Annotated in this window: 51 protein-coding genes, 1 other RNA gene and 1 pseudogene (1 of these 53 only partly in view); 27 read left to right on the plus strand and 26 right to left on the minus strand. The window is 71.1% G+C overall.

The genetic code is table 11. The features are described from left to right. From GPA10_RS04430 to GPA10_RS04440, 3 genes are all read left to right on the plus strand, one after another. Positions 1–78, plus strand: partial view of a LysR family transcriptional regulator gene (locus tag GPA10_RS04430; RefSeq protein WP_058845781.1) — the end only. The gene continues 897 nt to the left of window position 1, outside the view; the window shows 78 of its 975 coding nt (coding positions 898–975); its start codon lies beyond the left edge, outside the window; its stop codon occupies positions 76–78. 248 nt (positions 79–326) lie between these two features. After that, the gene (locus GPA10_RS04435) at positions 327–1,016 is read left to right on the plus strand and encodes a hypothetical protein (protein ID WP_157164327.1); all 690 of its coding nucleotides are present in this window, start codon (positions 327–329) and stop codon (positions 1,014–1,016) included. 54 nt (positions 1,017–1,070) lie between these two features. Beyond that, entirely contained in the window at positions 1,071–1,541 is a 471-nt protein-coding gene (locus GPA10_RS04440; RefSeq protein WP_157164328.1) for a hypothetical protein, read from the plus strand. A 258-nt stretch (positions 1,542–1,799) separates the two neighbouring features. Here GPA10_RS04440 and GPA10_RS04445 read toward each other — a convergent pair whose 3' ends face one another. Then, positions 1,800–2,489 carry a GAF and ANTAR domain-containing protein gene (locus GPA10_RS04445; protein ID WP_343040317.1) on the minus strand — a complete coding sequence of 230 codons (690 nt, stop codon included), beginning with the start codon at positions 2,487–2,489 and terminating at the stop codon, positions 1,800–1,802. 396 nt (positions 2,490–2,885) lie between these two features. Between GPA10_RS04445 and GPA10_RS04450 the strand changes: the two genes are divergently transcribed. Continuing rightward, positions 2,886–3,056, plus strand: coding sequence for a hypothetical protein (locus GPA10_RS04450; protein WP_157164329.1), 171 nt, complete (start codon positions 2,886–2,888; stop codon positions 3,054–3,056). A 299-nt stretch (positions 3,057–3,355) separates the two neighbouring features. Here the strand turns inward: GPA10_RS04450 and GPA10_RS04455 are convergent, their stop codons facing one another. Beyond that, the gene (locus tag GPA10_RS04455) at positions 3,356–3,724 is read right to left on the minus strand and encodes a hypothetical protein (protein ID WP_157164330.1); all 369 of its coding nucleotides are present in this window, start codon (positions 3,722–3,724) and stop codon (positions 3,356–3,358) included. A 1,228-nt stretch (positions 3,725–4,952) separates the two neighbouring features. Between GPA10_RS04455 and GPA10_RS04460 the strand changes: the two genes are divergently transcribed. Together GPA10_RS04460 and GPA10_RS04465 are read left to right on the plus strand one after the other, a co-directional pair. Further along, the gene (locus GPA10_RS04460; protein WP_157164331.1) at positions 4,953–5,585 is read left to right on the plus strand and encodes a DUF6082 family protein; all 633 of its coding nucleotides are present in this window, start codon (positions 4,953–4,955) and stop codon (positions 5,583–5,585) included. A gap of 276 nt (positions 5,586–5,861) precedes the next feature. Then, positions 5,862–6,035, plus strand: a complete 174-nt coding sequence (locus GPA10_RS04465; RefSeq protein WP_157164332.1) for an antitoxin — start codon at positions 5,862–5,864, stop codon at positions 6,033–6,035. A gap of 27 nt (positions 6,036–6,062) precedes the next feature. Here the strand turns inward: GPA10_RS04465 and GPA10_RS04470 are convergent, their stop codons facing one another. From GPA10_RS04470 to GPA10_RS04485, 4 genes are all read right to left on the minus strand, one after another. Beyond that, on the minus strand, positions 6,063–6,911 hold the full coding sequence (locus GPA10_RS04470; protein WP_198351503.1) for a protein kinase: 849 nt from the start codon (positions 6,909–6,911) through the stop codon (positions 6,063–6,065). A gap of 21 nt (positions 6,912–6,932) precedes the next feature. Beyond that, positions 6,933–7,847, minus strand: coding sequence for a radical SAM/SPASM domain-containing protein (locus tag GPA10_RS04475; RefSeq protein ID WP_157164333.1), 915 nt, complete (start codon positions 7,845–7,847; stop codon positions 6,933–6,935). A 627-nt stretch (positions 7,848–8,474) separates the two neighbouring features. Next, positions 8,475–8,975, minus strand: coding sequence for an NUDIX hydrolase (locus tag GPA10_RS04480; RefSeq protein ID WP_157164334.1), 501 nt, complete (start codon positions 8,973–8,975; stop codon positions 8,475–8,477). Positions 8,976–9,721: 746 nt separating this feature from the next. After that, the gene (locus GPA10_RS04485) at positions 9,722–9,916 is read right to left on the minus strand and encodes a hypothetical protein (protein WP_157164335.1); all 195 of its coding nucleotides are present in this window, start codon (positions 9,914–9,916) and stop codon (positions 9,722–9,724) included. A 388-nt stretch (positions 9,917–10,304) separates the two neighbouring features. Between GPA10_RS04485 and GPA10_RS44270 the strand changes: the two genes are divergently transcribed. Next, complete coding sequence (locus tag GPA10_RS44270) at positions 10,305–11,519, plus strand: NsdA family TPR-like regulatory protein (RefSeq protein ID WP_484600342.1); 1,215 nt, start codon at positions 10,305–10,307, stop codon at positions 11,517–11,519. Next, a complete protein-coding gene (locus GPA10_RS04495) occupies positions 11,510–12,031 on the plus strand; it encodes a GNAT family N-acetyltransferase (protein WP_157164336.1) in 522 nt (173 codons plus the stop codon). Before GPA10_RS44270 ends, GPA10_RS04495 begins: the two co-directional genes overlap by 10 nt. Before the next feature lie 1,078 nt (positions 12,032–13,109). Here the strand turns inward: GPA10_RS04495 and rnpB are convergent. Continuing rightward, positions 13,110–13,513, minus strand: an RNA gene (rnpB, locus tag GPA10_RS04500) — RNase P RNA component class A. A gap of 133 nt (positions 13,514–13,646) precedes the next feature. Continuing rightward, positions 13,647–14,666, minus strand: a pseudogene (locus GPA10_RS43945) (DMT family transporter); the annotation flags it as partial. A 75-nt stretch (positions 14,667–14,741) separates the two neighbouring features. Here GPA10_RS43945 and GPA10_RS04510 point away from each other — a divergent pair. The 4 genes from GPA10_RS04510 (at position 14,742) to GPA10_RS04525 (ending at position 17,752) form a co-directional block, all read left to right on the plus strand. Beyond that, positions 14,742–15,029, plus strand: coding sequence for a MerR family transcriptional regulator (locus GPA10_RS04510; protein WP_246258810.1), 288 nt, complete (start codon positions 14,742–14,744; stop codon positions 15,027–15,029). 277 nt (positions 15,030–15,306) lie between these two features. After that, on the plus strand, positions 15,307–15,510 hold the full coding sequence (locus GPA10_RS04515; protein WP_157164338.1) for a cold-shock protein: 204 nt from the start codon (positions 15,307–15,309) through the stop codon (positions 15,508–15,510). A gap of 372 nt (positions 15,511–15,882) precedes the next feature. Continuing rightward, on the plus strand, positions 15,883–17,331 hold the full coding sequence (locus tag GPA10_RS04520) for a DEAD/DEAH box helicase (protein ID WP_157164339.1): 1,449 nt from the start codon (positions 15,883–15,885) through the stop codon (positions 17,329–17,331). Positions 17,332–17,437: 106 nt separating this feature from the next. Then, positions 17,438–17,752, plus strand: a complete 315-nt coding sequence (locus GPA10_RS04525; protein ID WP_058845793.1) for an SCO5918 family protein — start codon at positions 17,438–17,440, stop codon at positions 17,750–17,752. Here GPA10_RS04525 and GPA10_RS04530 read toward each other — a convergent pair. Further along, the gene (locus GPA10_RS04530; protein WP_157164340.1) at positions 17,743–18,786 is read right to left on the minus strand and encodes an AraC family transcriptional regulator; all 1,044 of its coding nucleotides are present in this window, start codon (positions 18,784–18,786) and stop codon (positions 17,743–17,745) included. The two genes, GPA10_RS04525 and GPA10_RS04530, sit on opposite strands and share 10 nt — an antisense overlap. 234 nt (positions 18,787–19,020) lie before the next feature. Here GPA10_RS04530 and GPA10_RS04535 point away from each other — a divergent pair, with 234 nt between their 5' ends. Beyond that, positions 19,021–19,857, plus strand: a complete 837-nt coding sequence (locus tag GPA10_RS04535) for a MerR family transcriptional regulator (RefSeq protein ID WP_157164341.1) — start codon at positions 19,021–19,023, stop codon at positions 19,855–19,857. Positions 19,858–19,910: 53 nt separating this feature from the next. Next, positions 19,911–20,579, plus strand: coding sequence for a hypothetical protein (locus tag GPA10_RS04540; RefSeq protein ID WP_157164342.1), 669 nt, complete (start codon positions 19,911–19,913; stop codon positions 20,577–20,579). On the opposite strand, the gene GPA10_RS04545 is transcribed toward GPA10_RS04540, so the two are convergent. After that, positions 20,530–22,128, minus strand: coding sequence for an RNB domain-containing ribonuclease (locus GPA10_RS04545; RefSeq protein ID WP_157164343.1), 1,599 nt, complete (start codon positions 22,126–22,128; stop codon positions 20,530–20,532). The two genes, GPA10_RS04540 and GPA10_RS04545, sit on opposite strands and share 50 nt — an antisense overlap. A gap of 421 nt (positions 22,129–22,549) precedes the next feature. Between GPA10_RS04545 and yaaA the strand changes: the two genes are divergently transcribed. Then, entirely contained in the window at positions 22,550–23,350 is an 801-nt protein-coding gene (yaaA, locus tag GPA10_RS04550) for a peroxide stress protein YaaA (protein ID WP_343040319.1), read from the plus strand. A 505-nt stretch (positions 23,351–23,855) separates the two neighbouring features. Then, positions 23,856–24,491 carry a bifunctional 4-hydroxy-2-oxoglutarate aldolase/2-dehydro-3-deoxy-phosphogluconate aldolase gene (gene eda / locus GPA10_RS04555; protein WP_157164345.1) on the plus strand — a complete coding sequence of 212 codons (636 nt, stop codon included), beginning with the start codon at positions 23,856–23,858 and terminating at the stop codon, positions 24,489–24,491. A 46-nt stretch (positions 24,492–24,537) separates the two neighbouring features. On the opposite strand, the gene GPA10_RS04560 is transcribed toward eda, so the two are convergent. Genes GPA10_RS04560 through GPA10_RS04570 form a run of 3 tightly spaced genes read right to left on the minus strand, consistent with a single transcriptional unit; the run spans position 24,538 to position 27,725 of the window. After that, positions 24,538–26,067 carry a bifunctional RNase H/acid phosphatase gene (locus GPA10_RS04560; RefSeq protein WP_343040320.1) on the minus strand — a complete coding sequence of 510 codons (1,530 nt, stop codon included), beginning with the start codon at positions 26,065–26,067 and terminating at the stop codon, positions 24,538–24,540. A gap of 12 nt (positions 26,068–26,079) precedes the next feature. Continuing rightward, on the minus strand, positions 26,080–26,823 hold the full coding sequence (locus GPA10_RS43590; RefSeq protein ID WP_157164605.1) for a CT398-like coiled coil hairpin domain-containing protein: 744 nt from the start codon (positions 26,821–26,823) through the stop codon (positions 26,080–26,082). Next, positions 26,820–27,725 (minus strand): Nif3-like dinuclear metal center hexameric protein, encoded by a 906-nt coding sequence (locus GPA10_RS04570; RefSeq protein WP_343040322.1) that lies wholly within the window; start codon positions 27,723–27,725, stop codon positions 26,820–26,822. The genes GPA10_RS43590 and GPA10_RS04570 overlap by 4 nt, the downstream gene beginning before the upstream one ends. 386 nt (positions 27,726–28,111) lie before the next feature. On the opposite strand from GPA10_RS04570, the gene GPA10_RS04575 reads away from it, so the two are divergent. Beyond that, positions 28,112–29,314: a hypothetical protein gene (locus GPA10_RS04575; RefSeq protein WP_157164346.1), complete on the plus strand. Its 1,203-nt coding sequence runs from the start codon at positions 28,112–28,114 to the stop codon at positions 29,312–29,314. 298 nt (positions 29,315–29,612) lie between these two features. Here GPA10_RS04575 and GPA10_RS04580 read toward each other — a convergent pair whose 3' ends face one another. The 3 genes from GPA10_RS04580 to GPA10_RS04590 all read right to left on the minus strand — a co-directional run bounded on the left by GPA10_RS04580 (position 29,613) and on the right by GPA10_RS04590 (position 32,691). Further along, on the minus strand, positions 29,613–30,566 hold the full coding sequence (locus GPA10_RS04580) for a 3-oxoacyl-ACP reductase (protein ID WP_157164606.1): 954 nt from the start codon (positions 30,564–30,566) through the stop codon (positions 29,613–29,615). Positions 30,567–30,671: 105 nt separating this feature from the next. Next, positions 30,672–31,754: a Zn-dependent alcohol dehydrogenase gene (locus GPA10_RS04585; RefSeq protein WP_157164347.1), complete on the minus strand. Its 1,083-nt coding sequence runs from the start codon at positions 31,752–31,754 to the stop codon at positions 30,672–30,674. A 64-nt stretch (positions 31,755–31,818) separates the two neighbouring features. Then, positions 31,819–32,691 carry a MaoC/PaaZ C-terminal domain-containing protein gene (locus tag GPA10_RS04590; protein WP_157164348.1) on the minus strand — a complete coding sequence of 291 codons (873 nt, stop codon included), beginning with the start codon at positions 32,689–32,691 and terminating at the stop codon, positions 31,819–31,821. A gap of 505 nt (positions 32,692–33,196) precedes the next feature. Between GPA10_RS04590 and GPA10_RS04595 the strand changes: the two genes are divergently transcribed. Further along, positions 33,197–34,483 carry a sensor histidine kinase gene (locus tag GPA10_RS04595; protein ID WP_157164349.1) on the plus strand — a complete coding sequence of 429 codons (1,287 nt, stop codon included), beginning with the start codon at positions 33,197–33,199 and terminating at the stop codon, positions 34,481–34,483. Further along, complete coding sequence (locus GPA10_RS04600) at positions 34,480–35,085, plus strand: response regulator transcription factor (protein WP_058845805.1); 606 nt, start codon at positions 34,480–34,482, stop codon at positions 35,083–35,085. The genes GPA10_RS04595 and GPA10_RS04600 overlap by 4 nt, the downstream gene beginning before the upstream one ends. 292 nt (positions 35,086–35,377) lie before the next feature. On the opposite strand, the gene GPA10_RS04605 is transcribed toward GPA10_RS04600, so the two are convergent. Then, positions 35,378–36,823: an MFS transporter gene (locus GPA10_RS04605; protein WP_157164350.1), complete on the minus strand. Its 1,446-nt coding sequence runs from the start codon at positions 36,821–36,823 to the stop codon at positions 35,378–35,380. 245 nt (positions 36,824–37,068) lie between these two features. On the opposite strand from GPA10_RS04605, the gene GPA10_RS04610 reads away from it, so the two are divergent. From GPA10_RS04610 to GPA10_RS04630, 5 genes are all read left to right on the plus strand, one after another. Next, positions 37,069–38,865, plus strand: coding sequence for an MFS transporter (locus tag GPA10_RS04610; RefSeq protein ID WP_157164351.1), 1,797 nt, complete (start codon positions 37,069–37,071; stop codon positions 38,863–38,865). A gap of 245 nt (positions 38,866–39,110) precedes the next feature. After that, entirely contained in the window at positions 39,111–39,776 is a 666-nt protein-coding gene (locus GPA10_RS04615) for a class I SAM-dependent methyltransferase (RefSeq protein ID WP_157164352.1), read from the plus strand. A 10-nt stretch (positions 39,777–39,786) separates the two neighbouring features. Further along, a complete protein-coding gene (locus GPA10_RS04620) occupies positions 39,787–40,833 on the plus strand; it encodes an N-acetylmuramoyl-L-alanine amidase (protein WP_343040324.1) in 1,047 nt (348 codons plus the stop codon). Positions 40,834–41,077: 244 nt separating this feature from the next. Next, positions 41,078–41,956, plus strand: coding sequence for a hypothetical protein (locus tag GPA10_RS04625; protein ID WP_343040326.1), 879 nt, complete (start codon positions 41,078–41,080; stop codon positions 41,954–41,956). Between the two features lie 130 nt (positions 41,957–42,086). Beyond that, the gene (locus tag GPA10_RS04630; RefSeq protein ID WP_058845810.1) at positions 42,087–43,106 is read left to right on the plus strand and encodes an LLM class F420-dependent oxidoreductase; all 1,020 of its coding nucleotides are present in this window, start codon (positions 42,087–42,089) and stop codon (positions 43,104–43,106) included. A gap of 22 nt (positions 43,107–43,128) precedes the next feature. Here GPA10_RS04630 and GPA10_RS04635 read toward each other — a convergent pair whose 3' ends face one another. The 4 genes from GPA10_RS04635 to GPA10_RS04650 form a co-directional block, all read right to left on the minus strand. Then, entirely contained in the window at positions 43,129–43,917 is a 789-nt protein-coding gene (locus GPA10_RS04635; protein ID WP_157164353.1) for a hypothetical protein, read from the minus strand. Further along, positions 43,904–45,472 carry a vWA domain-containing protein gene (locus GPA10_RS04640; protein ID WP_343040327.1) on the minus strand — a complete coding sequence of 523 codons (1,569 nt, stop codon included), beginning with the start codon at positions 45,470–45,472 and terminating at the stop codon, positions 43,904–43,906. The genes GPA10_RS04635 and GPA10_RS04640 overlap by 14 nt, the downstream gene beginning before the upstream one ends. Next, positions 45,469–46,725, minus strand: a complete 1,257-nt coding sequence (locus tag GPA10_RS04645; RefSeq protein ID WP_157164354.1) for a hypothetical protein — start codon at positions 46,723–46,725, stop codon at positions 45,469–45,471. The genes GPA10_RS04640 and GPA10_RS04645 overlap by 4 nt, the downstream gene beginning before the upstream one ends. A 130-nt stretch (positions 46,726–46,855) precedes the next feature. Next, a complete protein-coding gene (locus GPA10_RS04650) occupies positions 46,856–47,416 on the minus strand; it encodes a hypothetical protein (RefSeq protein ID WP_157164355.1) in 561 nt (186 codons plus the stop codon). A 146-nt stretch (positions 47,417–47,562) separates the two neighbouring features. On the opposite strand from GPA10_RS04650, the gene GPA10_RS04655 reads away from it, so the two are divergent. Beyond that, positions 47,563–47,856 carry a hypothetical protein gene (locus GPA10_RS04655; protein ID WP_058845814.1) on the plus strand — a complete coding sequence of 98 codons (294 nt, stop codon included), beginning with the start codon at positions 47,563–47,565 and terminating at the stop codon, positions 47,854–47,856. Between the two features lie 73 nt (positions 47,857–47,929). Here the strand turns inward: GPA10_RS04655 and GPA10_RS04660 are convergent, their stop codons facing one another. From GPA10_RS04660 to GPA10_RS04670, 3 genes are read right to left on the minus strand one after another with little or no spacing between them, the layout of a single operon-like run. Continuing rightward, positions 47,930–49,003, minus strand: a complete 1,074-nt coding sequence (locus GPA10_RS04660) for a prenyltransferase/squalene oxidase repeat-containing protein (RefSeq protein ID WP_343040328.1) — start codon at positions 49,001–49,003, stop codon at positions 47,930–47,932. Beyond that, entirely contained in the window at positions 49,000–49,791 is a 792-nt protein-coding gene (locus GPA10_RS04665) for a class I SAM-dependent methyltransferase (RefSeq protein ID WP_343040329.1), read from the minus strand. The genes GPA10_RS04660 and GPA10_RS04665 overlap by 4 nt, the downstream gene beginning before the upstream one ends. Continuing rightward, the gene (locus GPA10_RS04670; protein WP_425505664.1) at positions 49,785–51,353 is read right to left on the minus strand and encodes a glycosyltransferase family 4 protein; all 1,569 of its coding nucleotides are present in this window, start codon (positions 51,351–51,353) and stop codon (positions 49,785–49,787) included. Before GPA10_RS04670 ends, GPA10_RS04665 begins: the two co-directional genes overlap by 7 nt. 279 nt (positions 51,354–51,632) lie before the next feature. On the opposite strand from GPA10_RS04670, the gene GPA10_RS04675 reads away from it, so the two are divergent. Beyond that, positions 51,633–52,277 carry a TetR family transcriptional regulator gene (locus GPA10_RS04675; protein WP_157164356.1) on the plus strand — a complete coding sequence of 215 codons (645 nt, stop codon included), beginning with the start codon at positions 51,633–51,635 and terminating at the stop codon, positions 52,275–52,277. 112 nt (positions 52,278–52,389) lie between these two features. Here GPA10_RS04675 and GPA10_RS04680 read toward each other — a convergent pair whose 3' ends face one another. Continuing rightward, positions 52,390–52,623: a ferredoxin gene (locus GPA10_RS04680; protein ID WP_157164357.1), complete on the minus strand. Its 234-nt coding sequence runs from the start codon at positions 52,621–52,623 to the stop codon at positions 52,390–52,392. Continuing rightward, the gene (locus GPA10_RS04685; RefSeq protein WP_157164358.1) at positions 52,623–54,089 is read right to left on the minus strand and encodes an aldehyde dehydrogenase; all 1,467 of its coding nucleotides are present in this window, start codon (positions 54,087–54,089) and stop codon (positions 52,623–52,625) included. Before GPA10_RS04685 ends, GPA10_RS04680 begins: the two co-directional genes overlap by 1 nt. Before the next feature lie 148 nt (positions 54,090–54,237). Between GPA10_RS04685 and GPA10_RS04690 the strand changes: the two genes are divergently transcribed. Then, complete coding sequence (locus GPA10_RS04690; RefSeq protein ID WP_198351504.1) at positions 54,238–55,284, plus strand: protein NO VEIN domain-containing protein; 1,047 nt, start codon at positions 54,238–54,240, stop codon at positions 55,282–55,284. The last annotated feature ends 623 nt before the right edge of the window (positions 55,285–55,907 follow it).

Genomic DNA, 55,907 nt, shown 5'->3' on the forward strand with positions numbered 1-55,907 from the left:
CCGCGGTGCTCCTACCTGCCTGCGCGCCTGAAGGGGGCAGCCGCGCCCGCCCTCCACCGCCCGCGGACGAGCCCGTGACCGGGGGCACCGGCCCCTGCCCTGGCAGTTGACGAGCACGGACAGCGGCCCTTCGGCGGTGCGGCCGAGGGGAACGCTCCGGTTGCCCTCGGCCACTGCGACCTCGGCCGGCGCCTTGCCTTTGGGCAGTTCGGGCGCCTTCACCGCGCCCGGGGTCCTTTACACCGGCCAAGTGGTCCACCGCCGGGTTCCGGACTGGCGACGGGAGCTCTTCACCGTCGGTCCGGATGCGGCGCATACTGCATGACGTGAGCACTGACGCATCGGACCGCCGTTCCGCGTCGAACACACCCGGGCGCTTCGACGGGCCATCCGAGCACTTGGAGCTCGCTGAGAAACGCGAGTGCCTGGCAGACGAGCGCGAGCGTGCCGCTGACGCACGCGAGGATGCCGCCGATGAACGTGAACGCTGCGCAGACGCCCGGGAAGCCGCCGCCGATGAGCGCGAACGCGCCCTGGACGAACGTGAGATCCGCTCGGACCAGCAAGCGCGGCAGGCAGGCGAGATGGTCGCCGGCCGCCGACAGCGGTCGTACGAGGCGATCGGCCGGGCACGGGCGCTGCTCGCCGCCAGTCAGGACCGCCTGAATCGCACCGAAGAGGCCCTCGCCCGCGTGAAAGCTCGCGAGGTGAGAGAACAGCACCTCGTCAAACAGTCGATTGCAGCCACATCACCACAGGACTTCAGCGATACTCCCTCCGGACAGGTGACCGCAGCCCTCACCAGGTGCGAGTCCCTGGAAGTCCTGGTGGACCGTCTGCACGCCCGCTTCCTCGCGGCCGCGGCGGCGCTGGCCGACGCCCACGAGCTGCTCGCAGACCACTATGAACGCCTCAGCAGCGACGAGACCCCGGAGGCCGAAGACCAACGCGATCTCGCCGCGTGCGCACGCCGACAGGCCGGGCGTGTCCGTCAAGTGGCGAACGAGTTGCAGTGACGCCTAAGCCCCTTGAGTACCCTTTTGACGAGCTCAGGCAGACGGGGACATGCCTTGTCGTTACCGCCTGCCGTCACTGACGTATCGGACGGTGGCAGCGATCTCCTGCTCGACACTGTCCTGTTCACGCATGTCGCGGGCTTGAGCTCGCGCCAGCGCCGCCTCGACGCGGCCCAGACGGGCCTGGCTGGCTGCGAGCCTGGCCCATGCTCGGCCGAGCGCCTCGAAAGTACGTTGCCGGTGGCTCGGCGCCACATCCTCCGCTCCGCGTACCCACAGGTCCACCAGGCTCTCGCGCTCGTCCAAGACGCGCTCGCGTTCGTCGGCCGCGGCCTCCCGGACATCGGCGAGTCGCTCGCGCTCATCCGCAGCACGCTCACGCTCATCGGCCAGCCGTTCGCGGGCGTCCGCGACACGCTCACGTTCATCAGCGCAGCCCTCGCGAGCATCGGCGGCACGCTCACGCTCATCAGCGCGGCGCTTTCTGCGCGCAGCCTGGCTCCCAGTGGTGGGATCGACCCATGACTCAGTTCCCACAGAGGCAGTATGCGGCGGACCAGGTTCCACCGTGAAGGAGTCAGCCCACATCGGGGGCTCAGCCTCGACTCGCCGGCTGGTCGACCTCTGCTACGCGTACGTTCCCGTAGCGAGACCGGCGGTTGCAGAGTACGGGCATGGGGCCGCGCCGGTCCTCGCCGGTGAGGGGCCCATCGCCATCGTGCGGGGCGGGGCTTCTTCCGGCAGAGTCGGCGGCGCCCGAACTCTGATCCGTGGAGACTGCGATCAGTCGAGACTGCCTCCTTCGCAGATCATGCGGGCGACCTCGCGGAGCTTGGTGTTGGTCTCCTGGGAGTAGCGGCGCAACGCGTCGAAGGCTTGGTCTTCGGAAAGGTGACGGCTGCCCATCAGAATGCCCATGGCCTCACCAATGATGTGACGGGTGCCGACAGCCTGTTCCAGCTGGGCGTGGGTGCGGGCGCTCGAGAGGGCGACCGAGGCGTGCGAAGCGAGCAGGAATCCGGCCAGCTCGCTGATCTCGGTGAAGGCCCCGGGCTTGCGGGAGTAGAAGTTCAGCGCACCGAAGTCCTCGTCCTCGGTGAACAGCAGAAAACCCATCATGCTGCCGATGCCCAGCGCGTTGGCCTCGGGTGCGTAGCCGGGCCAGTGCTGCTGCTCAGCGGTGAGGTCTGCGATGCGAAAGACTCGCTGGCCGTGCGAGCTGTGCGCCGCGTCGAAACACGGCCCCTCTCCCAGGTGCTGCTGCAATTGGTCGCTTTCGGTGACCATTTCGTGCGTGGCGGCCAGGCTGCGCACCCGGGAGCCGTGGAGAACAAGGATGCCGGCCGCGTCGCAGCCGTCCACCAGATCAGTGGCCGAACTGGTGATCTCATCCAGCGTGGCTTCGACCGAGTCACGCGCCAGAAGTGACCTCGCCATCGACGCCATCTGCTGTGCAAACCACTCCCAGTCCACATCGCCCTCCGCTCAGCACGCTTTCCTGGCACCCGGATACCCGGATACCCGGATTCTCGCGCGCGCGTCGCAGTGATGTCGCAGTTGGGAGGCGCCCCCAGTGCAGTGACGGTGACAGGGGAGGTTGCGGACAAGCCATCCCAGCAAGGGCACATCCGCGCGAAGTGTGCGCCCCGGCATCCTGGACCGACGAACCCGCAGGACCCCACGCTGCTCGATCCTGCATGGAGCTTCCGCCGGTAGGTCGGCTGCCGCGCCGACAACAGCCCATCGACCACGGGGACGCCGACCAACCACTCCCCCCACGTGAGCCGGTGCGCTCACGGCACCACGAAAGCCACCCCTCCCGTCTGCGGTCGCACCATCTGAACCCTCGGTTCGGGCAGACTTGCCGTCATGGCGACACAGGCGCGATGGGACGATTTGCTGGTACGGGCTGAGGCCAACAGGAAGCGCGCCCGTGAGCTGATACGGGCCGCCCACGAGGTGGCGACGCAGAACAGCCGGGTGATGGACGAGAGCCAGCACCTCTTGCGCCAGCAGGCTGCGCTGCGCAGGTCCGCATAGCAGTGCTCGGACGACTCGCTTCCGGGCGGCGCAGCAGAGCCGGTTGCTCCTGTGCTACCACCTCAGCGGCGGCGTGATGCAGTTCGTGCCGCGTTCGCAGGCCTGGACGCGGCGGCCGCGCTCCGCGGTCTCCGTGCAGCGCCTGAAGTGTTCGACGAGGGCCGAATGGATCCGATGGCGGCCACGTGCGGGGCTACGGCGCGGTCGTGGCAGGACTGCAGTTCGTCGACTCCGGCACCGCTGGAGTACTACACACGCTTTCCGGGTGGAGAACCGCAGTCGCCGTGCGGGCGCACACATCAAGGTATGCGGTGTGAGATCTCGCGGATTCTTTGGGCGGTTCGGTGCGTTTCCTCGGCGAGACTGCGGTGCTGCTCGGCGGACGCGGGGACGGCGTTGGCCAGGTGTTCATGGTGACGAGCGAGCAGCTCATTGGCTTGGGCCAGTGCCGCCGCAGCCACATGGAAATTCGCGTGCAGCCGAGCCACCAGGGACTCCAGAACTTTCTGCTCCGACGTCAGGCCAGCGGGAGACTGTTCACGTGCGGCAGCCGCACCCTGCTCGCCGTTGTACCGCTCCCGCGAATCGCGTACGAGCGCCGCGTCGGTGGGGTCAAGGCCAGCCACTTGGAACGGGGCCTGGTATGTCTCGTTCTCGTATGCTTTCACCGCGCATCCGCTCTTATCGGCATCGACCGCTCACGCCCCGGCGAGCCACTCGCGCGCCCACCGGCCGGGCCGCCCGGTCTCCTGTGCGCGCCTTCTGGGACCGGCCTCGTCCGAGGCGCAGCCGAGAAAGAGGCACCGGGCCTCTCATGCCAGCATCAGCGCTGTAGCCGACAAAGCGCAGCACCGAAAACGCATGGACCGCACACCGCGCAGTCAATTTACGAAAGGGCACTCGTGACCAGGTAAACCCAGGCGAAGGTGACGTACCCGGCCGGATGCAGTGGAGGACCTGAGCACGGAGCATAGGCCCCGCAGGGATGGTGCGGCAGCCTCCCTCGATCGCCATCGGACGATCACGGTCGGGAGCAGACACGAAGAAGCGCCCCACCCGGCGCTGCTGGGCGGGGCGTGCGGGCGCGGCGCCCGGTCACGTGTTCAGGCGCAGGGGACGTGCAGGTCAGAGAGGTAAAGGCAGACGAGTCGGGCTGCACGCCGGGATCCGTGCACTTACGGGGTGTCATCTGCAAAAACGCCTCAGACGAGCGGCCAAGCGCCACACAATCGCCCAGAGGCCGTCTGACAGGCCGGAGGGGTTCGGTTCTATCTGAGCCGGCCACGGGATTGTGATGAACCATCATCGATGAAGCCTGCGTCACATCAACGTCCTGGTGGGCATCACAGGACACGAACATTATTGATGACGGCCGGGGCTATATACCCCGACCGGACGATGACTGATCTGATCCAACCCACCCCTAAATGTGGGGGAGAGTTTCAGTTCTCTAAGCATTCGGGATTGGAAGTGCCTTCATAGCTAGTGCCCCCCACACCTGTGGCCCTGCGGCTGGGTCTTTGTCTTGTGGTTGGCACAGGAAGTGCCGAAGGCGGGTGACAGAACGTCTCCGACTCCACCGGCCGAGGCCGGGGCCGCCGTGACGGCCCCGGTCCCGATGGCTGCTGCGGCGACTGCCAGGGCTGTGACTGCCTTACGAGGGGTCATGTCCTGGGAACGATGACCGGCACGTCAGGTCACAAGGCCTGCTTCCCTCAGGAGGGTGATCGAGTTGTCCACAGTCCCGGGATTATCCATCAAGATCCATAACGGTGCTGTTCCGGGCCCAAGGTCACGGGGTTCCACACTGCTCCTCAACACGCAGTAACCCCGCACGATTGCCTGGCCAGCCGGGTATGTGTGCTCTAGAAGAGAGAAAGCCTCCGAGGGGGAATCATGGCTCAGGTACTGGGACTGCCTCGAAAGACGTCCATACGTATCACAGTAGGTATCGCGATCTTCCTCTTGCTCACGCTAACTCCCATAGTCCTTTGGCTGGTTGCGCCTTCAGGAGTTGACTGGGAGAAGCTCGGCGAGATCAGTCAGATCTATGGTTCTTCACTCTCGGCAGTTGCCCTCTTAGGCGTCGCAACATCCTTGGCCTATCAGGCACACCAGACGGCGCTCGCGAACGCTGATGCCCGGCATACCGCCTACAGAGAGCTTACGATCCTGTCTCTTACAGACCCAACGCTCATGGTCTGCTGGCCTCCGCGTACACCACGCCTGTCGATGGAGGAAACGAAGCAGATGATGTTCGTAAACTTGATCATTAATAGCTGGTTCACCGAGTATCAACTGAAGCACGTCACCGATGACGCCTTGCTGCTCTCCTTCCGTACCCACTTCCGGGGCGAAGTGGCCCGAAGGCACTGGCAATACAGCAGTTCAGCGCGAAGGGCATGGGGAGAGGCAATGGGCGACGTCTACGCGGTCCGGTTTGTCTCGCTGGGGGACGAGGCATTCGCGCAAGCTGCCGCCGAGGGCCCGCCTACGCCCTCATCTGGGTACTTCTCGCCTGAAGCGTAGGGTGGCGAGGTCGTCCACAGCCGCGGCAGGTCGAGGCTCAGGCCCTGGAGGGGGCTCATGGCTCGAAAGGCAACAACTCGACGACCACCAGGCCGCGGAGACCGACAGGTTTCCTGGCCACACTGGACGTCTCAAAGGAGGCTTCCGGCCGAGAGGCAAAGCCGCCATCAACGGCGCGGGCGTGGGCCCCCGACCGGCCTACGCCAACAAGGCGCACCAAACTGTCGGTGTGCGTTCCTGGATGAGGCCCTTCTGGCACCACCGCAAGGAGAGACTATGGGCATCTTTGGCAGTTTCAAGGACAACGTCAAGGACAAGGCCAAGGACGTCTCCGACGCCGCCGAAGAGGAGATCAACGAGAAGACTGGCGGCAAGTACGAGGACAAGGTCAACAGCATCCAGGAACAGGTCGAGGACAAGTTGGGCATGGACCGCGATAAGCCCGAGTAGGAACAGGTATGAAAAGGGCCCAGTCCGTCAGATGGGATTTCCATCTGACGGACTGGGCGAGATCGGAGCCTGGGTGGAACGCCTCCTCCTAGCGTTGATCCGGTACCTGAGCCATGACTGAGCTGCGTCTGCCATGTCTCCAAGCCATCTGTCAGGAGAAGCTAGGGCGGCTTGGCGGTACATGCGCCATGTTGCTCTGGCGAAGGCGTCGATCGCCTCGGGTGCTGCCGATGCCCAGGCCGGACACTCGGCAGCCCAGGACTCCGCTTGGGCGGGAAGATGTCCGGCTGAGATGAGCTGCACCACGAGCAACGATGGATCGATGAACCCTGCCCCGTAGGTCGGCCAGGACCAGTCGACGACCCATGTTCGATTCGGGGCGATCATGACGTTGCTGGGATTGATGTCTGTGTGCAGCAATACAGCACCGCGGAAGTGCTCCGCTTCCGCGCCGGAGGCGAAGCTGTCCCAGCGCTCTTCGCTCCAGTCGCGGGCTGCTGCTGGAACGGGGATTTCTGTGATGCGGTTGAGAGCGTCGATGATCACAGGAAGGTCGGTCGAGCCCAAATCAAAGTTTGCTGATCGGCCTTCGACCGCTTCGAACCCGAGGATGACCCACCCTTCACTCTCTACGTCCCACAGCAGCCGGGGAGAGATCGACTGTACGGAAGGGTTGATTTCCTTCTCTCTGCGGATGGAATCCAGACGTCCACCGGGGTGGTTGAACATCGCCTTGACGAAGAAGCTCCCCTTCGCCGTCTCGATGATCGCAGCAAAGTCAGAGCTGAACCCTCTCCGAGGAATCAGCACATTATCGACTTTCCCTGTATGGGGCTCGATCAGTTCCCGGAAGTGCGGGTCTGGCAGATCATCCACGCCGATCCTCCGAGGTGCGGCCTAGTTTCTTGGCTGGCATTCACTTGGCGGCGTGCCGGGCCTGCATGAGGAGTTTGGCTCGCATCGTGGGTCACACGGATTTTTCGGGACACAGTCAGGGGTACATGCGCTTGCCTCGTTCCCGCGTGCACTACGGATGAGGGCCGTTGCCTCGTCCATCACGGGGCCGCTCAGGATAGAGGACAACGACCCCGCCCGTACGTTGCCGGCGGGCAGCCAGGTCGAGAACACGCACGGAGAGACTTCGCCGGTCGGGCTCACCGATGCCACTCCGACCCCACAGTGTCCGCAGAGTCCGGCAGGGTTCGGGTCTTGGCTGGACGGCGCACCGCGGCCGAACAGCCTGACGTGGTCAACACCGATGTTCGTCACGCCCAGGGATTCGAGATCTTGGCGAGTCGCCTCGGTGTCCTTCGCGTCGTCCAGGCTGATGATTCCTACGCGCAGAGGTGTGCCCTGGGCGAGCGCCTTGGCGATGTTCTGCCGGGTACGTGCGTGGCTTCGGCGGCCAGTGATCGCGTTGTGTTCGGCGGCCAGGGCCGAGTAGTACGAGGTTGCCAGCGACATGCGGGCATGCCTCAACTGCTCCCACCACGCCTCCGTGACGTGAACGAGGTTGCTGTACACCTCCACGCCCATGCCCTTACTCAGGGCGAAGTCAGCGAGGTCGATCCCATTGGGGTGCATCATCGGCTCGCCTCCGATGAGCTGCACATGAGGCACGCCCAACTCTGCGGCCTCTCCGATCAGTCGGAACCAATCTTCGCGCTCCATCGCCCCGTGATCACCATCAGGACCGGATTCGTTGTAGCAGTGGACACAGGCCAATTGGCACTTGCGCGTGAGGTCGAGCCACAGCATCCGGGGTGGCTTCAAGGTCTCCGTCAGGGGCTTTTCTGCGGTAGGTGCAGACATGCTCACTCCCTTGGTTTGAGGTTGCCTCGTCTGTCCGTTCGGTGTCGGCACGGGAGCCTTGGGGCCCCGGCCGAAGAGTGAACCGGTCTCTCCGGCCGGGGCCGTGCTCGCTCCTGTCGTCCCGTAGAGCAGGTGCGAGCGGGAGGCCGGGCCGTTGTCATCGCTCCGGCGCTGTAGAGCGATCCCCCGCAGGCCGGGCGGGTCTCGTGCGTCCCGGCCCCGGACGCCTTACCGCCTTGTGGGCACCATTCGGGGCCGGTTGCTGGCTCAGTGGCCTCTCGACAGGAAGAAGAGGCCTCGGGGGCTGAGCCGTACCGCGTCCGGCACATCGTCAAGCGGACGCGGGGTCTGTGGTCGGCCTGGTCAGTCCGGGGCCGTGGGCGCCGTTCGGGCCCGGCCGGACATGTACGTATGAATACCCCGGTATCCAGAACCACAGATTGGCGTGCGTCATCGGAAGAGTGCACCTGGAGCACTGGCGTGTTTCGCTTTTCTTGTTGTCCCACCATCTCAATATCCACTTGACGAGGTTCCCCACCTGCGGACTGCTCCGTTGCTGTCGGGCTTTGCTACATGTGTCACTGGTTGCTGCTTATCGGAATCCGCCGCACTGGCTGTTGACCTCCATCAGGAGATCGGTCTTTCCGCCCCGTCGACGCGAACATCGACGCGATGCCCGTGAAGCATGTATTGGATCGGGTTGCCTTGTTCGAGGATCAACAGTGACTGCCGGATGCGCCTGTACTGTTCGCGGAGGGTGTGCCCCGTGAGCTTTGAGCGTTCAGCCCACAGATGATCGATCTTGGCGTCGGTCATGTGGGGGTCGTTGAAGTTCACGGTGCCGCAGTAGAAGACGAAGTTGACGCTTTCCCACTCGTCGCCGTGGAGGTTCCCGGGGTAGACATCGATGACGAGGAGACGCGCGGGGGTTACTTCGAGGCCCGTCAGGTCGCGGACTTTGCGCGTCATGGCCATGTGGGGCGGTTCGTTCTGCATGGCGCTGCCGCCCGGGAGGATCATCTCGTCTTCCCCGCGGGACTCCACCAGGAGCACGTCACCCGCGTCATTGAGGATGAGCGCAGAGGCTCCGATCTCGCGGCGTGGGGGCTCTTGCACGTCTTTGTGCATCCGGCTTCCTTATGTGGTTGGTCAGGATTTGCGGGTTGTAAGGGGTTGACGGGCCCGGCTACCGCCGTCGATAACCGGAAGCCGGCCATTCCCGTCCGTGCGGGGGAAGTGGGGGCAGCCCCCGGCACGGGGGCTATTGAGGCGGGGAGGCGGCGGGCGTAGGTGCGCCGCAGGCCCCACACCGGCCGCCGCAGGTATCACTGCCGCGGAAGGGAGTTCCCCGGTCTTGTCGTTCCGGCACCATCACCGGCACCTCGTACCAGTCAGCTACAGGCGAGTGCTTGTACACACAGTCGGGGCACACTGCTATAACCCCGTCTTCTGCGGAGCCAAGCACTATGTGACTCTCGGAGGAGTGCCCACAGATCATGGACACCTGTATGTGGTTCAGGGCTACGCTCACCGCGCCGCCTCCGACGGAACTCCTGTGACGCCCTCTGGGGCGTAATCGCGGTCGCAGTTCAGTTCTGAATACGCGACTGCTAATCGGCGCTGTATACGTCGCTTGTGCTCTGCTGCCTCGCTTGGGAGGCCGTCATGTCTCGCAACGCGGAGCGGCATGGTTGTCTCGCGCGTGAGAAACGGCAAGAGCTGTGGGGCTTCTTTGCTGCTCGGGCTCTGCCATGGCCTCGCCCACCGGCTCCCTGCCAAGGGCGCCGCAGCGAAGTGTTGAGCGGAGTGCCGCCCTGGTGCTCGACGAGCGTTGGCCCGGAGCGCCACAAGGATGCGTCGGAGTAACGGCAGCTTCACCGGTCCCACTCCTCGATGAGGCTGGTTCGGTTCGAGGCGAGCCGTTCGAGCGGGACGGCGGGCGACAGGTCTTCGGGCTTGGCGTCCCATTCCAGGCCGCCACGTAGCGGACGGAGTTGGATGTACGGGCCTTCGAAACTCATGACTTCTCCGACGCGCTTGGCCTTGGAGTCGAATGCTGTCTCGTGCAACTCCGGGATCACAGCAACTCCCCGAGCGCGTCAGCGACGCCCTTCAGGTCAGCGTGTGCGATGTCGACGAATCCGCCAGGCGGACGCCATGTCACCAACTCTTGAGGCCCGAGAGCGCGTACGCCACGGACGGGCACCGTCGCACCGTCAGTCTGCTCCACGCTCTGGCCAGCACCATTGACACGCGCTCCCGACTGCATGTTGCCGTCCGCCTTAAGAGAGAGGTCTTCTGGGGCAACCAGTCAAGGAGGATCGGCAGTTGCGTGACAGGGGATTACTGGGGCAGCTCATCGCATGTGCCCGGTGTTTTTTACCTTCGAGCTGTCACTGAGCGCTCCCGGGCCGCTACCGTCAGACCGTGTACGCAAACGCCGCACTAGAGGCGCGCATGAGGGAACTCGGCATCGGCCAGGCCGAGTTGGCGAGGCTCGTCAACACCGAGCTGGAGAACCTGACGGGCTCGTTGGGTCGAGTCACAGACTCAGACGTCCGACGTTGGCTGAGGGCCCAAACCAGGTGGCCGCAGGACAGGATCAGGCTTTGCATCGAGCGGGTTCTACAAACAGCCGCACCAGACCTAGGCTTCGTTGTAAGGAGCAAGCAGAAAGCTGGGCAACCGGAGGACGACGTGCACCGTCGTAGGTTTCTTACCGCTGCGGGCGGTACATCGCTGGCCATAGCCGCGCCCTCCAGCAAGCGGCTCGGCCTCAGTGACGTCGATCGGTTCCACACGGAGTACGTTCAGATCCTGGAAGATGACTGGCGCATTGGAGGCCTCCATGGGGTTGAGACTCACGCTACGGAATTAGCTCTTCGAATCCGCTCGTCACTGTCTCTGGGGGCCACATCAAGCGGCATCCGAAAGCGACTTCACCGTCTGGCCTCGAACGTGACTAGCTCGGCCGCGTTCGCTGCAATCGACGCAAAATCGCACAGGCGGGCCCGCACCCATCTTGAGAAAGCCGTTACGTTCGCTGGCCTGTCCGGAGACACCGAGACGCAGTACCACGTATGGAATCACCTAGCTATGACTGCGCGCCAGCGCGAAGACTTCGCAGAAGGAGCTTCCGCAGCAGACGTGATGAAATCTCTGGCGATTGCCCGGCGAGACCCCTTGTACGCCTCGTTGGCGCACATGCGCAATGCCCGATCCTTGGCGAGAATGAACCACGCCAGCACTTGCATCCGCGCTCTCAGCGCCGCCGAGAAGTCCTTTAGCCGAGCCGCGGAAACAGCTCGCCCGGAGTGGATCTCCTTTTACGACCAGAGTGAAGTTTACGGCCTTGGCGCGAGTGTCTGGTTCACCCTCGGCGATTACGATCGCGCGGAAGCTTTTTTCCACAAAACGCTGGGTTCAATCCGTCCCGAGATGATTCGAAACCGCGCTCTCTACACCACCCATCTGGCGCTCTCGCAGGCCCGTCAGGGCGAGTTGGAACTGGCCTGTTCCACGGGACTCAAGGCTTACAAGATGCTACCTAAAGGGTCTGGGTCGAAGCGCACCACTGACATGCTCGGAAAGGTGCGACGTGCGCTTCAGGAATCTGGGTCGAGGGCACCTGAGGTTACTGACTGGATCGAAAGGTCTCATCAATGGATCTGAAGCATTATGGCCCTGAAGACGCAAAGGACATAAGGGCTCTACTCCTCGACATCCACGACGACGCATACGCGGAGGAGCATGATGAGTTCCACTCTCGCGAACGATTCGCGCAATTTGTGGATGCGTGGTCCGCGAAGCAGACTTGGGCATGTGTGATCGGCTTCGACAAGGGGGATCCTGTCGGATACGTGTACGGCGCCGCCTTTAGCCCTGGAGGATGGTGGCGCGGTGTCCAAGACCCTGAGTGGTTGACGCCCGAGACCAGAGTTTTCGCCGTCTCCGAGCTGATGGTGGACCCGCGATGGAGGAAAACCGGAGCCGCAAGAGCACTCCATAACGCGCTTGTCGGTACTCAGAACGCCGACTACGCAACGCTCTTCGTCGACACTGCACACCCCCGCGTGATCGCCCTGTACGAAAGGTGGGGCTATGACAAGCTCAGCGAGTCGAAACCCTTCGTCGATGCTCCACTATATGCCGTCATGGCCAAGCAGCTCTCCGAACCTTCGTGAGGCTCCCGTCAGCCAGGCCTGAAGGCCGTTTCATCCCACCAGTAGTGGCGCCAATACCGGATGGGCCAACCGCCCTCGATGAAGGTCACACGCGCCTCTACAGACTCCCTGCCGTTCTTGTACGTCGGTCGTGAGTGCAGCTCGGCGTCATGCCACTGCCCTCCGATACGCACTTGAACGGGTACGGGGCTGACTGTCATACGGCGCAGCGAGACCGCCGGCTGTCTTTCGATGTCCGCCGACCGCACGCGCCGTTCGTCGCCGTCGGAGGGCTCGGCCTCTGCTGGGCTCGTAGCGCGCGAGGAGAGGCGTCGGCGTCTTGGTCCCACCACACCCACAGTCGACGCCGTCCGTCGCTCAAGGCGGGCCACACGGCCGCGTGCAGGGCCCGGCGGCCATCTCGATACTCGCGCACCTCTGTGGCAACGGCGCGGCGCTCCTGGCCCTCTAGCCGGACGCTGAGAGTCCGGAACTCGTCCCGGTTCAGGACGGTCACGAGGGGCGGTGCGCCGTCCGCGTGCGTCCGCGGAGGCACCTCGACCGCATCTCGCTTCACACTCACGCGTTCGAATCTACCTGGGCAGTGAGCACAGCGAAGCCCCCCTCCTGGAGGAGAGGGCTTCGTCATGTCGAGCTACTAGCGTTTGTCGACTTTTCTGCCATACCGCCTGGTCGTCGAGCTTCAGTCGGGCCGACATGGCGCCCACCGGTACCTCGCCCGTCGCCCACGCCTCAAAGATCGCCTCAGCCAGCAGCCGGAAGGCTGCCCTGGTGGCGTCGGCAGCCGTGCAGCCCGCCCTGAGGGCGATCTCTAGGTCTGCGGCTAGCGCGCCTTTGGTGCGGACCGAAAGCATCGCAGGGACTTTGATCTCTGCTCGGGTCGGCCTAGGACGATCAGTAGCCGGGGTCATCGAACCCTCTCCGCTGGCCCCTGCCGACCGCCACAGGATCGCCACACAGCACCGAGAAGCAGGCAGTGACAGTCACAAAGAGTGAGTAGTCATCACGCGACGCGGCGCCGCGAGGAAGGCCCTGATCAGGCGAAAGACCAGATCAGGGGCCCGTCTCGCGTAGCCGACAGACGAGTCGGGCTGTACGCCGGGTTCTGTTCCGAAGGGTCCTCGCGAGCCCCTCGGCGACGGCCATCCATCTAGGGCCGGCATTGCTGCCGGCCTCGTGCGGTCCACCCGCGGACTCGGGCGGGCAGCCCTCGAACGTCCGCGCAGAGCGCGTTTCACGGCGCTCCTTTTGACCTTGCTCCAGGTGGGGTTTACCTAGCCGCCTGAGTCACCTCAGGCGCTGGTGGTCTCTTACACCACCGTTTCACCCTTACCGGGGGCCGAAGCCCTCGGCGGTCTGTTCTCTGTGGCACTGTCCCGCGGGTCACCCCGGGTGGCCGTTAGCCACCACCTTGCCCTGTGGAGCCCGGACGTTCCTCGGGGAGGTCCACAAGGACCCCCACGCGGCCGCCCGCCCGGCTCGTCTGCCGTGCCGACCATGGTACCCGCCGGGGCGCGGGCGCCGTGCCGGAGGCGGGTGGGCCGGAGGCCGCCGTGGCCAGGAAGGATCCGGCGAGGATCAGGGCGAAGGCGGCGGCGAAGGACGCGGTGATGGTCTCGGAGAGGAACGCGAAGCCCGCCGCCGCCGCGACCGCCGGGTTGATGTACGTGAAGACCACCGCACGCGTCGGCCCGGCCTCGCGGATCAGTTCGAGGAAGAGCACGAACGCCAGCGCCGTGCAGATGACGCCCAGGCCGGCGAGGGCCGCCAGCGTCCGGGTGTCGGGCATCTCCCGCGGCCAGGACACCGCAGCCGCGGGGGCGTAGACCAGCGCCGCCAGGGTCAGGCAGGGCGCGATCAGCTGGAGCGTGGGGACGTCCTTGAGGTGGCGGGCCGCGATCAGCGGGGCGATCGCGTAACCGAGTGCCGTGATCATGACCTCCGTCAGGGACCAGGCGTCGCCGCCCGTCAGATGCGGGACGGTGAGCACCGCCACGCCCGCGAAGCCGAGCGCCAGACCCGTCACCCGCCTGCGGCCGAGGCGTTCCGTGTCGCCGAAGAAGCGGGCGAGCAGCGCCCCGATGATGGGGACCGCGGCGATCAGCAGGCCCGCGGTGGAGCTCGACAGGTGGCGTTCCGCGTCCGTCAGGGTCCACCACGGGCCCAGGATCTCCACACACGCGAAGGCCAGCATCGGGCGCCAGTGCGTGCGCAGGACGCCGGGCAGCCCGCCTTGGCGTATCGCGAAGGGGAGCAGCAGCGCGGCCCCCAGGGCACAGCGCGTGAACACCACCATCGACGGCGTCAGATCGCTGTCCACCGCCACTTTGATCATGAGGTACGGGATGCCCCACAGGACGCCCATGAGCGAGAAGAGAAGCCAGCCTCGTGCAGTCATGGGGGGAGTTTCGGACAGGGCCGGTCGTCGCGTCTTGAACGTTGTTGCGGGCCGGGGCGTGCGGAGGAGCCCTCTCCTCCCCTCTCCTGCTCTTCCCCTTCTCCCTCTCGTCTCTCCTGCTGAGGAGGAGAGACGAGAGGGAGAAGGGGGAGGTTTACGGGGGGCGCGGGAGGAGGAGTTCGGTGTCGTACGATGGCGAAAATCTCCCCTGAGCGTCATAGACATTGGGGCCTGCATGAGCCGACAGAGGTGCCAGTGACCGTAGAGAACCCCCTCGGTCGTCTCGACGACGACGACTACCCGGCCTACACCATGGGCCGTGCCGCCGAGATGCTCGGCACCACCCCGGGCTTCCTGCGCGCCATCGGCGAAGCCCGCCTCATCACCCCGCTGCGGTCCCAGGGCGGACACCGCCGCTACTCGCGCTACCAGCTGAAGATCGCCGCCCGCGCCCGTGAACTCGTCGACCAGGGCACCCCGGTCGAAGCCGCCTGCCGCATCGTCATCCTCGAGGACCAGCTCGAAGAGGCCAAGCGCATCAACGAAGAGCTGCGCCGGCGGTCCGCCGCCGAGACGCACCCCGAGGATCCCGCACCATAGCTGTCGCCGCGGAATGAGAAATAAGGGCAGGGCGCGATGAAAACATCTCGCACGGCGCGCCGGGTGGAATTTTCTCCGCTTCCGTCCCCGCTTCGGCGTGCTACTGTCGTTCTCAGTTGCAGTTGTGGTTCCCAAAACTCCAAGTGCCTCCAACGGCCAATCGGTCGCTGGAAGCACTTTTGTATTTTCGGTCATTTTCCGGATGGGTCAATCATCGCAGCGACGCGGGGTCCGCACAGTGCGGGTCTCGGACACTGCCCTGTTAGAGGAGATTGATATGGCATCCGGCACCGTTAAGTGGTTCAACTCGGAAAAGGGCTTCGGCTTCATCGAGCAGGACGGCGGCGGCGCGGACGTGTTCGCCCACTACTCGAACATCGCCACCCAGGGCTTCCGTGAGCTGCTCGAAGGCCAGAAGGTGACCTTCGACATCGCGCAGGGCCAGAAGGGTCCGACGGCCGAGAACATCGTTCCCGCCTGACCCCCGGCACACCGCACGAGCAGGGCCCGCGCCTCGGGGCGCGGGCCCTCGCTCGTACCTGAGCACTCCCACCAGTACCCGAGCACTCCCACCAGTACCCGGTGGAAGTTCGCGCGACGGATGGTGGATGACGGACAGCGGATGCCGGATGGCGGATCGCTTATCCCCAAACCGGCCGCTCCCCTTTTTGCCGCCGCCGCACCCGGACAGCCAAGCGCATTTGCACGGTGAACGGTCGCCGCAATTTCCGGCCTCACCGCCCGTATGCCGCCGCACGCTTCAGTTTCGGCTCGATCTCGCGGTTCCCCGTACTGCTGCCGCTCATCGGCCGCGGGAATTCCTTGATACGTGCCGCGTCAAGGAAGGTTCCTCATGAACCGCACACACACGAACTCGAACCGTACGACCGCGAACAACCGTTCCCGCCGCAGCGGCTCGCGCCCGGCCGGCCCCGGCCGTCGCCCCGCCCCCGTGCAGGGTGAGTTCGCCCTCCCGAAGACGATCACGCCCGCGCTGCCCGCCGCCGCGGAGTTCGCCGACCTCGACCTGCCCCGGCACCTGCTCGCCGAGCTGACCACGCAGGGCATGCGCGTGCCGACCCCCATCCAGGGCGCCACCCTGCCGAACACCCTCGCCGGCCGTGACGTGCTCGGCCGCGGGCGGACCGGCTCCGGCAAGACGCTGGCCTTCGGCCTCGCGCTGCTCACCCGTACCGCCGGACAGCGCGCCGAGCCCCGGCAGCCCCTCGGGCTCGTCCTGGTCCCCACCAGGGAACTCGCCCAGCAGGTCACCGACGCGCTCACCCCCTACGCCCGGTCCGTCAAGCTGCGCGTGACCACCGTCGTCGGCGGCATGTCGATCGGCCGGCAGGCGAGCGCGCTGCGCGGCGGCGCCGACGTCGTCATCGCCACGCCCGGACGGCTCAAGGATCTCATCGAGCGGGGGGACTGCCGGTTGGACCGGGTCGCCGTCACCGTCCTCGACGAAGCCGACCAGATGGCCGACATGGGCTTCATGCCCCAGGTCACCGCCCTGCTCGACCAGGTACGCCCCGAAGGCCAGCGGATGCTGTTCTCCGCCACCCTGGACCGCAACGTCGACCTCCTGGTCCGGCGCTACCTGCACGATCCGGTGGTCCACTCCGTCGACCCCACGGCGGGCGCCGTCACCACGATGGAACACCACCTGCTGCACGTCCACGGCGCCGACAAGCACGCCACCACGACCGAGATCGCCGCCCGCACCGGCCGTTCGATCATGTTCCTGGACACCAAGCACGCCGTCGACCGGCTCACCGAGCACCTGCTCAACAGCGGCGTCCGGGCCGCCGCCCTGCACGGCGGCAAGTCCCAGCCGCAGCGCACCCGGACCCTGGCCCAGTTCAAGAGCGGGCACGTCACGGTCCTCGTGGCCACCAACGTCGCCGCCCGCGGCATCCACGTCGACCACCTCGACCTCGTCGTCAACGTCGATCCCCCCAACGACCACAAGGACTACCTGCACCGCGGCGGACGCACCGCCCGTGCCGGTGATTCCGGCAGCGTCGTCACCCTCGTCCTGCCCCACCAGCGCCGCGGGATGGACCGCCTGATGGCCGCCGCGGGCATCACCCCGCAGTCCACCCGGGTCCGCTCCGGCGAGGCCGAACTCCACCGCATCACCGGCGCCCAGGCTCCCTCCGGGATTCCCGTCACCGTCACCGCGCCGCCCGTCGAGCGTCCCCGGCGCAGCAGCACCACCAAGCGCGGCCTTCGCAGCCGTACCGCGCAGGGGAAGCGCCAGACCGCCCAGCGGCAGCCGGTCGTCGACGCGGCCGCCTGACACTCTGCCTGTCTGTCTCAGCCTGCTTCAGCTTTTCTCTTCTCTTCGTCTTCTCTTCGTCTTCTCTTCGTCTTCTCACCCTTTCTCCTTCTCTCTGCGAGGTCTCATGCGCTGTGTCATCGCTCGCTTCCCCTTCGACCTGACCAAGTCGGGAGTGCTCGAATCGATGCGGGGCGTCAAGCCCGAGCCCGTCACCGGTGAGTACGTGACCATCAGCCGACGCCAGTTCCCGCTCAAGCAGGTGGGCCAAGTCGTCACCGGCCAGGACCGCCGTGACTTCAGCGCCGCCGAGGTCCAGCGGGCGATGGTCCGCCTCGGCTTCACCTGTCACACCGCGCCCGAGCCGGACCTCAGCCCGCTCCAGCGCGCGTCCGCGGTGCTCGGCGCCCCCGAGGACGCCCCCGAGCCCGGTCAGGGCTGACCGGACCCGGCCCCCAGGGCGGCACCGGCCCGCACACTGCTGCGGTACGCCGCCGGAGTCACCCCCATCACCCGGCGGAACCAACGCGTCAGATGCGCCTGGTCGGCGAAGCCCACCAGGCCCGCGACCGCCGCCGGGCGCAGCCCGCTCTCCAGGAGCCCGCGGGCCCGTGTGACGCGGTACTGCGCCAGCCAGGCGTACGGCGGCATCCCCATCGTCGTACGGAAGGCGCGCAGGAGCTGGTAGCGGGACAGGCCCAGGTCGGTGGCCAGTTCGGTGAGGGTGGGCGGGGCGAGGACGCCGTCGGCCAGGCGGTCGCGGACGGCGAGTGCCACGCAGGAGCCCGCCGTGGCCGGCTCCCGCACACTGGTGCCCGTGGTGGCGTGGCGCCGGGCCAGGGCGGCGAAGAGTTCGGTGAGGCGGGTCTCGGCCGCCAGCGTCGCCGCCGGGTCGGCGGGCCGCGCGGCTCCCGGCTGCCACGGGCCCCCCGCCGCGCTCAGGCGCGTGTGCGCCGCCCGCAGGGCCGCCGCCAGCTCCGGGTCGTCGAGGACGGCCTCGCGGAAGTGCGGCACGGTGCGGGCGCCGTCGGCGAGCAGGTGCGGGGTGGGGTACATCGCCCGGTACGCGTAGCCGTCGCCGGAGGAGCCCGGCCTGCCGGTGTGCGGCTCGCCGGGGGCGAGGACGACGACGGCGCCCCGGCCGACGTCGAGGCGTCCGCCCCGGTAGTCGATGATCTCGGTGCCGGAGACGCAGACACCGACGGTGAACTCCTCGTGCGCGTGCGGGGCGTAGCGGTGACGGTCGAAGCGGGCGGTCAGGAGGTCCAGGGTGCTGCTCGCGCCCAGGGCGGTGCGGGTCCAGGTGGCACGTTCCGCGGTGGGGCCGCGCAGGCCGAGAGCACCCTGAGCCGAGCGTGCAGCGCCCTGGGCTCCGGCTGCAGCGCCCTGAGCTGCGGGTGCAGCGCCCTGGGCTCCGGGTGCAGCGCCCTGAGCCCCCCGTGCGCGGCCGGCCCGCGCGTCCTCGGTTCCGGTCATCGTTCCGCCGTCCCCCGTCATTCGTCCCCCGTCACGCGTCGGCCTCGTAGTCACGCGTCGCGTCAGCCTCGTACGCGTCCTGAGCCTCGTACGCGCCTTGAGCCTCGTACGTGTCCTACGCGTCATCCACGTACTCAGTACGGGAACGCCTCGCATCCCTCATTTCATGCCGTCGCGGCATCGACTGCCCACAGGCTTGACCTTGCCGTAGCGTCAACGTTTCTACTTGAGGGCATGCGCATCGGAGAGATCGCGGCTGCCGTCGGGCTCACGACGCGCGCCATCAGGCACTATCACCACCTCGGGCTGCTGCCCGAGCCCGCGCGGCGGCCCAACGGGTACCGCCAGTACGGGCTGCGCGAGGCCATCGCGCTGGCCCGCGTCAAGCGGCTCACCGAGCTGGGGCTCGGCCTGGAGGAGGTGCGGGACGTCCTCGCGGACGACGCGGGGCGCGAGCTCACCGAGGTGCTCGCCGAGCTGGACGACGACCTCGCGCGGCAGGAGGCCGACATCAGGGCCCGGCGGGAGCGGCTCGCCGAGCTGCTGCAGATGTCGCGCGAGGGGCTGCTGCCCGGTGAGGGGCCGGTGTCGGCGGGCCTCGCGGACCTCTTCGGGCGGCTGCACCCGAACGAGTCCGCGGCCGCCACCAAGGACCTGGAGCACCTGGCCCTCTTCGACGTCACCGCGGACCCGGAGCTGCGCGACCGCCTCTACGGCGCCCTGCGCGGGCTCGCCGACGACGGCGACCTCGCCGCGCGGCTGCGGGATCTGTACGCCCGCCTCGACGACCTGGTGGACGCGGCGCCCGACGACCCGCGGGTGGAGCCGCTCGGCAAGGACCTCGCGGCCGTCATGCCCGAAGATCTCCTCGCGGTCCTCGTACACGGGGGTGAGGACCGCGAGGCTCCCCCCGTCCCTGACACGGGGAAGGAGGTCGCTTCGCCGAAGGACGCCGCCCCTCTGGGCAGCGCCTTCGGCGAAGCGTTCCTCAACGACTTCGCACCCGCCCAGGCGGCGGCGATCCGGCACATGATGCGGCTGCTCACCGGGCGGCCGGGGTGGCACCCGTGAGCCGGGGGCCGCGGGGGCCGCGGGAGTCGCGGGAGTCGCAGGTGCGGCGGGCCTTGCGGGTTCTGCGCCGGTTGTGCGTGCACGAGTTGCGCGGGTTCGTCAGCCTCGGGCTGTGGGTGGCGCGGCGGCGGCACGGCGTCGGGGCGGGGGCGCGCGCGACCGCGTACACCGGGCCGCAGACCGCCATGCTGTTCGGCTTCGCGTTCGTGGCGGTGGTGGAGACCGTCGTCCTCGCGGTCGTCGTGCCGTGGCCCGCCGTGCACGCCGCCCTGTTGTTCGTGGACGTCTACACGATGGTGCAGATCCTCGCGCTGCACGCCGGGTGCGTGACGCGGCCGCACGTGGTGGGCGCGGACGGATCACTGCGGGTGCGGTACGGGCAGTACCTGGACGTCACGGTTCCCGCCGCCGACATCCGGTCCGTCCGCGTGGACCGGCGCTACCCCGAGGGACGCACCGTGCAGGTGCACGACGACGGCTCCCTGGACGTCGCGGTCGGCCACCAGACGACGGTGACCGTCGAACTGGTGCGGCCCGTCGCCTTCGTACGCCCCATGGGGCTGCACGCCCGCGCGGAGGTGGTGCGGCTGCACGCCGACGACCCACGCGCCCTGGTCGCCGCCCTCAGGCGGGAGCGGGGCGACGCCCTCTGGCAGGAGCGGGGCGACGCCCTCAAGCCGGAGCGAAAAGGACCTGCGCCCGTCCGGGATCCGCTTGGGTGAGCCGTACCCGCAGCCGCTCCCCGAGCGGCAGCCCGGCCGCCCCGCCGCCCTCGATCCGGGCGACGACGGCCGGATCGGCCACCTGCACGGTGCCGACGTCCGGTGTCCGCTCCCGTACGTCCACGACGACACCGTCGAAGATCTCCCCCACCCGGTCCTTCAGGAGTGCCGCCTCGACGATGTCCACGCACGCGCGCTCCACGGAGTTGGCGCGCCGGGTGCCCTCGGCCATCTCCCGGGGCAGGCCGGGCAGCGCCGCGAGCACCCACTCCGGGGGCGGTGCGTCCGCGCACGCGGCCAGGCACAGCTCGGCGGCGTAGCGGTCCACGAGCCGGCGCAGCGGTGCCGTGCAGTGCGCGTAGGGCGCGGCCACGGCGGCGTGCGTCGTCAGCTCCGGCACCTCGCCGCCGCTGAACGCCGTGTACCCGGCGCCGCGCAGCAGCGTCGTGCACTCCTGGAGGAACGCGGCCTGGTGCGGCTCGCGCGGGTCGAGGGAGCGGATGAGCCGCGCGTACGGGACGTGGTGCGGCCAGTCGATGCCGAGGGCCTTCGCGGTGTGGCGCAGGCGGCGGACCGCGCCGTCGGGGGCGGTGGGCAGCGTCCGCAGGATCCCGGCGCCGGAGGCGATCATCAGCTCGGCGGCGGCCATGCCGGTCAGGAGGGAGATCTGGGCGTTCCAGCCGTCGGCGGGGAGGGGGGCGCGGAAGGACAGTTCGTAGGTGCCGTGTGTGCTGTGTGTGCTGTGTGTGCTGTGTGTGTCATGTGTGCCGTGCGTGGCGTGCATGGTGTGTGTGTCATGTGTGCCGCGCGTGGTGTGCGTGCCCTGCGGGCCGTGCGTGTCGTAGGTGCTCTGCGGGCCGTGCGCCCCGCCCGGGGAGGGGTGCTCCGTCACCTCCTGCTCGGGCACGTTCAGCGAGATGCCGCCGCGCTCGACCTCCAGTCGCTCGCGCAGCCGCCCCACCTCGGCGAGCAGCGCCACCGGCTCCTCGGCGGTGCCCGCGTCGATGGCGGACTGGACGCTCCCGTAGTCGAGTTTGGCGCGGCTGCGCACCAGGGCCCGGCGCACGTCGGTGCTCAGGGTGCGACCGTCCGCGTCCAGGTCGATCGTCCACAGCGCGGCGGGGCAGGTCTGGCCGGGGAGCAGGCTCGCCGCGCCCTCGCTGAGCACGGTGGGGTGCAGGGGGACCTTCCCGTCGGGGAAGTAGAGGGTGGTGACGCGGCGGTGGGCCTCGGCGTCGAGCGCCCCCGAAGGGGTGACGTACGCGGCCACGTCCGCGATCGCGTACCGCACCCGGAAGCCGCCGCCCGAGCGCCGCGACAGGTGCATCGCCTGGTCGAGGTCGACCGAGGACGGCGGGTCCACGGTGAACAGGGGGATGCCGGTGGCGTCCTCGTCCGGCAGGCGCGGGGCCGCCGCGGCGCGCTCTGCCTCGGCGCGGGCCTCGGCGGTGAAGCCCTGCGGGACGTCGAGGCGGGCCCGCAGGTCGCGCAGCGCGGCCCGTAGCGGTGCTTCGGCTGCGCCGGTGACGTGGAGTTGGCGGCGGGGCATGCACCGAGCGTAGGTCGGGGGCGCGGGGTCGGCACGCCGTGCCCTTCGGCCGACGGGCCCGGCCATGCCCTTCGGCTGCCATGCCCTCGGCTGCCGTGCCCTTCGGCTGCCGTCCGGTCGCTGCCGTCCCCGTCGCTGCCGTCCTGCGCTCGGTGCCGTGTCGCTCGGTGCCGTGTCGGTCGCTGCCCTCCCCGTCACTGCCGTCCCCGTCCGTCCTGCGCTGTGCCGCGCGCTGCCGTCCCGTCCTCCGCTGTGCCGCTCGGCGCTGTGTCCTCGGCTGTCGTGCCGCTCGTCGCTGTGCCCGTTCGTCGCCGTACCCTTTCGCGGGGGCCGCGTCCACGTCCGCGTCCCCTTCCTCTGTTGTTTTCCTCTTCCTCTGTTGTTTTCCTCTGTCGTTTCGAACGAAATCGGAGCAGTGATCGTGCTCGTCCTGTTGCCGCCGTCAGAAGGCAAGGCCCCGTCCGGGAGGGGGGCGCCTCTGAAGCCGGAGTCGCTGTCCCTGCCGGGGCTCGCCGAGGCACGGGCCGCCGTCCTCGACGAACTGGTTGAGCTGTGCGCCGCCGACGAGGACAAGGCGCGCGAGGTCCTCGGGCTCAGCGAGGGGCTGCGAGGCGAGGTCGCGAAGAACGCCGGGCTGCGGACCGCGGGGGCGCGGCCCGCCGGTGAGATCTACACGGGTGTGCTGTACGACGCCCTCGACCTGGCCTCGCTCGACACGGCCGCCCGGCGCCGGGCCGCACGCTCGCTGCTCGTCTTCTCCGGGCTCTGGGGGGCGGTGGGGGTGGCGGACCGGATTCCGTCGTACCGCTGCTCGATGGGCGTGAAACTGCCAGGGCTCGGGGCGCTCGGGGCGTACTGGCGGGGGCCCATGGCGTCCGTGCTGCCCGCTGCCGCCGGGGACGGGCTCGTCCTCGACCTGCGATCCTCCGCGTACGCCGCCGCGTGGCGGCCCAAGGGGGAGGTCGCGGAGCGGACCGCCACCGTGCGGGTGCTGCATGCGCAGGTCGTGGACGGGGTGGAGCGGCGGTCCGTCGTGTCGCACTTCAACAAGGCGACCAAGGGGCGGATCGTGCGGTCCCTCCTCACCTCCGGTGCGGTGCCCTCGGGGCCCGCCGAGCTTGTCTCCGCTCTGCGGGATCTCGGGTACGTGGTCGAGGCGGAGGAGCCCTCCCGGGCGGGGCGGGGTTGGGCTCTCGATGTGGTGGTGCGGGAGATTCACTGAGCGGGGGCCCGGGGGTGGGTGGGTGCCCTCGCGGGGCGCCCCAGGCCCGCCCCTTTCCCGTAACCAGGGGCGCTGCGCCCCCTGGACCCCAGCTCTTGTCGGCGCTCCGCGCCTCGTCCTCAAACGCCGGACGGGCTGAAATCGCGCTGCGCGCTCGTCCTCAATCGCCGGACAGGCTGATAGGTCGCCGCAGCAGGCTGGAAGATCGCCGCAGCAGACTCAAACGGTGCCGCACCGGCGAGAAATTGAGCCCGTCCGGCGATTGAGGACGAGCGCGCAAGCGCGATGAAGGGGCGGGCGGGTGGGGAAGAGAGCCTGTCCGGCGATTGAGGACAAGCGCGGCAGCGCGGGGGAAGGGGCGGACGGGAGGGCGGGAGGGCGGGAGGGGAAGAAAAGCCCTTCCGGCCTCGGGGAGGGGACGGGTCGGCCGCGGGTCGCGGACAGGGCGTTGCAGAGTGCGCAACGGGCTTTGCGCAGCATGCGTGCCCCGGGGCACGATGACCGCATGAACCCCGCTGCCGCCGCCAAGGCCTCCGTGCTGGATCTCGCCCCGGTCGTCCCCGTGGTCGTCATCGACGACCCGGCAGACGCGCTGCCGCTGGCCCGCGCCCTCGTGGCAGGCGGCCTGCCCGCGATCGAGGTGACGCTGCGGACCCCCGTCGCCCTGGACGCGATCCGGGCCATCGCCGACGGCGTGCCGGACGCGGTCGTGGGCGCCGGGACGGTGATCTCGGCGGCGAACGTCGCGGACGCGGTCGACGCGGGGGCCCGTTTCCTCGTCAGTCCGGGCTGGACGCCCACGCTGCTCGACGCGATGAAGGCGTCCGGGGTGCCGTTCCTGCCGGGGGTCTCCACCACCTCGGAGGTCGTGGCGCTCCTTGAGCAGGGTGTCGACGAGATGAAGTTCTTCCCGGCGGAGGCGGCCGGGGGCACCGCCTATCTGAAGTCCCTCGCGGGCCCGCTCCCGCAGGCCCGGTTCTGCCCCACCGGCGGTGTCACCCCCGCCTCCGCGCCCGCCTACCTCGCCCTGCGCAACGTCGGCTGCGTCGGCGGCAGCTGGATGCTTCCGGGCGACGCGGTCGCCGCGAAGGACTGGACGCGGGTGGAGTCCCTGGCCCGCGAGGCCGCGGCACTGCGCTGAGCCAAGCCAAGCCATGCCATGCCATGCCGAGCCGCCGGGGGGCGCGTCAGCGCAGGTGCGCCGTCTCGTTGAGGAGGCGCACGCTCGCGTTGCCGTCCGCGTAGTACGCCACCGCCGACAGCGACGCCGCCGCCAGCTCCATGCGGAACAGCGCCTCGGGGGGCGCGCCGAGGGCGAGCCGGACGAGGGTCTTGATGGGCGTGACGTGCGTGACGAGCAGCACCGTACGGCCCGCGCAGTCGGTCAGGAGCTTGTCGCGGGCCGCCGCCACCCGGGCGCTGACCTCGGCGAAGGACTCGCCGCCGGGCGGTGCCGCGTCCGGTGACGCCAGCCAGGCGTTCAGCTCGTCGGGCTGCCGCTCCCGCACCTCCGCGAACGTGAGCCCCTCCCAGGCGCCGAAGTCCGTCTCCCGCAGCCCCTCTTCGATCCGTACGTCGACACCGAGCCGGGCGGCCACGGTGCGGGCGGTCTCCTGGCAGCGCAGCAGCGGCGAGGACACCACGGCCTGCACGGTGCCGCGCGCGGCCAGGGCGGCCGCCACCCGCACGGCCTGTTCCCTGCCGATGTCGGAGAGGGACGGGTTGCTGCCGCCGCTGCCGGAGAAGCGCTTCTGGGGGGTGAGCGGGGTCTCGCCGTGCCGCAGCAGCACGAAGGTGGCGGGCGCACCGAGGTCGGCGGGCGCGGCCCATCCCACGGGCGGTGCGGCCACCGCGGCCTCAGCCCCGGTACCGGGGCCCGTGCCCGTGCCGACGCCGGTCACCGGATGACCCGCCACCGCCACTGACCGCGCCGCCCTCACATCAGCCGCGTCCGCCGCGTCAACGACACCAGCAACAGCACCAGCAACAGCACCGGCAGCACCCGCCGCGTCGACCGCATCCACCGCATCCACCGAGTCCGCCGAGTCCGCCGACACCGTCTCGCGGGCATCGACACCTGCCCCGTACACGGTCGCCGTGTCCCCCGCCCCGGCCCTGGCCTCCGAGAACTTCCCTCCCGCCCCCGCAAGCGCAGCCCGCGCCCGCGCCGCGCCCGCCGCCGCATCCCCCGGCGGGCCCCCCGGCTCGACCCCGAGAGCACCGAGGGCACCGGAGGCACCTGAGGCGGCGGGAGTCCGGGCGGGGCGGTCGAGGTCGGCCGTGGACGCCGACGGGGACCACTGCTCGCCGCGCTTGCCGGCGTCCATCGCCTCGTTGGCGAGGCGGTCCGCGTGGCTGTTCTGCGCGCGGGGGATCCACTCGTACGTCACCCGGCCGGGCGGGAAGACCCGCGCGGCCGCCGCGGCGAGCGGCTTCATGTCGGGGTGCTTGATCTTCCAGCGGCCCGACATCTGCTCGACGACCAGCTTGGAGTCCATGCGCACGTGCACGCGGGCCGTCGGGTCGAGGCCGTGGGCGGCGCCGAGGCCCGCGACGAGGCCCTTGTACTCGGCGACGTTGTTGGTGGCGACGCCGATGTACTCGGCGGCCTCCGCCAGGGTCTCCCCGGTCGCCGGGTCGATGACGACGGCGCCGTAGCCGGCGGGGCCCGGGTTGCCCCGGGAGCCGCCGTCGGCCTCGACGATGAACTCCCGCACCGCTGCCGCCCCTTACAGGCCGGACTCGGAGGTGCGCACCAGGATGCGGCGGCAGTTCTCGCAGCGCACCACCGTGTCGGGGGACGCGGCCTTGACCTCGTTCACCTCGGTGATGTTCAGCTCCAGGCGGCAGCCCTCACAGCGCCGCTGGTAGAGCTTGGCCGCGCCGACGCCGCCCTGCTGCTGGCGCAGCTTGTCATACAGCTTGAGCAGGTCGGCGGGGATGGACCCGGCGACGACCTCGCGCTCCTTGGTGACGGTCCCGGCCTCGCGGTCGAGGTCGGCGGTGGCGGCGTCACGGCGGCCCGTCGCGTCGTCGATCTTCGACTGGACGGAGCCGACGCGCTCGGTCAGCTCGTTCACGCGCTCCTGCGCGGACTCGCGGCGCTCCATGACCTCCAGGACGACGTCCTCCAGGTCGCCCTGGCGCCGGGCCAGGGAGGCGATCTCCTTCTGGAGGTTCTCCAGGTCCTTCGGGGAGGTGATCGCACCGGAGTCCAGGCGCTTCTGGTCGCGGGCGGCGCGCTGGCGCACCTGGTCCACGTCCTGCTCCGCCTTGGTCTGCTCGCGGGCGCAGTCGCTCTCCTCGGTCTGCGCGGCGACGAGCAGGTCGCGCAGCTGCGTGAGGTCCTTGGTGAGCGACTCGATCTCGGCGTGCTCGGGCAGCGACTTGCGCTTGTGCGCGAGCTGCGCGAGGCGGAGGTCCAGGTCCTGGAGGTCGAGAAGGCGGATCTGGTCGGCGGGCGCGGCGTTCAGTTGGGGGCTCCAAGGGAATCAGTAGGGGCGGAAGGGGCGCTCGCTGCGGAGGTGGCGTCGGCAGCCGGGTGCGCGGAGGACGACGCCGCGTGGGCGGTCCAGGGATCGGTGACCGTCTTCGAGACGTGGACGCGAAGGCCCCATCCGTGCCGGTCGGAGATCTCGTCGAGCTGCGCGGCCGCCAGCTCGCACCAGGGCCACTCGGTGGCCCAGTGCGCGGCGTCGAGCAGCGCGAGCGGTGCCTCGGCGCGGGCCTCCGACGCCGGGTGGTGGCGCAGGTCAGCGGTGAGGAAGGCGTCGACGCCCGCGGCGCGCACGGCGTCGAAGAGGCTGTCGCCGGAGCCGCCGCTGACGGCGACGGTCCGGATCGTCCGCCCGGGGTCGCCCGCGACCCGGATGCCCTGCGCGGTGGCGGGCAGCCGCTCCGCGGCGCGCTCGGCGAACTCGGCGAGGGTCAGCGGGTGTTCGAGCTCGCAGATCCGGCCGAGGCCGCGGCGGCCTGCGGAGTCGGTCGTATCCGGTACGAGGGGGCGTACGACGCGGATGTCGAGGGCGCCCGCGAGGGCGTCGCTGACCCCCGGGTCGGCGGTGTCGGCGTTGGTGTGCGCGACGTGCAGGGCGATGTCGTTCTTGATCAGGTCGTGCACGACCCGGCCCTTGACCGTGGACGCGGCGACCGTCGTCGTCCCGCGCAGATAGAGCGGGTGGTGCGTGACCAGCAGGTCCGCGCCGATCCGCACCGCCTCGTCGACGATCTCCTGGACGGGGTCGACGGCGAACAGGACCCGGGAGACCTCGGCCTCGGGGGCGCCGCACACCGTGCCGACGGCGTCCCACTGCTCGGCCCGGTCCGGGGGCCACAGGGCGTCGAGGGCGGCGATGACTTCAGACAGACGGGGCACGGGGAAAGGCTACCTTCCCGCCGTCCCCCTGGACCCCTGGGTGACGGACAGCGACGGGCCGCTGACGAGCGGCTACGTCCGCGTCGGCGAGAGTCCCAGCCCCTCCGGCGGCTCAGGAGCGGGGTCCGGCGCGGAGCCCCGGGGCCGGGAAGCGGAGCCCCGGGGCCGGGAAGCGGAGCCCCGGGGCCGGGAAGGGGCCGGTCCGGGGCCGGGAAGGGGCAGGTCCGGGGGCGCCGCGTGAGCGACGCCCACCCGCACCCACCAGCACACCCACCCCCCGCCCCTCAGGCGAATCGTCACTTCGCCACACATACGCGTGAAGGGCGCGGCCGACGAGCCACGCCGTCGCGGCGGAAAACTAACGTCGCCGACGGAGGTGACCCCAGATGACAGCCCCTGTGGCCGAGCCATCGATCCCCGCGCCCCCGGCCCGGGGCCCCGCTCCCGGCCCGGAGCCCGCCGCTCCCCCGGCCATCACCGCCGACGGCACCTACGCGGCCCGGCTCGCGCAGCGCGACGGCTGCTGGTTCCCCGAGCGCTGGACCCTGGACTCCGCCGAGCCGTACGCGGTGCCGCTGCCCGCGCACCAGCCCGAGGAGCCCGGGACCCGGGTCCTCCCGATGGCCGACGGCCGGGTGCTCGTGCACCGCCGGGCGGCGGGGCGGCATCTGTTCTCGCTGGTCTACCCGACCGGGCCGGGCACCGGTGAACTGCCGCTCGGCGGCGTCGAGTTCGCTCAGGACGCGGGGGACGAGCTGTCCCTGCTGCCGCCCGCGCCGCACGGCGCCTACGCCTACGCCCTGGCGGCGGGGGCGCGCTCCACGTCCGTGTGGCTGGTGGCGGGCGGCTCGTTCGGGCCCGAGCACCTCGCGGAGATCCCCGGGCGCTGCACCGGCGGCGTCTGGCTGGACCGCGCCAACCGCATGCTGGCGCTCGACCGCGATCTCGACGGCCGCACCAAGACCGTGGCGGTGGACCTGGAGCGGGGCGGCGAGGTGACGCCGCTGCTCCAGATCGCCGCCGACAGCGACGACCGGCTGCTGCTGGCCGACGCCGACAGCGGCCTGGTCCTCGTCCGCTCCGACGCCCCCGGCGAGACCCGGCTCGGCTGGGGGGTCCTCGGCAGTACACGGCCCGTGCGCTTCCCCGCGTGTCTGCGGCTCCCCGGGCGCGAGGTGACACCGTTCGCGATCCAGCCGGGGCGGACGCTGCTGCCGGAGAGCTGCGCGGTCGCCCTGCGCGTGGACGACGGCTCGGGCGCCTCGGCTCCCTGGCTGTACGGCTGGCGGCCCACCGAGCGCCGCGTCCATCAACTGGCCGCCCCCGACGGGTGGTTCGCCGGGTCCGGGCGCTGCACGCCGCAAGGTGTACTCGAGTTGCCGTACGTGACCGGGAGCGTGCCCTGCGGGATGGCCCGGGTCGAGGTTCCCGCCCCCGGGGGCGCGGGGCGCGACACGCCGGACGCAGCGGTCGCGGGGAGCACCGCGGAGGCATCCGCCGAGGTGGTGGCGGCTGCCGGCACGGTGCGCGCGACGCGCCCCGTGCCCTTGCAGCAGGCACCCCTCGGCGGGCGCGGCACGGGCGGTTAGACTCGCCCGGCTGTACGAACGATCTTTGCTACGGGGTGAGTTTGTGATGACCGAGAATGTGGCCGCCGAGCCGCGCGAACCGGGTGTGAGGGACCCCCGGGAAGGCCTCGCCTTCTCCGGGAGTGCGAACTGCACCGGGGGCGGGCGGCACCGGGGTCCGGTGGCGGAGCACGACGAGGAGGCGGCCCCACGGGGGCGTCACCGCCGCCAGCAGGACCAGGGCTGAACCGCTTCTTCTCCCCGCCCGTCCACCCCTTCTCCGGGGTGGGCGGGCGGAGTTCTTCGCTGAGGGGACGATTCAGCCCGTCCCGCGCCGCAGGCCGAGTAGCTCCGCCGCCGCGAACGTCTCCCCTCGTGGCCGCCCCGCGAAGTACGGCGACATCGCCTCGTCGAGGTCCCGGAAGTCGAAGAGCCCGGCCGGGGCGTCGAACTGGACGGCCACGCGGGGCCGTTCGACCACCGCCACCATCCCGCCGTGCACCACGAGCACCTGCCCGTTGACCCGTCGCGCCGCGGGCGAGGCCAGATAGCCGACCAGGGGCGCCACGTGCTCCGGCGCCAGCGGATCCAGCTCTCCCGGCGCGGGCTCGGCGAAGCCGGCGAACACGTCGGACGTCATCCGGGTGCGGGCCCGCGGGCAGATCGCGTTGGCCGTGACGCCGTACTTGGCGAGCGCCAGGGCGGTGGAGGTGGTGAGGCCCACGATCCCGCCCTTGGCCGCCGCGTAGTTGGGCTGCCCGGCGGACCCGGCGAGGAACGCCTCCGACGAGGTGTTCACGATCCTGCCGTACACCGGGCCGCCCGCTTCCTTGGAGCGTGCGCGCCAGTGGGCGGACGCGAAGCGGATGGTGTTGAAATGGCCCTTGAGGTGGACGCGGACCACCGAGTCCCACTCGTCCTCCGACATCGAGAAGACCATGCGGTCCCGCAGGATGCCCGCGTTGTTGACGAGGACGTCCAGCTTTCCGTACGTCTCGACGGCGAACCCGACGAGTCCGCGTGCCTGCTCGTGGTCGGCCACGTCACCGGTGTGCGCGACGGCCTTGCCGCCCGCCTCACGGATCTCGGCGGCGACCTCCTCGGCGGGCCCAGCCGACGCCTGGCCCGAGCCGTCGCGGCCGGCCTGGCCGAAGTCGTTGACGACCACGCTCGCGCCGAGCCGGGCGAGTTCGAGCGCCTCGGCCCGGCCGAGGCCGCGGCCCGCTCCGGTGACGACGGCGGCCAGCCCGTCGAGAGGCAGGGGCAGGGGCAAGGGCAGGGGCAGGGGCTCCGACGGTGACGGTGACATGCGGGGCGTGCTCCTCTCGGGTCAGAGTCCGGATCAGCGTGTGGATCAGAGTCCGGATCAGCGTGTGGATCAGAGTTCTATGCAGGTGCGCAGGGCGGTACCGGACCGCATCTGCTCCAGGGCCTCGTTGACCTCGGTGAGCCGCACCCGGTGGGTGATCATCCCCTCCAGGTCGATCCGCCCCGCCCGCCACAGCGCGATGGCCCGCTCGTACGACCTGAGCACGTCCCCGCCCCCGTACAGCGACGGCAGGATGCGCTTCTCGTCGAAGAACAGCTCGAACATGGTGAACTGCACCTGGTCGTCCATGGCGCCCGCGCCGACGACGCACAGCGTGCCGCCGCGCCGTGTCGTCTCGTACGCCGTGCGCGCGGTCGACGACTTGCCGACGACCTCGAAGACGTAGTCGAAGCCCTCGTCGGCCGTCACGGTGCGGCGGGCGTCGGCCAGTTCGTCGGGGGCGACGGCCCGGGTGGCGCCGAACTTCAGGGCGGCCTCGCGCCGGGAGGCGACCGGGTCGACGGCGACGATCTCCGCGGCGCCCTTGACCCGCGCGCCCTGGATCGCCGCGATCCCGACGCCGCCGCAGCCGATGACGGCGACCGAGGAACCCGCGGCGACATCGGCGGTGTTGATCGCGGCGCCGAGTCCGGTGGTCACGCCGCAGCCGATCAGCGCAGCGATGTCGAAGGGCACGTCGTCCGGTATCGGTACGGCGCAGGAGGCGTCGACGACGACCTCCTCGGCGAAGGTGCCGGTGCCCGCGAAGCCGAAGACGTCCGCGCCGCCGTCGGTGCGGCGGAAGTTGGGGGTGCCCGCGTTCATGAAGCCGGCGAGGCACAGCTGGGTCTGGCCGCGCCTGCACGCGGGACACCGCCCGCACGCCGGGAGCCAGCACACCAGGACCCGGTCGCCCTCCTTGACGTGGGTGACGCCGTCACCGACGTCGAGGACCTCGCCCGCGCCCTCGTGGCCCGGCACGAAGGGGGCGGGCTGGGGCAGGACACCGTTCATCGCGGACACGTCGGAGTGGCAGAGGCCCGTGGCGCGGATGCGGATCCTGGCCCTGCCGGGGCCGAATCCCACCGCCTCCACGTCGTCGAGCACGTCGAGCTTGTCCTGGCCTGTCTCGTGCAGTAGGGCTGCGCGCATGACTGTGCGACTCCTTTCGTTCGGTCGAGTTCCACGACCGAGTCAGCCGAGTTCCACGACCAAGTCAGCCGAGTTCCACGACCGTGTCCGCGAGGACGGGCGCGTCGCCGCGCTCGACGGCCGTGACCACCACCTGGACCCGCCCCCGCGACTCCCACATGCCGACGCGCAGCGTCTCGCCGGGGAAGACGACGCCGGCGAACCGCGTGGTGTAGGCGCGCACCCGCGTCACGTCACCGCCGAGGACGGTGTCGACGACGGCCTTGAGCGTCATGCCGTACGTGCACAGGCCGTGCAGGATCGGCCGGTCGAAGCCGCCGAGCTTCGCGAACTCGGGGTCGGCGTGCAGCGGGTTCCAGTCGCCGGAGAGGCGGTACAGCAGGGCCTGGTCGGGGCGTACGGGGCGTTCCACTGTCCGGTCGAAGGGACGTTGCGGCACGTCGAGGCGGGCGGAGGGGCCGCGTTCGCCGCCGAAGCCGCCCTCGCCGCGCGCGAAGATCTGGGCGTCGCTGGTCCACAGCGGCCCGTCGTCGTCGACCGCCTGTGAGCGCAGCACGATGACGGCGGCCTTGCCCTTGTCGTACACGGCCGCGACCTTCGAGGTGGTGGCCGCGCCGCCCGCGGCCGGGATCGGGCGGTGCAGCTCGATGCGCTGGCCGCCGTGCAGGACGGCGGCCAGGTTCACGTCGATGCCGGGCGCGGCGAGGCCGCCCATCATGCCCATGCCCGCGCCCGCGACGGTGGCGAAGCTGGGCAGGACGTGCAGCCGGGACTCCAGCGTGTAGCGCAGTTCGTCGGGGTCGGTGGCGGGGCTCGGCAGATCGGGGTTGGCACCGGCGCCGAGGCCCAGGTGGTAGAGCTGGACGTCCTTGTGATCCCAGGCGATCCTGGCGCTGCGGGGTTCGGCGGCCAGGGCCTTCGCGGCATCGATGGGCATGGGGTGGCGGCTCCTCGCGGGCTGCGGATCGCTGGTCGGGGGCTGCGGATCGCGGTTTGAGGGCTGCGGATCGCGGGTCGGGGGCTGCGGGGTGAGGGCTGCGGGTTGTGGGCCGGGGGCGCGGGGGCGGCGAGACCTCGGTGCGTCCGTCCGCACCGTCGGCCGCACCGAGGTCGTCCGGCGGCGGCCCGGCGTCCGTTCCGGCACATCCCCTCGTACGTTCTAGAACGCGTTCTAGGCCGATGGCCCATGTATAGCCCAGCGCTCCACGCTTGGGAAGGGTGCTGACGTCGCGTCAGATCCGGTCGGGTCCTGCCGCCCCGTCGCCCCGCCGCCCCGCCGCCTCCGGCGGTGACATGTGTACCGGCGGGTTCGGTACGGACCGCCCTGCCGCGCGGCGGCCCGGCTCCGTACCGTCTACGGGGCAGGGGGAACCGCGTACCGCGCGGGGAAGACCCGCACCGGGCCGCGGGGGACGCGGGCCCACCGGAACGGAGAGCGAGACATGTCCTGGAAGAACGGGGTCACCTGCCGCCCGCACGGCCTGCGCACCCGTCGGGCCGCCCGGCGGGAGCGGCAGGCCGACTGGCGTGAGCCGGCGCCGGGGCGGGCGGGCGAGGCGGACGCCGGTACACGGCCGGGGCCGCCCAACGGCTTCGCGCTGCTGCCCTGGCTGCTCATGGGCCTCGGCGCGCTTTCGCACCTGCTCCAGGGCGAAGCGGCGAACCCGTGGATCGGCGGCATCGGCCTGCTCGCCTTCAACTCCCTCTACATCGGTGTGGCCTTCCGCGCCTTCGACAAGCGGGCGCGCGAGTCGCGCGCGACGACGGCCGCCCTGCTCGCCATGGGCGCGCTCACCGTCGGCCTCGCGGCCGCGTACGGCGGCAGCTGGCTGATGTACTTCCCGCTGTTCGGCCTGGCCGTGGGCGCGGTCGTCCGGGGGCGCGGGCTCGGCCCCGTGGGCCTCGGCCTGAGCGCGCTGGCGGGCGCCGTCGCCGGGTTCAAGGAGGGCTGGGACGGCATCAACATCGCGTACGGCACGTTCCTGTCCACGATGGTGACGGCCGCGATCCTGTCCCTCTCGGAGGCGGTGCGGGACCTGCGCGCCGCCCGCGAGGAGCTGGCCCGGCGCGCGGTGGCCGAGGAGCGGCTGCGCTTCTCCCGGGACCTGCACGACCTTCTCGGCCACACCCTCTCGCTGATCGTCGTGAAGTCGGAGGCCGCGCGGCGGCTCGCGCCGCGGAACATGGACGCGGCGCTCACCCAGATCTCCGACATCGAGTCCGTCGGGCGCCAGGCCCTCACCGAGATCCGCGAGGCCGTCACGGGCTACCGAAACGGGACGCTCGCCACCGAGCTCGACCGGGTCTCGGACCTGCTCGACGCGGCCGGTGCGGCGGTGACCGTCCGGCAGTCAGGGCCGCCGCTCGACCCGCGGTCGGAGGCGCTGCTCGGCTGGGTGGTGCGGGAGGCGGCCACCAACGTCGTCCGGCACGCGCGGGCCTCCCGGTGCGACATCGAGGTCACCGGCACCGCCGAACAGACCCGTCTGCTGATCACGGACGACGGTCGCGGCGTAGGCTCGACCACGCCCGGCAGCGGGCTGAAGGGCCTGGCCGAGCGCCTCGCGGCGGCGGGCGGCTCGCTCACCTCGGGGCCCGGGCCGCGCGGGGGCTTCCGGGTCGCGGCCGTGCTGCCGGTCACCGACACCACCGCACCCCGGCCCGCGCGGGCGGGGGCCGGAACCGCAGGGCCCGCGCGGGCGGGCGCCCGGGAGGAGCACAGCCCATGATCAGAGTCCTGCTCGCCGAGGACCAGGGCATGATGCGCGGCGCGCTCGCGCTGCTGCTCGGCATGGAGGAGGACATCGAGGTCGTCGCGCAGGTCGGGGCGGGTGACCAGATCGTGCACAGCGCGCTGACCGCACGTCCCGACGTGGCGCTGCTCGACATCGAGCTGCCGGGCCGCAGCGGTCTGGAGGCGGCGGCCGACCTGCGCGAGGAGTGCCCCGAGTGCCGGGTCCTCATTCTCACCACCTTCGGCAGGCCCGGGTATCTGCGGCGCGCGATGGAGGCCGGTGCGGCGGGGTTTCTCGTCAAGGACGGGCCCGTGGAGGAGCTCGCCGAGGCGATCCGTGCCGTGCTGCGCGGGGAGACCGTGGTCGATCCCGCGCTCGCCGCGGCGGCGCTCGGGGCGGGGCCCAATCCACTCACCGGCCGGGAGTCCGATGTGCTCGCGGCGGCCGTCGACGGGGCGACGGTCGCCGACATCGCGGCGAAGCTGCACCTGTCCGAGTCGACCGTGCGGAACTATCTCTCCGCCGCCATCGGCAAGACGGGGACGCGGAACCGGATCGAGGCCGTGCGGGAGGCTCGCCGCCAGGGCTGGCTGTGAGCCTTGTGCGGGGTTCGCCGCCAGCTCTGGCTGTGAGCCTCGTGCCGGGTTCGTCGCCCTGCGGGCTCGTCCTCAAACGCCGGACGGGCTGAACAACCACCCACAGCGGCGCTTGTCGCCCCGCGGGCTCGTCCTCAAACGCCGGACGGGCTGAGAACCACCCGCCGCAGCGCAAAAAAGCCCCCAGCAGCGCATCGCTCGAACAGCTCACCCTCAAGCGCCAGACGGGCTGAAAACCACCCGCCGCAGCGCAAAAAGGCCCCCAGCAGCGCATCGCCTGAACGGCTCGTCCTCAAGCGCCGGACGGGCTTTCAGCTCGATCGGCGCGCGGCATGCCTACGAGCACTACCGCCACCGCCCCCGTCAGGAACACCGCGCCCCACAGGAACGCCTGGGCGTAGCCCTCGGCGAGGGCTCGGGTGGACTCGTGGCCGCCGGTGCGGGAGGCGGCGATCGTGGACAGGACGGCGAGGCCCAGGGAACCGCCCATGGTGCGGGAGGTGTTGACGAGACCGGCAACGAGACCCGCGTCGCCGGGATCCGCGCCGCTGGTGGCGAGGGAGGCGAGGGGAGTGTTGGCGAGTCCGGCGCCGAGCATCATCAGGATGCCGGGCAGCATGATCGAGGTGACGTACGCGCCGCCCGCGTCGAGGACCCGCCACTGCCACACGAACCCGGCGGCGCCGACGAGGACGCCGAGGACCGTGACGCTGCGCGCCCCCATGACCCGCATGAGGCGGGGGGCGACCTTGGAGCCGACGACCACGCTGACGGAGCTGGGGATCAGGGCGAGCCCGGCCTCCAGGGGGCTGTAGCCGAGGACGTTCTGCGCGTACAGGGTCATGAAGAACCACATGGCGAACATGCCCATGCCGCAGACGAACATGGTGGCGTTGGCCGCCGACACCGACCGCACGCGGAACAGGCCGAGCGGCATCAGCGGCGCCTTGGCGCGGGCCTCCACGGCGAGGAAGGCGCCGATCAGGGCGAGTCCGGCGGCGAGCGGCACCAGGGTCGCGGCGGCCGTCCAGCCCACCGACTCCGTCTGCACGATGCCGTACGCGAGGGTGGCGATGCCGCCGGTCACGAGGACGGCGCCGGGCAGGTCGAGGCGGCGCGCCCCCGAGGCGCGGCTCTCGGCGATCCAGCGCAGCGCGGCACCGAGGACGAGGACGCCGACGGGGACGTTGACGAGCAGCACCCAGCGCCAGTTGAGGCCGTCGGTGAGCAGGCCTCCGACGAGGCCGCCCGCGGCACCGCCGCCCGCCCCCACCGCGGACCAGGTGGCGATGGCCCGCACCCGCGCGGCGCCCTCGGGCACGGCGGACGTGAGGATCGTCAGAGTCGACGGCGCGAGCACGGCCGCGCCGAGGCCCTGTACCGCGCGGGCCAGGAGGAGTTGCCAGCCCTCCTGCGCGAGCCCCCCGGCGAGCGAGGCCAGCGTGAACAGGCCGAGGCCCACCAGGAACATCCGCTTCCGGCCGAACAGGTCCCCCGCCCTGCCGCCGAGCAGCATGAACCCGGCGAAGGCGATCGAGTACGCGTTGACGACCCACTGCAGGCCCGTGGCGCTCAGCCCGAGGTCGGTGCGCATCGACGGCAGGGCCACGTTCACGACGGACACGTCGAGGACGACGAGGAACTGCCCGGCGCAGGCGACGGCCACGACGAGCCACGTCGGCGGGGCGGAGCGACCGGATATCCGGGAGGTGGGGGTGTCGGCGGGGGTCTGCAGCATGGACTCCATGCTGACAGCAGGAACATGCCCCGTACATCGGAAAAAGGCGGCAGAGTCCTGGGGCGGAAGGACTAGGTCCGGGGCCTCGGCGGCCGGGTCAACGGAGAGTCAAGATTTCCTCCAGTTCGTCATGCGTCGGAATAGTCGCCCGGGGATACAGGTTCATGCTGCATGTACCAGCGGGACCCCGCCGCCGCACGCCCGCGGCCCCCGCGCCCCACCTTCGCCCCGGAGGCCGCACACCCATGTCCCAAGCGACGACCCACCCTCTTGAGGACGCAGAGGACGCAGCGGAAGCCGCGGAAGCCGCGGACCCCGCAGCACGCGGCACCCGCGGCGTCGTCCCCGTCCTCGCCTTCGCGGGCATCGTCGTCGCCGTCATGCAGACACTGCTCGTCCCCGTCATCAAGGACCTGCCGGCCCTGCTCGGCACCGCGCCCTCCAACGCCACCTGGGTCATGACGTCGACGCTGCTCGCGGGCGCCGTCTCCACCCCGATCATGGGCCGCCTCGGCGATCTCTTCGGCAAGCGGAAGATGCTGCTCACCAGCCTCGCCGTGATGGTCGTCGGCTCCCTGGTGTGCGCGTTCACCGACGATCTGCTCGTGATGATCGTGGGCCGCGCGCTCCAGGGCTTCGCGATGGGCGCGATACCCCTCGGCATCGGCCTGATGCGGGACGAGCTGCCGCGCGAGAAGCTCGGCTCCGCGATGGCCCTGATGAGCTCGTCCATCGGCGTGGGCGGCGGGCTCGCGCTCCCGGCCGCCGCGCTCGTCGCGCAGCACACCGACTGGCACGCGCTGTTCTTCGGCGCCGCGGGCCTCGGCGTGCTCGCGATGGCGCTCATCGTCTTCCTGGTGCCGGAGAGCCCGCTGCGCGCCCAGGGCACCTTCGACGTGCTCGGCGCCCTCGGCCTGTCCGCCGGACTCGTCCTGTTCCTGCTGCCCATCACCAAGGGCAGCGACTGGGGCTGGGGCTCGGGCCTGACCCTCGGCCTCTTCGCCGCGTCCGCCGTGGTCCTTCTCCTGTGGGGCGTCCTCGAACTGCGCCTGAAGGCACCGCTCGTGGACCTGCGCACCACCGCCCGCCGCGAGGTGCTGCTCACCAACCTGGCCTCGATCATGGTCGGCGTCGCCTTCTACGCCATCTCGCTCGTCCTGCCGCAGCTCCTGCAGCTGCCCACGTCCACCGGTTACGGCCTCGGCCAGTCCATGGTGGTCGCGGGCCTGTGCGTGGCGCCGCTCGGCCTGACGATGATGTTCACCGCGCCGGTGTACGCGCGCCTCTCGGCGACGTACGGGCCCAAGATCACCCTGATCCTCGGTCTGCTGATCATCGCGATCGGCTACGGGGCGGGCCTCGGCCTGATGAGCGCCGCCTGGCAGACCATCGTCATCGCGGTGATCGTGGGCGCGGGCATCGGCCTCGCGTACTCCTCGCTGCCCGCCCTGATCATCGGCGCCGTCGACCCCTCCGAGACGGGCGCGGCCAACGGCCTGAACACCCTGATGCGGTCCATCGGTACGTCGGTGTCGAGCGCCGTCATCGGCATGGTCCTCGCCAACACCGCGCACCACGTGGGCACCGTCGACGTGCCGACGATGTCGGGCTTCCGCATCTCCTTCCTCATCGCCACCGGCGCGGTCGCGCTCGGCCTGCTGCTCGCCCTGTTCCTGCCGGGCCGCGGCCGGGCCGTGGCGGAGCAGAAGCCGCAGCTGCGGGCCAGCAGCGAGGAGGACGCCCACCTGGAGGCGGCCGAGCGGGCGCTCAGCGGTTTCCGGGGCCGGGTGCTCGGCCCCTCGGGGACGCCGGTCGAGCGGGCCAAGGTCACGCTGATCGACCACCGCGGCCGCCAGGCGGGCGCGGCGCTCACCGACGGCGAGGGACGGTACGCCCTCGCCGTCCCGGCGGGCGGTGCCTATGTACTCGCCGCGACGGCCGCGGGGCACGCACCGCACGCGACATCGGCGACGCACCGGGGCGAGGGGTCTCCGGTGGAGGTGGACCTGGCCCTGGCGGGCCCCAGCGAGGTACTGGCCTGAGGCCTTCAACCGCCCCGGGAGGGGCGCGGGGAACGGCGCGGCCGGCCACGAAACAGCCGCAGACGCGGCCGCGGGGCCCTCGGCAGACGCGTCTGCGGCTTGACGCTGGTTGCTCGCGCAGTTCCCCGCGCCCCTTATGGGCCGAAGGCCACCGCACCCCCCGTCACCCCCATGACGGGGGGTGTGGTGCACCATGGGGCGCCCGCGCGACACGCGCGGGCGCCCGCCGCCCCGAGGAGGAGCCCATGGCCCCCGCAGAACCCGGTCCCGACGTCCTCGACGCCTTCGAGGCCGCCAAGGGCTTCATGCCGTTGAAGGAAGGACTCGCCCTGTACGCGGCGGCGGCCGGGGCGGCGGCGCTCGGGCTGCCGCTCCTGGAGGTCGGCACGTACTGCGGACGCTCCACGGTCCTGCTCGCGGACGCGGCGCGCGCGGCGGGAGTGAGCGTGATCACGGTCGACCACCACCGGGGCAGCGAGGAGCAGCAGCCCGGCTGGGACTACCACGACCCGGCGACGGTGGACCCGGACCTCGGCCTCATGGACACGCTGCCGACGTTCCGCAGGACCCTGCACCGCGCCGGTCTGGAGGACCACGTCATCGCGGTCGTGGGCCGGTCCCCACAGGTCGCCGCCCTGTGGAACACCCCGCTCGGCCTGGTCTTCATCGACGGCGGGCACACGGACGAGCACGCGGGCGCGGACTACGAGGGGTGGGCGCCGCACGTCGCGGAGGGCGGGCTGCTCGTCATCCACGACGTGTTCCCCGCCCCGGTGGACGAGTGGACCGGGCAGGCCCCGTACCGGATCTACCTCCGCGCCCTGGAGTCCGGCGCGTTCACGGAGGTCTCGGCCACGGACTCGCTGCGCGTCCTGCGCCGAACCGGTGTGGCCGCCGGGCGGCGCGGATAGGCTCGCTCCCGTGTCGTACGTAGGTCCGGACAGTCAGCCCCCACGCCCGCCCCGCCGCTTCCCCGGCGGCCGCCCGCTCGTGCTCGCCCTCGCCGTCCTGGTGCCGGGCTCCCTCGCGGGCTATCTCCTCTGGAACCCGGCAGGCGACTCCGACGGCGGCAAGCCGACCGGAGCGCTGCCCTCCGCCGGCCGCTCCGAGCAGGGCTCCGCGTCGAAGCCGGGCGGGGCGGACCCGAAGGGGTCCGCCGAGCCGACCAGCCCCTCGCAATCCTCCACGTCACCCAGATCCTCCGCCGAGCCCTCCGGACCGTCGAAGTCCTCCGGACCGGACGGCGGCACCGAGCCGTCCGGCCGGCCCGACGCGGGCCGCCCCGCCCCGTCCGGGCCCCTCAAGGGCAAGGTCGTCGTGATCGACCCGGGCCACAACCCGGGCAACTTCCAGCACACCGCCGAGATCAACCGCCAGGTGGACATCGGGACGAACTCCAAGGAGTGCGACACCACAGGCACCTCCACCAACAGGGGTTACACGGAAGCCCGGTTCACCCTGGACCTGGCCCACCGGCTGCGCGACGAGCTGCTCCGGCAGGGCGCCACCGTCCGCCTCACGCACGACGCGGACCGGCCCTGGGGACCGTGCGTGGACGAGCGCGCCCGCATCGGCAACGACGCCCGCGCCGACGCCGTGGTCTCGCTGCACGCGGACGGCTCCGCCGTCGGCAACCGCGGCTTCCACGTCATCCTGCCCGCGAGGGTGCGGGGCGGCGGAGCGGACACCACGGCCGTCGTCGCGCCGTCCCGGGACCTCGGCGAGCGCATCGCGGGCCGGTTCCTCAGCGCCACCGGGAGCGCCCCTTCCAACTACGTCGGCGACGGCACGGGCCTGGACACCCGAAGCGATCTCGGCGGCCTCAACCTGTCCAAGGTGCCCAAGGTGTTCATCGAGTGCGGCAACATGCGCGACCCGAAGGACGAGGCACTCCTCACCGACGGCGGCTGGCGCCGGAAGGCGTCCCTCGGCATCGCGGACGGCATCTCGGACTTCCTGCGCAGCTAGGCGGCTTCAGGCACATGTCGCGGTATCACCCCATGTCGTGACGTGTTCGACGCCGTCTCGTCACGGGACGGCAACCGCGAGATCTTCACTGAGTGACGATCTTTATCCCGAGCAGACATCCCGGCTGACCGAGCGATAGTGTCGCCCCTACGATGAGGGGCCACCCCCGCGCTTCGCGCACCGCGACCATGGCGACAGCGACAGCGACGCCTCTAACGACGAGACGACTGACGAAGGACCTGAAGTGAATTTCCGCTCCCTCACTCGAGGCGACGGCGTGGTGATCGGAGCAGCGGTGTTGCTCTTCATCGCCTCGTTCCTCGACACCTTTGACGGCGGTGGCGACGATGTGCCGACCGCCTGGGACAACGGCAACCTGCTGATGAGCGTGTACCTCGCCGGCATCATCGGCGCGGTGCTCATCGTCGTCAGCCGTGCCATGGGCTCCCAGCGCAAGGTCGCTGGCCTGGACCTCGGCACCTTCGGCATCGGTCTCACCTTCGCCGCCGCCTGGAGCTCGCTCGGCGCGATCTTCGACACCGGCCAGTCCTACGACCAGATCTTCAAGATCATCAGCAGCAGGTTCGGGGGCGAGAGCGGCAGCGCCGACAGCCCCGACGCGGGCACCGGCCTCATCCTCGGCCTGATCGGCGCCCTGGTCCTGGTGGCCGCCGCGATCGCCACGCAGATCGTCCCCGCCCTCAAGGCCCCCCTCATGGGCGCCGCCCGCCCGGCCGCTCCGCAGCCCTACGGCGGTCAGCCGCAGGGCGGCTACGGCTACCCGGGCGCGCAGGGCGGCCAGCCCGGTCAGCCCTACGGTGCGCAGCCGCCCGCGGCCGCGCAGCCGTACGGCGGCCAGCCGCAGGGTGGCGGTCAGACGCCGCCGCCCGCGCAGTCGCAGCCTGCGGCCGCCGCTGCGGCCGGTGACTTCTCGCCGTTCTGGTTCGCCGTCCCGGTCCCGCGTCCGCTCTACCCCGAGGACGGCTCGCCGACCCCGATCGCGGAACTGGCGCCCGGCACCTGGTACCTGGCCGTGGAACAGCGCGGCCAGAGCCTCGTGGCCCAGACCCAGGACGGCCGCCGCGGCGTCCTTCAGGACACCACGGGGATCCAGCGCGGCTGAGCCGACACGGCACCGTCGTCAGACGCGGCCCCTCGCCCTTCCGGGCGGGGGGCCGTTGCCGTACAGTCCTGCGGCGACGGCACTCAGTTGACGCAACGTCAGTTCCCTTGTCCCGTACCGAGGAGGGCACATGCGGCTCGGTCTCGCGCTCGGCTACTGGGGGCGTGGCCCCGACCCGGGGCAGCTCGTGCTCGTGCGGGAGGCGGAGCGGCTCGGGTACGACTCGGTGTGGACGGCCGAGGCCTGGGGGTCGGACGCGTTCACGCCGTTGACCTGGATCGCCGCGCACACCTCGCGGATCAGGCTCGGTACCGCCGTCGCGCAGATGGCGGCCCGCTCCCCCACCGCCACCGCCATGCACGCCCTCACCCTCGACCACCTCTCCGGCGGCCGGGTGCTGCTCGGGCTCGGGCTCTCGGGGCCGCAGGTGGTGGAGGGCTGGTACGGCAGGCCGTTCCCGAAGTCGCCGCTGACCGCGACGCGGGAGTACGTCGACGTCGTACGGCAGGTGCTGGCGCGGCGGGGGCCCGTCACCCTCGACGGGCGGTTCCACCCGCTGCCGTACGGGGGCGGCGACGGCACCGGGCTCGGCAAGCCGCTGAAGTCCCTCACGCACCCGCTGCGCACCCGGCTGCCCGTCCTCCTCGGCGCCGAGGGCCCCAGGAACATAGCGCAGACCACTCGGATCGCGGACGGCTGGCTCCCCCTGTACTGGTCGCCCACCCGCACGGACGCCTACGAGGCGGCGCTCGGCGCGGGCAGCGGCCTGCGGCCCGGGTTCATGGTCGCACCCCTGGTGCGGGCCACCGTCTGCGCCGACGTGGCCGAGGGGCTGCTCCCCGTCAAGGGAATGCTCGGCTTCTACGTCGGCGGCATGGGCCACTCCGGCCGCAACTTCCACGCCGATCTGATGGGGCGGATGGGGTACGAGGAGGAGGCGCGGCGCGTCCAGGAGCTGTTCCTGGCCGGGCGGCGCGAGGAGGCCGTGCTCGCCGTGCCGGACGCGTTCGCCGACGAGATCTCCCTCGTGGGGCCGCGCGAGCGGATCGCCGAGCGGCTCGACGCGTGGCGCAAGGGGCCGGTGACGGATCTGCTCGTCCTCGCGCGCGATCCGGAGACGCTCCGGGTGCTGGCCGAGCTGAACACGTAGCGCGTGAGCGCTCGGCGCCCGCTCAGCGGAAGATCGCCACCGCGTCCAGCGTCAGCTCCCCCGCCGTCCGGTTCCACGTGCGCACCTTGCCCAGGCAGCGGGCCTGGAACTCCCCGCTGAAGTAGTCGTCCTCGTGCAGGAACTCCGCGCGGATGCCGTCCGCCGCGCAGCTGATCCGCACCTGCGCGGGCGGATCGCCGTCGCCGTACCGGGCCCGGAGGACGACCGCGTCGCCGCCGACACGGCGGGCCGTGAAGCGGCCGGTCACGGAGACGAACTCCGACATGACGGCGCTCAGCGGTATCCGCTCGTCCTCGCCGTGGCGCAGCGCGTCGGCGAGGGAGCGGTTCGGCACGAGGTGGCCGGTGGTGAGGTCGACGTGCACGACGGCGTCCTCGCGCCGCATCGTGTCCAGGAGCAGGCCGATGACGGTGATGGGGGTGTTCTGCTGGACGTAGACGGTGAAGCGCTCCTTCGTCACGTCACGGCGGGCCTTGGCGCCCGCGGCCCCGGTGAACCTGGCCCAGAGACCGTACCCGGACGTCACATTGGTGCGGTCGGCCACCTCCTGCTCCAGGGCCGCGGAGAACCCGCCGGTCTGGTAGAGGTCCATCACCCGCTGTTCGTGCAGGTAGAAGCACATACCGTGGAAGGTGCGGCGGCGCCGCGAAGCGCTCCGCCGGCCCGTCCGCCCGAAGGCCCAGCGCGCCACGGCGTACCGCACGAGGACCGCCACGCACACCGCCGTCACCAGCCAGACCGTCAGCCACGGCCACCACACGTCCCACCACTTGCCGTCAACGACAGCCACGTATCTCCTTGAACGCCTGGGAGAGGGAAGAGGAGTTGGCGTCCACCATCCGGCCGCCGGTCGCGTCGGCGGCGCGGCGCAGCGCCTTCGCGTCGGCCTCGCCGAAGTGGACGGGGAAGGTCGGCACCGCCCGCGCGGCGGACCCGATGCGGGCGTGCCGGCGGGTGAACTCCCCGTACGACAGGCCCGCGTTGCTCTCGCCGTCCGTCATCAGGACGATCGACAGGGGACGGTCCGGGTGCTCGCGCAGCGCGCCGGACGCGCTCGTGTAGCCGTGGCCGAGCGCGGACCAGACGGCCGTGTCGTCCCCGAACTCCCCCTCGGCGACGAAGGACTGGAGTGCTTCCAGGTCCTTGTCGCCGCGTACGGTCACCGTGCGCTCGTCGAGGACGCGGCCCGCGAACCGCACCACGGTGAGCTTCTCGCCCCGGTAGAAGCGGGCGAACTTGCCCGCCGCGGACGGGTCCGCGCCGCTGAGGTCGGCGAACGCGGCCCGCAGCGCGGCCATCCGGGGCCCGCGCATCGACGTCGAGAAGTCGAGCAGGAACACGACGTGGTCGCCGGTGCTGCGGCCCGGGGTGCCGTAGTCGTCCATGAGGCGCCGCACGACCTCCGGCCGGTCCGGGTACGACAGGGCGTTGCCGATGTCCTCGCGCAGTTCGACGGGGCGCGGCACGTCCTGGGTCGCGGGCCGCCGCCAGGTCCGCCGCACCAGTTCACGCTGCGTCTCGTCGCGGTGCAGCCAGTCGACGACCTCGCGGTACGCCCGGGACTCCCCGGTGTTCAGGAGCAGCAGCGGGAAGTCGGACAGGACCATGCCGTCCTCGGGGTGGACGATCTCCAGGGGCCGTCGCAGCTTCCGGGACGCGTTCAGGGTGAGCAGTTCCGACTCGTGCGCGATGAGGGCGTCGGCGTCGTCCTGACGGCGCACATAGGTGTCGATCAGCTCGCGGGAGCTGGCGCCGGTGAGGGTCTGGCCGGAGCGGAAGCCGCGCAGCCGGTCGCAGGACACGTCCTGGGTGCGCAGTGCCCTGCCGGTGCCCGCGGCGGCCGTGGCGACGCCCACGAGCGCGGCGCGCCCGGTGTCGCTGCGCCGCGGGTCGGCCATGCCGAAGCGCAGGGACCCCGCGGCGGCGGCGTCCGCGATGTCCGCCCAGCTCAGACGCTTCCCGGGCGCGCCGCCGCGGAGCCGGTCCGCGGCGGCCCCGGTCAGACCGACGACCACCGGGGACCGCATGACCGCCGTGGACTCGGGCCTGGCCACGGGCTTGCCGGACGCGCCGAGCCGCAGCAGGTACGAGCGGTCGGTGGCGGGCCAGGCGAAGTCGTAGCCGTCGAGGGACCCGGACAGGTCGGGGGTGGCCTTGTAGTCGAGATCGAGATCGATGCCGGTGTCGTCCCTCAGGTCGTCGAGGAGCGGCTCCATGTCGACGAGTTCGGGGCTGGCGAGGACCCGCAGGGTGCGCGGTTCGGAGTCCTCCGTGCAGCCGCTGAGCACGGCGGCGACCAGCAGCAGGCCGAGGGCGAGCGCAGGCTGCCGCAGGCGCGTGGTCACCTGGGACCCTCCTGGCCGGGCGGCGGGCAGCTGCCGACGTGGTTGATGATCCGCTCCAGGGCGTCCAGGTCGGGGGCGTCCACCTTCGTCTGGTCGGGGTTGGGCGTCGGCACCTGCACCTCGTGTTCCCGCAGATAGGCGTTGAGCTGCTCGCTGGTGCCGTCCTCGCCGGAGAAGCGGACCCGGAAGCCGAGTTCGATGGCGCGCCGGCGCAGGTCGTCGTCGGTCTCCATCAGGTCGGTGAGCCGGTCGCCGTCGTCGTCGAGGGAGATCAGCTCGGGTTCGGTGAGGGCGTGCGGGGACGGGTAGAGCAGGACGCGGCTGCTGTCCTGCTCGCCGCGCTTCTCCTGGTGGTCCACCTGGTGCTTCAGGAACTGGTGCTCGTAGATGAGGGAGACCGGCGCGATGGCCTCGCCCTCGTCGGAGAAGTAGCTGTCGGCCTGCTCGTCGGCGGCCATGCCCTGGAGGTTGATCAGCGGCTTGACCTCGGTGGCGACATCGAGGACCGGGTCGCCCGTGATCCGTCTGACGGGCCGGTTGCGGCTTTCCGTGCCGGGCGCCTGATTGCCGTTCTGCACGAAGGCGAGGATGCTCAGGTACGTGCCCGCGGCGTTGGACTCGCAGACGCTGGAGGTGCGGACGAGGACGCGGCCGGCGTTGCTGCGCCGGGAGTGGGCGGTGAAGTCGATGCCGTTCCAGGTCTTCTCGTCCCTGATCAGCTGCATGAACTTCCGCATGTCGAGGTCGTAGTACAGCGTCTCGGCGCCGCCCGGAGCCCGCTGCGGCCGGGCCACACCCGCCGCGACCAGCGTGCGCGCGTAGTCCCTGAAGGTGCCGAGCACCAGCGGGGTGACGAACGGGCGGGCCGTCTTCGGCGTCCGCTGCTGCCGCTTCTTGATCAGCGTCGCGGCGGGCTGGCCGGAGGGGAACACCACGTCCATGTCGCGCAGCGACTGGGTGGCGATGCCGCGCGAGCCGAGGCGGTGGATGTCGACGCGTATCCCGTGCTTCAGGAGCAGCCGCCGGACCTCGGGGTCCTTGAAGTAGTCGGACTTGGAGGCCATCTTGCCGTCGACGGTGGCGATGCGGTCGAAGGGGCGCAGGGCGTTGCCCGAGACCAGCAGGGCGAGCAGGCCCGCGAGGGCAAGGGGCATCGCGGCGACGACGTGCAGCGGGTGGCGGGGGCGGCTCCTGGCGGGGCGGCGCGTGGTCAGGCGGGGCTCTTCGGTGGGCGGTCTCGGGTGGTCGGACACCGGGCTCTCCTGCCTGTGACGGGGGCAGGATCCTCGGCGACGACGGCGACTTCACTCCCGAGGAGCCACTAACTCCAGGTGAACAGCGGGTAAATGACGGCGCGTCAGGGGTGCGGGCGGCGGCCCGGGGTCAGCCCTTCGTCAGCTCCCCCGCCGACGGCACCCGGTTCTCCACCTCGGCCCCGGCGTCCTTGCCCGCGCCCTTCACCTTGTTGATCATGTCGTCGAAGGACTTCACCACGGAGTCCGTGCCCTCGCCCTTGCGGAGCTTGCCGGGCAGGTCCTTCAGCGCGTCGATGCCGCTGGTCAGGGGTGCCACCGCCTTGGCGAGCGCGGGGTCCCCCTCGGCGTTGCGCAGGGCGGCCTTCAGCCGGTTGTAGGTGAACGCGCCCGCGAGGCCCGCCTTGACCAGGGCGAACTTGCGACCGTCAGCGCCGGACTTGAACTTGCCGTCGCGGTAGGGCTTCACGATCCACTGGTACGTCGCCCCGGCGGCGAGCCCCGCGTTGGCGACGAACCGCGTCTTCGCGAACTTCTGCCGGTCCGCCGAACCGGTGCCCGTCGGTGTCGCCCCGCTCCCTTCCTTGTCGCTGTCACCTCCGCAGGCCGTCGTGCCCGTCAGGAGGGCGCAGCACAGCAGCAGCGGGACGAGGACGCGGCGGACGGCGGCGGACGGAGCGACGAGCGACATGGTGGCCTCCCGGAGGGAACGACGGCGGTTCTCCCCGCAGCAGCCTCACCCCGCCCCCGGCGCACCGCCACCCGGGCGCGCCCGTACGGGTTTCAAGGACGCACACGTACGGGTTTCAAGGGCGCCCAGCCCGGTACCCGGTTGTCATGTCTCCCCGAACACGAGGCACCAACAGTTATGGAGCGGCGCGGGCCATCGTCCTCGTCGCGGACGTCATGGCCGTCATCCTCGTCCTGTGGATCCTGATGGACCTCCTGGACGCCAACCGCGGCAATGACCTGGTGCAGTTCGTGCACGACGTGGCCCGCTGGCTCGCGGGCTGGTCGCACGACCTGTTCACGTTCGACGAGCGGTGGGCGCGGGTCCTGTGCGGTTACGGACTCGCCGCGGTCGTGTACGTCGCCGTGGGCCACTTCGTCGCGGGGCGCCTGCGGCACTGAGCGCACGCCCGTGGCGCCGGGCGGCCACCCCAGGCAACGGGGGCGGCCGCTCCCGCGGCACCGGACCGGCAGGTCAGGCGCAGCAGCCCGGGTCGAGCCCGACCGGCAGCGCCTCGCCCGAGAACACCGCGCAGGTGGCCTCGTCGCCGCCGAGCGCGGCCACCGCGAGCAGCAGGGAACCCGCCGTCCACGTGGTGAGTTCGACCGGCCAGATCGCCGCGTCCTCGAAGACGTAGCCCGTCCAGTACAGGCCCGACTCCGTGTCCCGCAGGTGCTGGATGGACCTGAGGACGTCGAGGGCACGGTCGGACTCGCCGAGCACCCACAGGGCGAGGGCGAGTTCGGCGCTCTCGCCGCCGGTCACCCACGGGTTGGGGTCGACGCAGCGCACGCCGAGGCCGGGGACCACGAAGCGGTCCCAGCCCTCCTCGATGCGGGCCTTGGCCTCGGCGCCGGTGAGGGCGCCGCCGAGGACCGGGTAGTACCAGTCCATCGAGTAGCGGTTCTTGTCGAGGAAGCGCTCGGGGTGGCGGCGGACGGCGTGGGCGAGGGCGCCCGTGGCCAGCTCCCAGTCCGGCTGCGGGTCGTCGCGCAGCTCCGCGAGGGCGAGGGCGCAGCGCAGCGCCTGGTGGACGGAGGAGGAGCCGGTGAGGAGCGCGTCCGTGACGGCGGTGCCGTCGGGCTCGCGCTTCCAGCCGATCTGCCCGCCGGGCTGCTGGAGGGCCAGGACGAACTCCACGGCCGCCACGACCACCGGCCACATGCGGTCGACGAACGCCTCGTCGCCGGTGCTCAGATAGTGGTGCCAGACGCCGACGGCCACGTACGCGCAGAAGTTGGTCTCGCGGCCGTCGTCGCTGACGGCGTCCGCGTCGCCGTCGGCGTAGGCCGCGTACCAGGAGCCGTCCGCGTTCTGGTGCCGGGCGAGCCACTCGTAGGCGCGGGCCGCCGCCGCGTGCTCGCCGGCCGCGTCCAGGGCCATGGCGGCCTCGGTGTGGTCCCACGGGTCGAGGTGGTGGCCGCGGAACCAGGGGATGGCGCCGTCCTCGCGCTGGACGGCGAGGATGCCGCGTACCGTCGCCAGCGCCTGATCGGCCGTCAGCACTCCGGGCAGGACCAGGCGTTCGGTGCGCTCGGGGCTCGTCACGCCCCGGCCTTCGCGTCGGCGGCCTTCTCGTCGGCGGCCTCGTCGGTGCCCGCGGCCGGGGCGGTCGCGCGGGGCAGGTGCGGCTTCGTCGCGTACGCCACGAAGCTCTTGCCGATGAGCGGGTTCAGTGCCTGCTCGGCGACCTTCGTCGCGAGCGGCTTCTTCATGATGTCCCAGACCAGGAGCTTGTGGTACGCCCGCACCGGCAGCGCCTTGTCGTTGTCCACGCCGAACGCGCACTTGAGCCACCAGTACGGGGAGTGCAGGGCGTGCGCGTGGTGGGTGCCGTACGGCTTGAGGCCCGCCTCACGCATCCTGGCGAGGAGTTCGTCCGCCTTGTAGATGCGGATGTGGCCGCCCTCGACCTCGTGGTACGCGTCGCTGAGCGCCCAGCACACCTTCTCCGGGCCGTAGCGCGGCACGGTCACCGCTATCCGGCCGCCGGGCTTGAGGACCCGCACCATCTCCGCGAGCACGCCCTTGTCGTCGGGGATGTGCTCCATCACCTCGGAGATGATCACGACGTCGAAGGACTCGTCGGGGAAGGGCAGGTTGAGGGCGTCTCCCTCCATCGCGGTGGCCGTCGCGCCCGCGGGCGCCTCACCGGCCTCCTTCATCGCCGCGAACCACTTGGCGACCTCGCGGATCTCCTCGCCGTTCTGGTCGAGGGCGACCACCCGGGCACCGCGCCGGTAGCACTCGAAGGCGTGCCGCCCGGCCCCGCAGCCCAGATCGAGGACACGGTCCCCGGGCGCCAGTGGGAAGCGGGTGAAGTCGACGGTCAGCACGGGGTCCTGCTTCCTTCGGGCGTGGGCGCCATGGCGGGGGTCCGGGGGGTGGGGTGCCCGGGGCCGTCGGGCGCGGGGGCGGGTTCTTCCTGAGCGGCGGAGCGGCCGGAGCCCGCGGCGGCTCCCGGGGTGACGGCGCGACGGCTCCCGGTGGCCGCCCCGCGGGCGATCGCCTCGCGGTAGCGCTCCACCGTGCCCTGCGCGGCGCGGGCCCAGGTGAACTTCGCGAGGACCCGCTCCCGGCCCGCCGCGCCGAGGCGGGCCCGCAGCGCGGAGTCGCCGAGGAGCCGGTTCAGGCCCGCGGCCAGGGCCTGGGCGTCGCCGGGCGGTACGGCGATGCAGGTCTCGCCGTCGGTGCCCGCGACCTCCGGGATGGCGCCGCCGGTCGTGGCGAGCAGCGGGGTGCCCGTCGCCATCGCCTCGGCGGCGGGCAGCGAGAACCCCTCGTACAGGGACGGCACACAGGCGATCTGCGCGGAGCGGACCAGGTCGACGAGTTCCTCGTCGGTGATGCCCTTGACGAACTCGACGGCGCCGTCGAGGCCGTACCGCTCGATGGCGGCGGCGACCGGGCCGTCCTCGGCGCGCTTGCCGACGACGACGAGGTGCGCGGCCGGGTTCTCGGTACGGACCTTCGCGAGGGCCTCGACGAGGTGGATCAGACCCTTCAGCGGGACGTCCGCGCTCGACGTCGTCACGATCCGCCCCGGCACCTCGGCGACCGCCGGGTCCGGCGAGAAGAGGTCGGTGTCGGCGCCGATGTGCACGACGTCGATGCGGTCCGGGCGTACGCCGAGGTGGTCGACGATCTCCTGACGCGACGTGCCGGAGACCGTGACGACCGAGGGCAGGCGGCGCGCGACCCGCTTCTGCATCCGCGTGAACGCGTACCACCTGCGGACGGAGGCGCGGCGCTTCCAGTCGGGGGCGGCGTCGAGCTCCAGGCGGCGGTCGACGGTGATGGGGTGGTGGATGGTGGTCACCAGCGGGGCGCCCAGGTCGCCGAGGAGGCCGTAGCCGAGGGTCTGGTTGTCGTGCACGACGTCGAAGTCGCCGCGCCGCGCGCGCAGGTGGCGGCGGGCGCGGAGGCTGAACGTGACGGGCTCGGGGAAGCCGCCGGTCCACATCGTCGCCACTTCGAGGGCGTCGATCCAGTCGCGGTACTCGTCGCGCCTCGGGGTGCGGAAGGGGTCCGGGGAGCGGTAGAGGTCCAGGCTCGGCAGCTCGGTGAGGCCGAGGCCCGCGAGGTCCTCGCCCTCGTCGAGCACGGGGTAGGGCTGCGCGCCGATGACCTCGACGCGGTGGCCGAGCCGGACCAGCTCGCGCGAGAGGTGGCGTACGTAGACGCCCTGGCCGCCGCAGAACGGATTCCCCTTGTACGTGAGGAGTGCGATGCGCAGCGGAGCGCCGCCGTCGGCGGCCGCTTCGGCAGGTACTTGCGGCGACGCGCCCGGCACTTGCGGCGACGCGCCCGGTACCTGCGGCGGCGCGCCCGGTACTCGCGGCGACGTGCCCGGCACCGGCCCCGGAAGGGGACCCGCCTCCATGGCCTCAGCGGTCACTCTCGGCCCCCTTCTGCCTTCAGTTGTCCGCGAGATTACGCCGGGACGGTAATGTAGAACAAGTTTCAGACTTGTTCCCGTCATGATCACCCTTGATCGCGGGACCCGCTCGAATCTACCGGCAGGTAGCCGGGCGGGAAGGCCCGGATCAGGTGATTCGCGCCACGGCGGCCGTGCTGCCATGCTGTGCGGTCCCGCACGGCGGGCCCGTACGGTGAGTGGGGCCCGGTGGGGCGACAGGACTGACGGGGCGAACGGGACCGACGGGGCGACGGAACTATGACAGCTGACGCGAGAACGGCCGGAGCGGGCGCGGCACATCCGGCCTCGCCGCCCCTCACCGAACGTCAGGAGGCCCGGCGCCGCCGCATCCTGCACGCGAGCGCGCAACTGGCCGGCCGCGGCGGGTTCGACGCCGTCCAGATGCGGGAGGTCGCCGAGGCCGCGGGCGTGGCCCTCGGCACGCTCTACCGCTACTTCCCCTCGAAGGTGCATCTGCTCGTCGCGACGATGCAGGACCAGCTCCAGCACATGCACACCACCCTGCGCAAGCGGCCCCCGGCCGGGGAGGCTCCCGCCGAACGGGTGGCCGAGACGCTGATGCGGGCCTTCCGGGCGCTCCAGCGCGAGCCGCACCTCGCGGACGCGATGGTGCGCGCCCTGACGTTCGCCGACCGGTCGGTGAGCCCCGAGGTGGACACCGTCTCGCGGCTCACCACCGCGATCATCCTGGACGCCATGGGCCTGGACGGCCGGCCGACGCCCGCACAGCTCTCCGCCGTGCGGGTCATCGAGCACACCTGGCACTCCGCGCTGATCACCTGGCTGTCCGGGCGCGCCTCGATCGCCCAGGTCAAGATCGACATCGAGACGGTGTGCCGGCTGATCGACCTGACGGCGGCGGCGGAGGCGGAGACGCCGTAGGGGGCGTCGTGGCGGGCGCGGGTGCGGGTGCGGGCGGCGCGGGTGCGGACGGCGCAGGTGCGGACGGCGCAGGTGCGGACGGCGCGGGTGCGGGCGGCGCAGGCTGGGGAGGTCACTCCTCGGGTGGGAACACCGCTTCCCCGCTGCCGAGGAGCGTGAGGGTGATGGCCTCCACCGGGCAGCCCTCGGCCGCCGCCAGGATCTCCTCGGCGGCGTCGGTCTCGGACCGCCCGGGGTGCGACTGGCGGGCGGAGTCGAGGGTGAAGCCGCCCGGCGCGGTGCTCGCGCACATCCCCGAGCCGACGCACACCGACCGGTCGACCTCGACGTGCCAGCGGTCCCCCATCAGGCACCGCCCGGCACGTACCCGGCGGGGAGGTGGATCATCTTGTGCTCGAAGTACTCCCCGTACCCCTCGGGCCCGAACTCCCGCCCGATGCCGGAGTTCTTGTAGCCGCCGAAGGGGCCCAGCATGTCGAGGCTGAAGGTGTTCACGGAGTAGGTTCCGGTCCGCACCCGGCGTGCCACGTCGATGCCCCGCTCGACGTCGGCGGTCCACACGCTGCCGCTGAGCCCGTAGTCCGAGTCGTTCGCGATCCGCACGGCCTCGTCCTCGTCGCCGTACGGGAGCAGACAGACGACCGGGCCGAAGATCTCCTCGCGGGCGACGCGCATGGAGTTGTCGACGCCGCCGAACAGTGTCGGCTCCACGTACCAGCCCCGGTCGAACCCGGCCGGACGCCCGCCCCCGGCCAGGATCTTGGCGCCCTCCTCCTGCCCGATCCGGATGTAGTCGAGACAGCGGCGGCGCTGCCGCTCGGCGACGAGCGGGCCGAGTTCGGTGGCGGGGTCCAGGGGGTCGCCGATCTTCAGGGCGTTCGCGGCGGCGGCGAAGCCCTCGGCGAACTCGTCGTAGCGGGTGCGCGGGACGAGGACGCGGGTCTGGGCCACGCACGCCTGGCCGTTGATCATCCACGCGAAGGGCACGATCCCGGCGACGGCGCCCGCGGCGTCGGCGTCCGGCAGGACCACCGCGGCCGACTTGCCGCCGAGCTCAAGGGTGACGCGGGTGAGGTTGCGGGCGCAGACCTCCATCACGCGCTTGCCCGCGGCGACCGACCCGGTGAAGGAGACCTTGTCCACGCCCGGATGCCCGACCAGGTACTCGCTCACCTCCCGGTCGGCGGAGAGGATCGAGAGCACCCCCTCCGGCAGCCCGGCCCCGGCGGCGATCTCGGCGAGGACGCAGGCGTCGAGGGGCGCCTCGGGCGAGGTCTTCAGGACGACCGGGCAGCCCGCGAGGAGGGCGGGCGCCAGCTTGGCGGCGGCGGTGAACTGCGGGACGTTCCAGGGGACCACGGCCGCGACCACCCCGACCGGTTCGCGCCGCACCAGGATCGGCCCGAGCACCCCGGCCCGCGCCTGTTCGTACACGAACCCGCGCGCCGTCGTGATCGCCGCGTCCCACACCATCGCCGCGGACAGGGCCTGCACCAGCACGGACGACGTGAACGGGGTCCCGTTCTGCGCGCTGATGACGCGCGCGACCTCCTCGTGCCGCTCCGCGAGCCCGTCCTTGATCCGCGCCACGACCTCGATCCGCTCGTCGAGCGTCAGCCGCGGCCAGGGCCCCTCGTCGAAGGCCCGGCGAGCGGCGGCGACGGCCCGGTCGACGTCCCCGGCCCCGGCGTGCGGCACCCGCGCGAACACCACACCGGTGTGCGGCGACACCACCTCGATGACGTCCTCGCCGAGCGGGTCCGTCCACTCCCCGCCGATGAACAGCTGTCCGTGTTCCACGAGCTCGGTCATGACCGACTGCCCTCCTGTGGGACGCCCGCCGCAATTTCTGACGCTGCCTCAGAACTGATATCAGTTCTAGTTGAAGTAGGCCAGGGCTGGGCCGGTGGTCCGTCCTGGCAGGATGACCGGCGGTCCGAAGCCGAGAGTCAGGGGAGCCATGGCCATCAACAAGTGGTGGAGACACGATCCGAACGAGCGTTACTGGCTGGAGATCACCAACCGCGAGGACATCGGCACCAACCTCCTCGCACCCAAGACCAACGACCGGGGCGAGAATTACTGGTCCTACGCGCTCGTACGTGAAGTACGGCCCGGGGACCTTGTGCTGCACTGGGACAAGAATCACGGTCCTGGTGTGGTGGGGTACTCCCACGTCCAGGGTGAGGCCATCTCCTCCACGATCGTCTGGCAGAGCCGTGGGACCTACGGCCGGCAGCGGAGCGCGTCCGGTCCCGAACCTGCCTGGGAAGCTCCCCTCAGCGGTTACCGGAAGCTGGAGCGCCCCGTGACCCAGGCACGACTGCGCGAGATCGAGCCCACGGTTCGCGCTCTGCGGAACGGCCTCACGGAAGCGGTCGCGGGACCGCTCTACTTCCCCTTCGCGCTGTCGGACACACGGCCCCTCCGTACGGCACAGGGCTACCTGACCAAGCTGCCGCGAGCACTGGTCGAATCACTCCCCGAGCTGCGGGAGTTGCGTCAGACGGCCGTCTCCGAGCCGCACGAGCCGGAGGCCCCAGAGCCGTCGCCCGCCGCACCGCCCGGGGCTCGCAGGGCCACGGGCTACGGTCGGCAGCAGAATGCGGAACGGCGGCGTGCCATCGAGCGGTATGCGGTGGATCTCGTCCTGAGCCACTACCGCTCGCACGACTATGAGGTGGAGGACGTGGGTGCCTACTCGCCGTGGGATGTCACCGCACGCAAGGACGACACCGAACTTCACATAGAGGTGAAGGGAAGCACCACCGCCCGAGAGGTGATCGACCTGACCGAGGGGGAGGTCCGCCACGCCGAAGGCGTTGGCACCTGCCTGGTGGTGATAGATCACATAGAACTCGGGGACGACCTCCGCTGCCGCGGAGGGCGCTGGCGTTCATGGGACGACTGGTCACCGGCGCGGGACGAGCTAGTTGCCACCGCCTACCGCTACCCGCTGCCGAAGGGAGGCCACGAGGGCCCGTCCCTTGCCCAGTCCCCTGTCTGAGAGCACAACGTTGCGCCACTCGCTCAAGGCCACTCAGCGCGTCATGGGCCGCGCGCCGCAGGTCCTTGGCCGCCAGAACGATCTCCGGCGGCCCCCAAGAGTCGAAGATCGAACACGGCGATCTGGAGATCTGTCACCACACGATTCGCAGAAGGCAGTGCCGCCACGCCCTGATCCATGCGCCCATCGTCCCGGTCGGCCACACCCTGGTGTATCTGCTCGACACCGACCGGGGCCCGTCCTCATCGACACCGGGTGGGACGATCCGGCCTCCTGGGACGTGCCGGTCGCGGGGCTCGCCGAGTGCGGCGTCGGTGGCGCGGACGTGTGGGGCGTCCTGATCACCCATCGCCCATCACCCATCACCACCCGGACCACCACGGCCTCTCCACGCGGGTCCGGGACGCCTCCGGGGCCGGGATCGCGCTGCACGAGGCGGACGCGCGCGTGGTGCGCGCCCGGCCACGTCTGCCCGCATCTGGAGGAGGAGCATCCCGCCGGGCCCCGGGGCAGCGGGCGGCTGTCTCGCCCGGACCGGCCTGCAAGGACGCCTCCAGGAACCCCCCGGGGCGCCCCCTGCCCCGTGCCGGGCCCGGAGGGGCCGCGTACGGGCCGGTAGAGTA

Source organism: Streptomyces typhae, assembly GCF_009755605.1.
Classification (GTDB): Bacteria; Actinomycetota; Actinomycetes; order Streptomycetales; family Streptomycetaceae; genus Streptomyces; species Streptomyces typhae.

What these genes read in the sequence shown, in the direction of transcription:
- GPA10_RS04450 (WP_157164329.1), top strand. Translation starts at nt 2,886, where the DNA reads ATGGCGACACAGGCGCGATGGGACGATTTGCTGGTACGGGCTGAGGCC.
- GPA10_RS04460 (WP_157164331.1), top strand. Translation starts at nt 4,953, where the DNA reads ATGGCTCAGGTACTGGGACTGCCTCGAAAGACGTCCATACGTATCACA.
- GPA10_RS04465 (WP_157164332.1), top strand. Translation starts at nt 5,862, where the DNA reads ATGGGCATCTTTGGCAGTTTCAAGGACAACGTCAAGGACAAGGCCAAG.
- GPA10_RS04475 (WP_157164333.1), bottom strand. Translation starts at nt 7,847, where the DNA reads ATGTCTGCACCTACCGCAGAAAAGCCCCTGACGGAGACCTTGAAGCCA.
- GPA10_RS04480 (WP_157164334.1), bottom strand. Translation starts at nt 8,975, where the DNA reads ATGCACAAAGACGTGCAAGAGCCCCCACGCCGCGAGATCGGAGCCTCT.
- GPA10_RS44270 (WP_484600342.1), top strand. Translation starts at nt 10,305, where the DNA reads ATGAGGGAACTCGGCATCGGCCAGGCCGAGTTGGCGAGGCTCGTCAAC.
- GPA10_RS04495 (WP_157164336.1), top strand. Translation starts at nt 11,510, where the DNA reads ATGGATCTGAAGCATTATGGCCCTGAAGACGCAAAGGACATAAGGGCT.
- GPA10_RS04510 (WP_246258810.1), top strand. Translation starts at nt 14,742, where the DNA reads ATGGGCCGTGCCGCCGAGATGCTCGGCACCACCCCGGGCTTCCTGCGC.
- GPA10_RS04515 (WP_157164338.1), top strand. Translation starts at nt 15,307, where the DNA reads ATGGCATCCGGCACCGTTAAGTGGTTCAACTCGGAAAAGGGCTTCGGC.
- GPA10_RS04520 (WP_157164339.1), top strand. Translation starts at nt 15,883, where the DNA reads ATGAACCGCACACACACGAACTCGAACCGTACGACCGCGAACAACCGT.
- GPA10_RS04525 (WP_058845793.1), top strand. Translation starts at nt 17,438, where the DNA reads ATGCGCTGTGTCATCGCTCGCTTCCCCTTCGACCTGACCAAGTCGGGA.
- GPA10_RS04530 (WP_157164340.1), bottom strand. Translation starts at nt 18,786, where the DNA reads ATGACCGGAACCGAGGACGCGCGGGCCGGCCGCGCACGGGGGGCTCAG.
- GPA10_RS04535 (WP_157164341.1), top strand. Translation starts at nt 19,021, where the DNA reads ATGCGCATCGGAGAGATCGCGGCTGCCGTCGGGCTCACGACGCGCGCC.
- GPA10_RS04545 (WP_157164343.1), bottom strand. Translation starts at nt 22,128, where the DNA reads ATGCCCCGCCGCCAACTCCACGTCACCGGCGCAGCCGAAGCACCGCTA.
- eda (WP_157164345.1), top strand. Translation starts at nt 23,856, where the DNA reads ATGAACCCCGCTGCCGCCGCCAAGGCCTCCGTGCTGGATCTCGCCCCG.
- GPA10_RS04575 (WP_157164346.1), top strand. Translation starts at nt 28,112, where the DNA reads ATGACAGCCCCTGTGGCCGAGCCATCGATCCCCGCGCCCCCGGCCCGG.
- GPA10_RS04585 (WP_157164347.1), bottom strand. Translation starts at nt 31,754, where the DNA reads ATGCGCGCAGCCCTACTGCACGAGACAGGCCAGGACAAGCTCGACGTG.
- GPA10_RS04590 (WP_157164348.1), bottom strand. Translation starts at nt 32,691, where the DNA reads ATGCCCATCGATGCCGCGAAGGCCCTGGCCGCCGAACCCCGCAGCGCC.
- GPA10_RS04595 (WP_157164349.1), top strand. Translation starts at nt 33,197, where the DNA reads ATGTCCTGGAAGAACGGGGTCACCTGCCGCCCGCACGGCCTGCGCACC.
- GPA10_RS04600 (WP_058845805.1), top strand. Translation starts at nt 34,480, where the DNA reads ATGATCAGAGTCCTGCTCGCCGAGGACCAGGGCATGATGCGCGGCGCG.
- GPA10_RS04605 (WP_157164350.1), bottom strand. Translation starts at nt 36,823, where the DNA reads ATGCTGCAGACCCCCGCCGACACCCCCACCTCCCGGATATCCGGTCGC.
- GPA10_RS04610 (WP_157164351.1), top strand. Translation starts at nt 37,069, where the DNA reads ATGTCCCAAGCGACGACCCACCCTCTTGAGGACGCAGAGGACGCAGCG.
- GPA10_RS04615 (WP_157164352.1), top strand. Translation starts at nt 39,111, where the DNA reads ATGGCCCCCGCAGAACCCGGTCCCGACGTCCTCGACGCCTTCGAGGCC.
- GPA10_RS04630 (WP_058845810.1), top strand. Translation starts at nt 42,087, where the DNA reads ATGCGGCTCGGTCTCGCGCTCGGCTACTGGGGGCGTGGCCCCGACCCG.
- GPA10_RS04650 (WP_157164355.1), bottom strand. Translation starts at nt 47,416, where the DNA reads ATGTCGCTCGTCGCTCCGTCCGCCGCCGTCCGCCGCGTCCTCGTCCCG.
- GPA10_RS04655 (WP_058845814.1), top strand. Translation starts at nt 47,563, where the DNA reads ATGTCTCCCCGAACACGAGGCACCAACAGTTATGGAGCGGCGCGGGCC.
- GPA10_RS04675 (WP_157164356.1), top strand. Translation starts at nt 51,633, where the DNA reads ATGACAGCTGACGCGAGAACGGCCGGAGCGGGCGCGGCACATCCGGCC.
- GPA10_RS04680 (WP_157164357.1), bottom strand. Translation starts at nt 52,623, where the DNA reads ATGGGGGACCGCTGGCACGTCGAGGTCGACCGGTCGGTGTGCGTCGGC.
- GPA10_RS04685 (WP_157164358.1), bottom strand. Translation starts at nt 54,089, where the DNA reads ATGACCGAGCTCGTGGAACACGGACAGCTGTTCATCGGCGGGGAGTGG.
- GPA10_RS04690 (WP_198351504.1), top strand. Translation starts at nt 54,238, where the DNA reads ATGGCCATCAACAAGTGGTGGAGACACGATCCGAACGAGCGTTACTGG.